At 54.8% G+C, this 47,508-nt stretch carries 37 protein-coding genes and 1 pseudogene; 5 read left to right on the top strand and 33 right to left on the bottom strand.

Going from position 1 to position 47,508, the window contains the following annotated elements:
- The first annotated feature begins 52 nt into the window (after positions 1 to 52).
- The gene (locus GXN74_RS09920) at positions 53 to 2,164 is read left to right on the top strand and encodes an ABC-F family ATP-binding cassette domain-containing protein (protein ID WP_343032816.1); all 2,112 of its coding nucleotides are present in this window, start codon (positions 53 to 55) and stop codon (positions 2,162 to 2,164) included.
- Positions 2,165 to 2,176: 12 nt separating this feature from the next.
- Here GXN74_RS09920 and GXN74_RS09915 read toward each other — a convergent pair whose 3' ends face one another.
- The 11 genes and pseudogenes from GXN74_RS09915 to araA all read right to left on the bottom strand — a co-directional run bounded on the left by GXN74_RS09915 (position 2,177) and on the right by araA (position 18,028).
- Positions 2,177 to 3,979 (bottom strand): substrate-binding domain-containing protein, encoded by a 1,803-nt coding sequence (locus tag GXN74_RS09915; protein WP_162370776.1) that lies wholly within the window; start codon positions 3,977 to 3,979, stop codon positions 2,177 to 2,179.
- On the bottom strand, positions 3,967 to 5,187 hold the full coding sequence (locus GXN74_RS09910; protein ID WP_162370775.1) for a response regulator: 1,221 nt from the start codon (positions 5,185 to 5,187) through the stop codon (positions 3,967 to 3,969). Before GXN74_RS09910 ends, GXN74_RS09915 begins: the two co-directional genes overlap by 13 nt.
- On the bottom strand, positions 5,180 to 6,964 hold the full coding sequence (locus tag GXN74_RS09905) for a cache domain-containing sensor histidine kinase (RefSeq protein ID WP_162370774.1): 1,785 nt from the start codon (positions 6,962 to 6,964) through the stop codon (positions 5,180 to 5,182). Before GXN74_RS09905 ends, GXN74_RS09910 begins: the two co-directional genes overlap by 8 nt.
- A 31-nt stretch (positions 6,965 to 6,995) precedes the next feature.
- On the bottom strand, positions 6,996 to 7,937 hold the full coding sequence (locus GXN74_RS09900; protein ID WP_162370773.1) for a substrate-binding domain-containing protein: 942 nt from the start codon (positions 7,935 to 7,937) through the stop codon (positions 6,996 to 6,998).
- 194 nt (positions 7,938 to 8,131) lie between these two features.
- Positions 8,132 to 9,292, bottom strand: a complete 1,161-nt coding sequence (mmsB, locus tag GXN74_RS09895; protein ID WP_162370772.1) for a multiple monosaccharide ABC transporter permease — start codon at positions 9,290 to 9,292, stop codon at positions 8,132 to 8,134.
- On the bottom strand, positions 9,292 to 10,830 hold the full coding sequence (gene mmsA / locus GXN74_RS09890; protein WP_162370771.1) for a multiple monosaccharide ABC transporter ATP-binding protein: 1,539 nt from the start codon (positions 10,828 to 10,830) through the stop codon (positions 9,292 to 9,294). Before mmsA ends, mmsB begins: the two co-directional genes overlap by 1 nt.
- Before the next feature lie 85 nt (positions 10,831 to 10,915).
- The gene (gene chvE, locus GXN74_RS09885; RefSeq protein ID WP_162370770.1) at positions 10,916 to 11,884 is read right to left on the bottom strand and encodes a multiple monosaccharide ABC transporter substrate-binding protein; all 969 of its coding nucleotides are present in this window, start codon (positions 11,882 to 11,884) and stop codon (positions 10,916 to 10,918) included.
- Positions 11,885 to 12,153: 269 nt separating this feature from the next.
- Positions 12,154 to 14,142 (bottom strand): annotated as a pseudogene (tkt, locus tag GXN74_RS09880) (transketolase); the annotation flags it as partial.
- Positions 14,143 to 14,186: 44 nt separating this feature from the next.
- Positions 14,187 to 14,882 (bottom strand): L-ribulose-5-phosphate 4-epimerase, encoded by a 696-nt coding sequence (locus GXN74_RS09875; RefSeq protein ID WP_162370769.1) that lies wholly within the window; start codon positions 14,880 to 14,882, stop codon positions 14,187 to 14,189.
- A gap of 17 nt (positions 14,883 to 14,899) precedes the next feature.
- Positions 14,900 to 16,507, bottom strand: a complete 1,608-nt coding sequence (locus GXN74_RS09870; protein ID WP_162370768.1) for a xylulokinase — start codon at positions 16,505 to 16,507, stop codon at positions 14,900 to 14,902.
- Between the two features lie 27 nt (positions 16,508 to 16,534).
- A complete protein-coding gene (gene araA, locus GXN74_RS09865; protein WP_162370767.1) occupies positions 16,535 to 18,028 on the bottom strand; it encodes an L-arabinose isomerase in 1,494 nt (497 codons plus the stop codon).
- A gap of 222 nt (positions 18,029 to 18,250) precedes the next feature.
- Here araA and GXN74_RS09860 point away from each other — a divergent pair, with 222 nt between their 5' ends.
- Positions 18,251 to 19,330 carry an AraC family transcriptional regulator gene (locus tag GXN74_RS09860; protein WP_162370766.1) on the top strand — a complete coding sequence of 360 codons (1,080 nt, stop codon included), beginning with the start codon at positions 18,251 to 18,253 and terminating at the stop codon, positions 19,328 to 19,330.
- Here the strand turns inward: GXN74_RS09860 and arfA are convergent.
- The 9 genes from arfA to GXN74_RS14860 all read right to left on the bottom strand — a co-directional run bounded on the left by arfA (position 19,327) and on the right by GXN74_RS14860 (position 30,288).
- Entirely contained in the window at positions 19,327 to 20,835 is a 1,509-nt protein-coding gene (arfA, locus tag GXN74_RS09855; protein ID WP_212505767.1) for an arabinosylfuranosidase ArfA, read from the bottom strand. The genes GXN74_RS09860 and arfA overlap by 4 nt on opposite strands.
- Positions 20,836 to 20,856: 21 nt before the next feature.
- Positions 20,857 to 21,810: a glycoside hydrolase family 43 protein gene (locus tag GXN74_RS09850; RefSeq protein ID WP_162370764.1), complete on the bottom strand. Its 954-nt coding sequence runs from the start codon at positions 21,808 to 21,810 to the stop codon at positions 20,857 to 20,859.
- Positions 21,811 to 21,846: 36 nt separating this feature from the next.
- Entirely contained in the window at positions 21,847 to 22,692 is an 846-nt protein-coding gene (locus GXN74_RS09845; protein ID WP_162370763.1) for a carbohydrate ABC transporter permease, read from the bottom strand.
- 1 nt (position 22,693) lies between these two features.
- Positions 22,694 to 23,404: a carbohydrate ABC transporter permease gene (locus GXN74_RS09840; protein WP_343032815.1), complete on the bottom strand. Its 711-nt coding sequence runs from the start codon at positions 23,402 to 23,404 to the stop codon at positions 22,694 to 22,696.
- A 286-nt stretch (positions 23,405 to 23,690) separates the two neighbouring features.
- Complete coding sequence (locus GXN74_RS09835) at positions 23,691 to 24,986, bottom strand: ABC transporter substrate-binding protein (RefSeq protein ID WP_246208667.1); 1,296 nt, start codon at positions 24,984 to 24,986, stop codon at positions 23,691 to 23,693.
- Between the two features lie 141 nt (positions 24,987 to 25,127).
- A complete protein-coding gene (locus GXN74_RS09830) occupies positions 25,128 to 26,762 on the bottom strand; it encodes a response regulator transcription factor (protein WP_162370760.1) in 1,635 nt (544 codons plus the stop codon).
- 9 nt (positions 26,763 to 26,771) lie between these two features.
- On the bottom strand, positions 26,772 to 28,604 hold the full coding sequence (locus tag GXN74_RS09825; protein ID WP_162370759.1) for a cache domain-containing sensor histidine kinase: 1,833 nt from the start codon (positions 28,602 to 28,604) through the stop codon (positions 26,772 to 26,774).
- Complete coding sequence (locus tag GXN74_RS09820; RefSeq protein ID WP_162370780.1) at positions 28,601 to 29,308, bottom strand: tRNA threonylcarbamoyladenosine dehydratase; 708 nt, start codon at positions 29,306 to 29,308, stop codon at positions 28,601 to 28,603. Before GXN74_RS09820 ends, GXN74_RS09825 begins: the two co-directional genes overlap by 4 nt.
- Positions 29,309 to 29,370: 62 nt before the next feature.
- Positions 29,371 to 30,288 carry a transglutaminase domain-containing protein gene (locus GXN74_RS14860; protein ID WP_162370758.1) on the bottom strand — a complete coding sequence of 306 codons (918 nt, stop codon included), beginning with the start codon at positions 30,286 to 30,288 and terminating at the stop codon, positions 29,371 to 29,373.
- Between the two features lie 103 nt (positions 30,289 to 30,391).
- On the opposite strand from GXN74_RS14860, the gene selD reads away from it, so the two are divergent.
- Positions 30,392 to 31,456 carry a selenide, water dikinase SelD gene (selD, locus tag GXN74_RS09810; RefSeq protein ID WP_162370757.1) on the top strand — a complete coding sequence of 355 codons (1,065 nt, stop codon included), beginning with the start codon at positions 30,392 to 30,394 and terminating at the stop codon, positions 31,454 to 31,456.
- A 20-nt stretch (positions 31,457 to 31,476) separates the two neighbouring features.
- Positions 31,477 to 32,571, top strand: coding sequence for a tRNA 2-selenouridine(34) synthase MnmH (mnmH, locus tag GXN74_RS09805; protein ID WP_162370756.1), 1,095 nt, complete (start codon positions 31,477 to 31,479; stop codon positions 32,569 to 32,571).
- Between the two features lie 56 nt (positions 32,572 to 32,627).
- Here the strand turns inward: mnmH and GXN74_RS09800 are convergent, their stop codons facing one another.
- Positions 32,628 to 33,029 carry a secondary thiamine-phosphate synthase enzyme YjbQ gene (locus tag GXN74_RS09800; RefSeq protein WP_162370755.1) on the bottom strand — a complete coding sequence of 134 codons (402 nt, stop codon included), beginning with the start codon at positions 33,027 to 33,029 and terminating at the stop codon, positions 32,628 to 32,630.
- Complete coding sequence (locus tag GXN74_RS09795) at positions 33,023 to 33,631, bottom strand: class I SAM-dependent methyltransferase (protein WP_162370754.1); 609 nt, start codon at positions 33,629 to 33,631, stop codon at positions 33,023 to 33,025. The genes GXN74_RS09800 and GXN74_RS09795 overlap by 7 nt, the downstream gene beginning before the upstream one ends.
- 169 nt (positions 33,632 to 33,800) lie before the next feature.
- Between GXN74_RS09795 and GXN74_RS09790 the strand changes: the two genes are divergently transcribed.
- Positions 33,801 to 35,471: a glycoside hydrolase family 13 protein gene (locus tag GXN74_RS09790; RefSeq protein WP_162370753.1), complete on the top strand. Its 1,671-nt coding sequence runs from the start codon at positions 33,801 to 33,803 to the stop codon at positions 35,469 to 35,471.
- Positions 35,472 to 35,543: 72 nt separating this feature from the next.
- Here the strand turns inward: GXN74_RS09790 and GXN74_RS09785 are convergent, their stop codons facing one another.
- From GXN74_RS09785 to GXN74_RS09735, 11 genes are all read right to left on the bottom strand, one after another.
- Positions 35,544 to 36,365 carry a ZIP family metal transporter gene (locus GXN74_RS09785; RefSeq protein ID WP_246208669.1) on the bottom strand — a complete coding sequence of 274 codons (822 nt, stop codon included), beginning with the start codon at positions 36,363 to 36,365 and terminating at the stop codon, positions 35,544 to 35,546.
- Between the two features lie 28 nt (positions 36,366 to 36,393).
- Positions 36,394 to 36,852 (bottom strand): RpiB/LacA/LacB family sugar-phosphate isomerase, encoded by a 459-nt coding sequence (locus GXN74_RS09780; protein ID WP_162370751.1) that lies wholly within the window; start codon positions 36,850 to 36,852, stop codon positions 36,394 to 36,396.
- 137 nt (positions 36,853 to 36,989) lie between these two features.
- The gene (locus GXN74_RS09775) at positions 36,990 to 38,495 is read right to left on the bottom strand and encodes an MFS transporter (RefSeq protein WP_162370750.1); all 1,506 of its coding nucleotides are present in this window, start codon (positions 38,493 to 38,495) and stop codon (positions 36,990 to 36,992) included.
- Positions 38,496 to 38,580: 85 nt separating this feature from the next.
- Entirely contained in the window at positions 38,581 to 39,456 is an 876-nt protein-coding gene (locus GXN74_RS09770; RefSeq protein WP_162370749.1) for a deoxyribonuclease IV, read from the bottom strand.
- Positions 39,457 to 39,466: 10 nt separating this feature from the next.
- A complete protein-coding gene (locus tag GXN74_RS09765; RefSeq protein WP_246208666.1) occupies positions 39,467 to 40,915 on the bottom strand; it encodes an RtcB family protein in 1,449 nt (482 codons plus the stop codon).
- Positions 40,912 to 41,328, bottom strand: coding sequence for an archease (locus GXN74_RS09760; protein ID WP_162370748.1), 417 nt, complete (start codon positions 41,326 to 41,328; stop codon positions 40,912 to 40,914). The genes GXN74_RS09765 and GXN74_RS09760 overlap by 4 nt, the downstream gene beginning before the upstream one ends.
- Before the next feature lie 134 nt (positions 41,329 to 41,462).
- The gene (locus GXN74_RS09755) at positions 41,463 to 42,371 is read right to left on the bottom strand and encodes an AEC family transporter (RefSeq protein WP_162370747.1); all 909 of its coding nucleotides are present in this window, start codon (positions 42,369 to 42,371) and stop codon (positions 41,463 to 41,465) included.
- 13 nt (positions 42,372 to 42,384) lie between these two features.
- On the bottom strand, positions 42,385 to 43,920 hold the full coding sequence (gene putP, locus GXN74_RS09750) for a sodium/proline symporter PutP (RefSeq protein ID WP_162370746.1): 1,536 nt from the start codon (positions 43,918 to 43,920) through the stop codon (positions 42,385 to 42,387).
- Between the two features lie 110 nt (positions 43,921 to 44,030).
- A complete protein-coding gene (hydE, locus tag GXN74_RS09745) occupies positions 44,031 to 45,080 on the bottom strand; it encodes a [FeFe] hydrogenase H-cluster radical SAM maturase HydE (protein WP_425481847.1) in 1,050 nt (349 codons plus the stop codon).
- Positions 45,081 to 45,241: 161 nt separating this feature from the next.
- Positions 45,242 to 45,844 carry a glycosyl hydrolase family 65 domain-containing protein gene (locus GXN74_RS09740; protein ID WP_162370745.1) on the bottom strand — a complete coding sequence of 201 codons (603 nt, stop codon included), beginning with the start codon at positions 45,842 to 45,844 and terminating at the stop codon, positions 45,242 to 45,244.
- On the bottom strand, positions 45,757 to 47,307 hold the full coding sequence (locus GXN74_RS09735; RefSeq protein WP_162370744.1) for a glycoside hydrolase family 65 protein: 1,551 nt from the start codon (positions 47,305 to 47,307) through the stop codon (positions 45,757 to 45,759). The genes GXN74_RS09740 and GXN74_RS09735 overlap by 88 nt, the downstream gene beginning before the upstream one ends.
- Between the last annotated feature and the right edge of the window lie 201 nt (positions 47,308 to 47,508).

Here is a 47,508-nt window from a genome sequence, read left to right as displayed (position 1 = left end):
ATAACACATATTCAAAAGCAGCTACTACTTTTTTGTTCTAAATCAAAAAAACATGGCTACGGGAAAGACTAAAGGCTTGAAAAACGATGTGCCTTGCCTAGCCATCGCGCCAGCGATTTGGTACAATGTTTCAACGGAAAGGAGCGGTCGGAGGGGTTCCTCCGGCCATATGGCCATGATTTTATCTTGTCAAAAAATACAGGTTGCCTTTGCAACCGACGAAGTCCTTCGGGATGTAAGTTTCCAATTGAATGAGGGGGACAAAGTGTCCATCGTGGGCATCAACGGAGCCGGCAAATCCACTTTGCTGAAGGTCATCGCAGGCGAGCTGGAAAAGACCGGCGGCACCGTCACCATTCCCGGCGGCACCACCCTGGGATACCTTTCGCAGAACGCATTCCTGGACACGGACAGGACCCTGTACGAGGAAATGCTCCATGCCAACGAAGAGATCCTGGAACTGGAAGACGCCTTGCGCGAGATGGAATCCTCCCTGGGAGGGGAGGGGAACGTGCCGTCCAGGACCATGGACATGGAGCTGCTGGAAAAACGCACCCATGAGTACGCAACCCTCCGCCACCAGTACGAGGACCTGGACGGCTACAGCTACCGGAGCCTGGTCAAGGGGGTGTTGAACGGCCTCGGTTTCTACGAGGAGGACTACGGCCGGAAGCTGGAGACCCTATCCGGCGGACAGAAGACCCGCCTGGCCTTGGGAAGGCTTCTGGTCCGTACCCCCGACCTGCTGCTGCTGGACGAACCCACCAACCACCTGGACATCGACGCCACCCGGTGGCTGGAGGGGTTCCTTTCCGGCTACCGGAAGACACTGGTGGTGGTGTCCCATGACCGGTATTTTCTGGACCAGGTCACCAGGAAGACCATCGAAATCGAACACGGTGCCGCCAAGGTCTATTCGGGCAACTATTCCTTCTATGCGGCCGCCAAGGCCCATGACCAGGAAATCGCCCTGAAACACTACAGCAACCAGCAGAAGGAGATCCGCAGGCAGCAGGACTCCATCCGGGAGCTGAAGGGAAGGGGCATGGAGAAGTTCGTCCGGAGGGCCCAGAGCAAGGAGAAGGCCCTGGACAAGATGGCCCTGGTGGACCGGCCCCAGACCCTGGACGACACCATGCGCTTCAGGCTCACACCCCGGTTGGAGAGCGGCCAGGACGTCCTCGCCATCAGCGGGCTGGGCCATGCCTTCGACCGCCTGGAGCTTTTCACCGACATGAGCCTTTCCATCCGGAAAGGGGAAAGGGTGGCCCTGGTGGGCGCCAACGGCACCGGCAAGTCCACCCTCCTGAAGCTTCTGACCTCCCACATCCCCGTGCAGAAGGGCTCCATTTACTTCGGCACCAACGTGCATGTGGCCTACTACGACCAGGAGCACCAGCAGCTGGACTCCACCAAGACCCTCATGGATGAAATCCACGACACCTACCCCGGCATGACCAATACGGAGGTCCGGAACACCCTGGCCGCCTTCCTGTTCACCGGAGACGACGTCTTCAAGACCGTGGACAGCCTCAGCGGCGGGGAAAAAGGGCGCCTGACCCTCTGCAAGCTCATGCTGTCCAAGGGGAACTTCCTCCTGCTGGACGAACCCACCAACCACCTGGACATGGTCTCCAAGGGGGTCCTGGAGCAGGTGCTTTGCAGCTACACCGGCACCCTCCTCTTCATCAGCCACGACCGCTACTTCATCAACCAGGTGGCCACCAAGGTGCTGGAGCTGGAGAACGGCCGTTTCACCGAGTATCTGGGCAACTACGACGCCTATCTGGAAAAGAAGCGGCAGCTGCAGAAGGACCGGGAAGATCCGGACCTTCTGGACTTCTCCGGAAGCAAGCCAGCCGGAGGGGGAAGTCCGCCGGAACCTGCCTCCAACACCAAAGAAGCCTGGTTGCGCCAGAAGGAGGCGGAAACCAAGCGCCGCCGCCTGAAGAACCGCTTCCTGCAGGTGGAGGAAGCCATCCAGGAGACGGAAGGGAAAATGGCCGCCATCGACAGCCAGCTCTGTCTGGAAGAGGTGTACACCAGCTACCAGAAGACCCAGGAGCTGAACAAGGAGAAGGAGGAATTGAGCCTCCTCCTGGAGGAATTGTATGGGGAATGGTCGGATCTGGAGGACGAAATGGAAGCAGGGGAGCGGTCATAGCCGCTCCCCTGCTTACTGCAGAATCCGGTCTGCAAGAAAGACCTTTTCTATTTTTGCATCTCCTTTTGGGGAGTCCACCAAAAGGTGCCTGATCTGGTTTTCGTAGGTCGATTGTGAGATCACCTGGATTCCAACTTTATCGATTCCATAGACCGAATCCCCCATATTCGCAACAATCAGGTGTACATCCAGCCCCGGCTCCAGTCCCAGTTCCTCCAATGCGGACAGGGTATGGGGCACCCATGTGTCCGCGTGCAGGAAGACCACATTGATTTCCTGCCTGTGCTTCTTGAATGCCAGCACAATCATCTCTTGGATTCGGTTCGGATTCATGGTACCCTCGAACACTTCAGCAATTTCAATTCTGGAGTAGCCGTTTGTGATCTGCCGAAAACCTCCCGAGCGCTGCATGGCTGCCAGGGAATCCAGATTGCCGGTGATTTCCAGGATTTTTATTTTTGCCTTTTTCCCATAGATGTCCTCAATGATATGCTGGGCCGCAATCCTGCCCTGGTTCTCATGGTCCGGACCGATGTAAACCAGGTTCTGGGCGGAAGATTTGACAGGATTTCCCAACAATACGACCTGTACCGCTTCCCTTTGGGCCTGGAGCAACAATTCTTCCCAACCGTAGCTGAATACAGGGCTGAACATGACCATGTCGACTCCTGAAGCAAGGAAGTTTTCGAACATTTCCTTCTGCTCCTTGTCCTTCTGTTCCACAGAAGACGGATTTGTCAGATTCCCCACAATCCATAGGACACCTTCCATATCTGAAATCCCGCTTCCCTTCCATAAATCCGACTCTATATATCCGATCCTGTAGGGCTCCGCCATAGGTCCATCCTCGCGCCCGTCCCAAAGTCGAAGGGTTCCCAGATTCTCCCTGGTGACCAGAATGCTTCTGAAAATGATTTTTTGGGGGATACCTTCCTCACCATGCAGTATACGCATTGCATAGTCGATCGCTTCCTTCCCGCCTATGGGCGCATACAGGACAGCCTCCAACCTTCCCTCTCGCAACGCCTGCTTCAACTGGTCCGTCAGCACTCCGGCGACACTGATGACAGGAATGCTCAGCCCCTCTTGTTGCAATGCGTTTATGGCTCCTTGGGCCATGGTGCTGTTCTGTGCGAACACAGCGTCCACTTCCCCTCCCAGCCGCAACAATCTTTGCAGGTTTTCCTCCGCTTCCGTACGCAGCCAGTCGCAGTAGATATTGTGTTCGATTTTGATTTTCACATTGCGGTTGATTTCGTCCGTGAACCCTTTCCTTATCTGCATCACAACCGGATCGTCGATGGGTCCGTTGACAGCCACCACCGAGGCCTTCTTGTCCCCAAGGATCTGGTGCAAGCCTTCAGCCGCCTTTTCTCCCACCGAGAGCATGTCGGGACCGATGAACATCCGATAGGAATAATAGGGGATGTCCTTGCCCAAAAGCATGACGGGAATCCGTTCATTCACCCTGTTCAATATGGGGCCAAGTATGTTCGCATCGTTGGCCGTGATGATCAGCAGGTCCACGCCGTAGTTTACCAACTTGTCGATGTCCTTGATCTGCTTGTATGTGCTGCCTCCAGCATTTGTGAAAATCAGCCTTGCGTTGGGATGTCTGGCCAACTCCTCAATCATTGACGTATGCGCTGCGATTTGCGTCTCGTCAGAAAGGTTGGGGTGGGACATTCCAATCAAATACTCGACTCCCGGCTTGTTGGAGCCGGAGAACATCTGCGGGAGGCCAAAGGAGATAACTCCCAGAAAAAGGATTAGTACGGTCATTCCCAACAGCCATTTCCCTTTTATCTTTGCCATGTCCCATCCCCCATCCGGTTGGTCCGATAGGTGTTCGGACTGACTCCCATCAGTTTCTTGAAAGCAGCGCTGAAGTAATGCTGGCTGCTGTATCCAGCGGCATCCGAAATCTCCAGGATTCTCATGGCAGGATTTTTCATCAAGCGCAGGGATTCGTCGATGCGTGCTTTTGTCAGCAGGTCGGAGAATGTCAGTCCTGTCTCCTTTTTAATCATGCGGCTCAGGTAGGCCGGGCTCACCTTGATTTGGTCCGCCACCTCCTGCAGGCTTAGGGAGTGATTGCTGTAGTGCTCCTCCAGATAGGATTTTGCAAAAAGGACCAGCGGCGTCAATTCCAGATCCTGCTTCAAAACATCCGACAAGCTTATGTATGCCCGCCGCAAATCCTGTGCATCGCCCCCCAATTGCTGATGGACCACAACGCAATGCCTTCCCAGGTATTGGCGCAGGGCGCTCTTCAGGTCCTGTCCAAGTGTGTCCACAACAGACGGATCGGTTGCCGAAAGCAACAGACCGTATTCCCCCTGCTCCAGGGGGAATACCAACACACATTCTGCAACCGATTTTGCAATTTCTTCTGCGATGTTTTCGACCGCAAAGGAAAGAAGGCCGGTGTCGAATGCGGGGGCATCCTTTTTTTCAAATTCCAGGAAGCGTAGAAGGAGCAGGTATCCTCCACCATATTGGTCCATGGAAAAAACCCGGTACTCCTCCTCCATCTTGGTCTGATGAAGCCTTCCCAGCAGCCAGTGGCTGACGAACTGGCGTTTCAACTCCGACCGCCCGCTCCCGACCTGTGCCTCCGCCCACTGCACGATTGTTCCTTCTCTTCTTTTTTCGTCCAGCACATCCACAGCCCTCTTCACCGTGTTCATCAGTTCGTTCCGGTTCACCGGCTTGAGTATATAGTCGAACACATTCAACTTGAATGCCTCTTTCGCATAGGAAAATTCATCATATCCTGAAACGATGACCAGCATGCACTCCGGCAACAAGCTCTTGATTTCTCTAATCAGATCCAAGCCGTTGAGGATTGGCATGTTGATGTCCACAAGCATAAGATCCGGTTGCTGTTCGATGGCCAGTTCCAACGCCTCCTTCCCATTGCTGGCTTCCGCAACGATTTCCACCCCGATTTCGTCCCAGTGGAGACTTATGAGTCCCCTCCGTATCTTGGGCTCGTCATCCGCTACAATCATCCTATGCATCGCGCACCTCCTGCTCGTCAAGGAGAATCGGATGCCGGATGAAAACCCGTGTCCCTTCCCCCTCTACACTGTCCACTTCAACACCGAATTCGTTTCCAAAATTCAGACGCAACCGCTCATTGACGTTGAAGAGTCCGATGCCGAACGCATCCGCCCTCTCCAACTCACCACACAACATGGCATTCAGTTGCGCCACCTTTTCAGCAGGAATCCCTGCTCCGTTGTCTGAAACCGAAATCAGGAGCCAGCCTTCCCGGATATCCACCTCTATCCTGATTTCTCCAGGCCTGTCATTCGTTTTTATGCCATGGTAAATGGCATTCTCCACGATTGGCTGGATGATCAGCTTGATGACCCGCAGTCGCTTCAACTGCCGGCTGCAGATTATTTCGTATTGGATCATGGCTTCATAGCGGACCCTCTGTATTTTAAGATAGCTTTCCACATGCTTGATTTCATTTTCCAAAGGGATGATTTCATTCCCCTTGCTGAGTCCGATCCTGAACAGGTCCGTCAGAGCGGTGACCATTTCGGCGATATCGTCCGCACCATGCTCTATAGCCATCCAATTGATGGTGTCCAGCGTGTTGTACAGGAAATGGGGGTTTATTTGCGCTTGGAACGCCCGCAACTCCGCCTCCCTTTTTTCCTTCTGTTCCACATATACCATTTGCAGGAGATTCTGGATGGATTCCAGCATCTTGTTGAATCGATGCCCCAACTGGCTGATTTCATCGGTATAGGAACTGACAAACACCTGGTCCAATTGACCTTCCTCCGCCCGCTCCATCAGCGCCCCCAAGGTGCTGATGGGTTTTGTCAGGGAACTGGTGAGATAATGGGACAGGAAGATGGCGATGGCGAAGATGATCAGGCCGTACAGCACAAAGGAGGAAATCACCTGGACAATCACCTGCAGGGTTTCTCCTGTGGGAAAAACCCCCACCATGTTCCATCCCGTATATCCTGATCGTATGCTTAGAATCTGGTATTCCTCCGACCCAATCTCCACAATCCTATCCTGTACAGCCTCCTCCATCCTAATCCGGTAGACCAGAGGATTGACGGGCGCATACACAGTCTGTCCGTTGTCCTGGAGGATGAACAGGAATCCAGATTTGCCGAGGACAACACTGTCAATAATACTCTCTATGGCAGACAATTTCATGTCGATCAGTGCGACACCGGCTACTTCGCCCTGCCTGTTGAAGATTGCCTTGGATAGGGAGACCACGTTGTCTGCGTTATAATTGGAAAAGCGGCTCCGCACATTGCGTCCGATTGGTTGGCTGAAAAGGTGGATCCCTTTAGGGTTCTCTATTGTCTGCATATACCATAATTCTTCCGTCACCGGGTTTTCCTCAATTTTTTCCATGGTGGCGCTGATGATGCCCCCGTCCTCGCTTGCGATCAGCATGCCGATGATGTTGCTGTCGTTTCTTGTATAGAGGTTGAGGCTTTCAAGGACCGCCTTTTCCAGCTCCAGGTCTTCACTGGATTCTTCTTTCCGGTTGATGTATGCCCTCACGTCCGCATTCTCCACCAGCAGATCAATCGTCTTGTTCATTCCGGAAACATAGGAATCGATCCGCACGTTTACCTGCTCGACCATTTGGTAGGTATGCTCATTGGTTACGTCCATCAACGAGCTTCTCAGGATGTTCATGTTCAGATAACTCAACGCAAAGACCGTCAGTATGACAACAAGCAGAAAGTTCACCATCATCTTGTTCCGGATCCTAAGATTCCCGTATTGATTTTTCAGCCTTGCAAGCATACCCTCACCCCCGGCACAAGAAAACAAAAGCCTAGTCGGCATATTCACCCATGACTTCCTTATAATTTTCCTTAGTGATAATGACGCCATTGAACAGTTGCTCCATAGGCATCTCCTTGCCCTCGTTGATCCAATCCATCAGCGTATTGGCTGCGGTCCTTCCTACGACTCCGGGAGAAAAGAAGCTCGCCGCTTTCATGGCGGAATACTCTTTCTTGAATTCGTCCTTCGCCAGGTATCCTCCAAGTCCCACCACGCAGGAGTCCCAGTCAAGCCCTATCTGTTCCAAGGCCCGGACTGCACCGATGGCCCCTTCCTCGTTGGAGCTCATGACAAGCCATTTTTTTATCTCCGGATGCTGGGCATAGACATCGATGGCTGCGCTGAACCCCTTGTCCGTTTCTCCGTTGTAACTTGCATGGAACATCCTGCTTTCGGGAAACCCCGGCAGCATTTCCTTGAATCTTTCCTGTTCACCTGCCGCCCTCTCCACGCCACTGGTCACCATCCGCATCGTCAAAATGAGTACCCCTACATCTTGGTGGTCCGAAATGCCGCTCTTGATGGCGTAGTTGGCCATCCAGTCCCCGTTCATTTCGCCGATCCGCCTGTTGTTCACACCCACAAAAGGAGCAATCAGCGTTCCGTTTGGATTGATTAGCGGATCATTGGTTGCAACCACGGGAATGTCTGCATCCCGAAGCTTTGTCACCGTCCAAAGGCTCAATTTTTGATCAGGAATGCATAGGATGACCCCGTCGATTTTTCTGGAGATGATGTCCTCGATTGCCCTCATATACTTTTCATTGTTCATTTGAACATCAATGAAGATGAATTCGTCGGCTCCCCTTTCCAGCACGGTCCGCTCCACTTCGAACCCCTCATTGATGAAATAGATTTGTTCGCCCGACTTGTAGATTCCTGCGATGATGGTTCTGTTGTGTTCCGTCTGCAAGGAAGTCCCGTTTTCCATCCCTTCATGCTCCACTATACTGCCAGCGCAAGCGGAGAGAAGGAAAAATGCTGCCGTTGAAGCCAGCAAAAACATGATATGGCTCTTCATCGAAACCCTCCTCCTGTCCCAAATAGGAAAAGCCTTAGTCATAAACCAAGGCTGCTAGTTCCATTATAAGGGGAGGTGTGCAACTATTCAACGTCAATTTGTCTTCAGTTCTTGGATTTCGTATAGATGTCGAAAAGGACGGCAAGGACCAAAACCAGTCCCTTGATCGCCTGTTGCCAGTCGATTCCCAGTCCTACCAGCGACATCCCGTTGTTCATCACACCCATGACCAGACCACCCACGATGGCCCCAACCACCGTGCCAACGCCTCCGCTGGCGGAGGCTCCTCCGATGAAGCAGGAGGCGATGGCGTCCAGTTCGAATCCCTGCCCCGCCTTCGGGGTCGCCGAATTCAGCCGTGCGGCAAAAACCAGGCCGGACAAGGCAGCCAGCATGCCCATGTTGATATAGACCATGAGCGCTATTCGGGCTGTCTTCACACCGGAGAGTTGCGCAGCTTTTTCACTTCCTCCCAATGCGTAGATATGTCGGCCAAAGATGGTTTTCTTCATGATGAATGCATAGATGACAATCAGGACCGCAAGCAGGATCAGGATGTTGGGGATTCCACGATAATAAGCGATGACCGCCATGAACGCGTTGATTGCAAGCAGCACCAGGACATTCTGCCCTACGAAGAACGTGTGGGAAATCACTTCAAACCCATACTTCTGCTTGGACTTCCTTTCCCTGATCTGGAATACCACGTAAACAGCAGATAGGAGGACACTCAGGACCATGGTGGTCAGGTGGATTCCCTCACCCCCGAGCACGTCCGGGATGAACCCGGAGCTGATTTTTGTGAAAAGCGGAGGGAACGGAGCCAGCGACTTTCCTCCCAGCACCACCATGGTAAGCCCACGGAAGAAGAGCATGCCTCCCAAGGTGACGATGAATGCGGGTACTTTGAAGAAGGCAATGATGCTTCCCTGCAGTGCGCCGATGCCAGCCCCAATCAACAGGGAAATCAATGCAGCCGCCAGGAAATTCATATTATTGGATATCATAAGCGTTGCTGCCACGGCTCCAATAAAAGCCGCCACGGAACCTACCGACAGGTCGATGTTCCCCGTCACGATGACAAGGAGCATTCCCACGGCTAGAATCAGGATGTAGCTGTTCTGCAGCACCAGGTTCGTAATGTTCAGGGGTGTCAGGGACATTCCCCCCGTGTATGCCGCAAAGAACAACATGATCGCCACCAAAGCGATGATCATTCCGAACTGTCGGATGTTGCTCTTCAGAATTTCTTTCAAGGTACCCATCATTCTACCTCCCTTTTGTTGTTGATGACATGCTTCATGATCTTTTCCTGGGTCGCATCTGCCTTGTCCATCTCTCCGGTAATTTTCCCTTCACTCATCACATAAATCCGGTCGCAGGTCCCCAGCACTTCCGGAAGCTCTGAGGAAATCACCAGGATGCATTTGCCTTCATTGGCCAATTTGTTCATGATTGTGTAGATTTCATATTTTGCTCCCACATCAATTCCTCTCGTGGGTTCGTCCAGTATCAGGATGTCCGGCTCTGCAAATATCCATTTGCTGAGCACCACCTTCTGCTGGTTTCCTCCGCTCAAATTGACCGTCTTCTGGAAGATATTGGAGCACTTGATGTTCATCCTCCTCTTGAATTCTTCCGCCTCGCGTATTTCCCTCTTCTCGTCAATCACCAACCCCTGGGTGATCGATTGCAAATTGGTCAACGAAATATTATGCCTTATGTCGTCATCAAGGACTAGTCCGTACTGCTTCCTATCCTCCGTCACATAGGCGATGCCGTTCTCAATGGCCTGGCTGACGGAATTCAGATGGATTTCCCTCCCATCTTTGATCAGGCTGCCACTGATTTTCTTCCCGTAGGACTTGCCGAAAATGCTCATGGCGAATTCCGTCCTGCCCGCTCCCATCAATCCTGCAATCCCTACTATCTCGCCTTTCCTAATGTTGATGTTGATGTTGTCCAAAACCTTTCTTCCTTCATGGAGCGGATGATAGACTTCCCAGTTTCTGACTTCAAAATAGACGTCGCCGATGTCGGTCACCCGCGAAGGATACCTGTCCGTCAATTCGCGGCCGACCATTCCACGGATGATCCTTTCCTCTGAAATCCCTTCTTCCCCTATTTCCAAGGTCTCGATGGATTGCCCATCCCGGATGATTGTTATGGAATCGGCGATCTTCGAAATCTCGTTCAACTTATGGGAAATCATGATGGAAGATATGCCATTTTTTTTAAGCTCCAGCAGGAGTTGCAAAAGGTTTTCGCTGTCATCCTCATTGAGCGCAGCCGTCGGTTCATCCAGAATCAGCAGCTTCACATCCTTGGACAATGCTTTTGCAATCTCAACCAGCTGCTGCTTCCCTACACCGATGTTGGTAACCAGCGTATCCGGACTCTCCGTCAATCCCACCTTCTGCAACAGTTCTCCGGTCCGCAGGATGGTGTCGTTCCAGTTGATGATCCCGTTCCGTGCCTGCTCGTTTCCCAGAAAAATGTTTTCCGCTATGGATAGGTACGGAATCAAAGCCAGCTCCTGGTGGATGATGACAATCCCTTTCGCTTCGCTTTGCTTAACATCCTTGAACGTGCATACTTCCCCATGGTAGAGGATGTCCCCTTCATAACTTCCATGGGGGTATACACCGCTCAACACCTTCATCAAGGTGGACTTGCCCGCTCCATTTTCACCCACCAAAGCGTGGATTTCTCCGGACCGCACTTTCAAGCTTACCCGATCCAGGGCCTTCACGCCTGGAAAGGTTTTGGTTATGCTTTTCATTTCGAGAATGCATTCTGCCATAAGACATACGCTCCTTAACTTCTTTTCCCCAATCTTTAATCAAGACCAGTGGAAACTTCCCCACTGGTCTTGACCTGTGTCCCTGCTACTCTGTAATCTGCTCTTTCGTGTAGTATCCACTTCCGACCAGGATATCCTCCCAGTTGGTCGCATCCACAGCTACTGGCTCCAACAGATAGGACGGTACGACCTTCACACCATTGTCATAGGTTTCCGTATCGTTCACTTCCGCTTCGCGGTCGTTCAGAACAGCATCTACCATCTGGACCGCCTTTTTGGCAAGCTCCCTTGTATCCTTGAACACGGTCATCGTCTGCTCCCCCGCCAGAATCGACTTGATGGAAGGAAGTTCCGCATCCTGCCCTGTGACAACCGGCATAGGCTGGTCGGAGGCTCCATAGCCAATGCCTTTGAGAGACGACAGGATGCCGATGCTGATGCCGTCATAGGGAGACAGCACCGCATCCAGGCGCCGGTTGGCATAGTTGGCGCTCAGCAAGTTGTCCATTCTCGTCTGTGCCAGGGAACCATCCCAACGCAGTGTTGCCACTTGGGACATGTCCACCTGTCCGCTCCGGACCACTAGCGCTCCGCTGTCGATATAGGGCTGCAAAACGCTCATGGCTCCATCGAAGAAGAAGTAGGCATTGTTGTCATCCGGAGATCCTGCAAACAATTCAATGTTGAATGGCCCGTTCCCTTCCTTAAGACCCAAGGTTTCCTCGATATAGGATGCCTGTAGCACACCAACCTTGAAGTTGTCGAAGGTCGCATAGTAGCTCACATGCTCTGAATTTCTTATGAGCCTGTCATAGGCGATGACTTGGATGTTCTGATCGTTGGCCTTGACCAGCACATCCGTAAGGGATTCTCCGTCAATGGCTGCAATCACAAGGACTTTCACCCCTTTGGTGATCATATTCTCGATTTGGGCAACCTGGTTCTCTATGACGTCTTCCGCATACTGCAGGTCCGTACTGTATCCAAGCCTCTCGAATTCCATAACCATATTGTCTCCATCTGCGACCCATCTTTCCGAAGACTTCGTTGGCATGGATTTGTGAAATGATGATCTTCCTTTCTCCAGTTCTTCCTATGGGAATGGACTCCCCAAAGCAAAAAATCCATAGTGCTCCTATCTGCAACAACCAGTTTTCCACAAACCAGAAATCACAGGAAGGTACACACTATGGATATCAACAATTATACAGAGATTCACGTCACAAGCATTCCTACAGGTGCGGTTGTGGCCGCCATTTCAGGAAATGCGCACCTCCGCCGTTCCCGGCCATCTCCTCCAGCTCCTTGGGGACTCCCCTGAAGAACTGTCTTTACCGTTTGAACCACATTCTCCACAGTAAAACCAAATCTTTCAAACAAGTGTTCTGCCGGGGCGGAGGCACCGAAGCCGTTCATGGTTACCGTTGCTCCGTCCAAGCCTACATACTTCCCCCATCCGAAATCACTGAGGGCCTCGATTGCCACGCGTTTGCGGATTCCCATGGGGAGTACGGAATCCTTATACTCCTGGCTCTGCTGCTCAAATACATCCATGGATGGCATGCTCACCACACACACATCGATTCCCTCTTCCGCCAGCACCTTTTTCGCTTCCACAGCCAAGAACACTTCCGAACCGCTGGCGATCAGAATGGCATCCGGCTCCTCCTTGCTGCTGCCTTCCAATACATAAGCGCCTTTCAAGGCTTCCTTGCTGGAACCGGAAAGCTGCGGCAGATTCTGTCTCGTCAGCACCAGTGCCGTTGGGGCAGACGAAGAGGTCGCCGCATGGAACCAGGCCGCCGCCGTCTCCGTGGCATCCGCAGGGCGGAAGACATGCATTCCCGGAATGGAGCGCAACATTGCCAACTGTTCGATGGGCTCATGGGTAGGCCCGTCCTCCCCTACCCCGATGCTGTCATGGGTGAACACATAGGTCACCGGAAGCCGCATCAAAGCGGACAGCCTGGCCATAGGCTTTGTATAATCGCTGAACACAAAGAAAGTGGACACAAAGGGACGCAGACCGCCATGGAGGGCCAGACCGTTTCCTATGGCAGCCATGGCCATCTCCCGCACTCCGAAATGCAGGTTGCGCCCCGCATAATCATCCCTGGAGAAATCGCCCGCGTCTTTCATATGCGTCTTGGTGGATGGCGCCAAGTCGGCAGCCCCTCCAATCAGCCCCGGAACCTGGTCCTTCAGGCGGTTGATCAAAATGCCCGACAAGTTTCTGGTTGCTTGGGGTATGTCCTCATACGCCCAGAATCCCGGGGAATCATAGAGCTTTTCTGCAGCATGCACGTTATGGTACCCATCCCACAGCCCTTTCATTTGAGGATAAGCATCCACATACCGGCCAAACATCTCCTCCCACGCATCCTGGGCGTTGATTCCGGCATCTGCCAGCTTCCGGTAATGCCCATACACTTCCTCCGGCACATGGAAAGGCTCCATGCTTTCCCAGCCCAAGTTCCTTTTCAGGGCAATTACGTTGTCGGCTCCCAGCGGTTCTCCGTGGGCGCTTGCCTTCCCTTCCTTGGCCGGACAGCCACAGCCGATCTGGGTTTTTACGGTGATGAAGGACGGATGAGCCTGATCTGCCTTCGCAGCCTTGATTGCTCTGCCGATCTCCAAAGTGTCATTGCCGTCCTCCACCGTCAGTATCTGGAAGCCGAATGCCTCCATACGCCTCTGCACATTCTCGGTAAATGCACGTTCTGTGCCCCCCTCAATGGTGATCCGGTTGGAGTCGTATAGAACAATCAACTTTCCAAGTCCCAGCGTGCCTGCCAGGGAGAGCGCCTCGTAGGAGACTCCCTCCATCATGCAGCCGTCTCCACCCAGCACATACGTGTAGTGGTCAACCACCGGATACTCCGGCTTGTTGAACACAGCCGCCAGATGGGCCTCGGCCATGGCCATGCCCACCGCCATGCCAATGCCGGCTCCAAGAGGTCCTGTAGTGGCCTCTACCCCTGCTGTATGTCCGAATTCAGGATGTCCCGGGGTCCGGGAATCCAGCTGGCGGAAAACCGACAAATCCTTCAAGGAGAGGCCATAACCGAACAGATGGAGAAGGGAATACAATAGCGTGGATCCATGCCCGGCGGATAAGACAAAACGGTCCCGATTCTCCCATTTAGAATCAACGGGATTGTGTTTCATATGGTGGCCCCACAGCTCATATGCCATGGCGGCAGAGCCGAGGGGAAGCCCCGGATGACCGGAATTGGCCTTTTGGACCGCGTCGGCCGCCAATATCCTGATTGCATTTACTGATTTTTTCTCGATTTCCAGATTCACTTCCATTTTTCCTCCTACCAACCCTCTAGCAGGCCTTTGAAGCCTCTGCCTTATTTTCCCTGGCCGTAATATGCATGCGGCCCGTGCTTGCGCAAGAAATGCTTGTCCTGCATGCACTGTGGCGTCCGGTTGTCTGCTGTGGGATTCAACAGCTCCGTCATCAGATTCATCTTCGTGATTTCCTCCAGCACCACCGCATAGTGCACGGCCTCCGCGCCATCCTTTCCCCAAGTGAATGGGCCATGGTTCTTGCATAGGACAGCCGGAACATGGGCCGGATTCTTTCCCCGAAATGTTTCCGCAATGACAAGTCCTGTGTTTTTCTCGTATCCATCTTCGATTTCCTCGGCCGTAAGATTTCTGGCACAGGGAATCTCTCCATGGAAATAGTCCGCATGGGTGGTCCCATAGCACGGAATTCCCCTTCCCGCCTGCGCCCATGATGTGGCGAAGGGCGAATGGGTATGTACAATCCCGCCGATTTCTGGAAACGCCTTGTAAAGCTCCAGATGGGTTGGCGTATCCGAGGAAGGATTCATTTCCCCCTCCACCTTGTTTCCCTCCAGATCCACCACGATCATATCTTCTGGCCGCAACTTATTGTAATCCACACCGCTCGGCTTGATTACAAACAGTCCCCGTTCCCGGTCCATGCCGCTTACATTCCCCCATGTGTAGGTCACCAGTCCGCGCTTTGGCAGTTCCATATTTGCTTCATATATCTGTTCCTTCAGTTCTTCCAACATTTTTTGCTTCTCCTATCCTATCGGAGCGCCTCCACAGCTGCCCGCTCAATCGCAAGGCCGCAAAGATACTTCTCCATGAATTGATTGAAACCCTCCACATCCGCAGCGTCCGGTTCCAACAAAACACCTTTCTGTCCGGCAAATACCCTTTCCCTAAGATAGCTGTCAAGCGTCTCGCCATCTTCCTTTTCCAGCATATAGGCTGCCAGCAAAGCAATTCCCCATGCGCCGCCCTGCCCGGCCGTTTCCATGACAGACACCGGCACACCGGCCGCAGCCGCCATCATCTTCTGTCCCACAACCTTTGTTTTAAATAGACCTCCATGCCCTGACAGCACATCCAACTTGACGTTTTCTCCTTTGAACAGGATGTCCAAGCCAATTTTCAAGGTGGCCAATGCGGCAAAAAGATGCGCCCGCATGAAATTCGCCAGATTGAACCGGCTGTCCGGCTTCCTCACAAACAAGGGGCGCCCTTCCTCCACATGGGTGATGTGCTCGCCGGACAAATAGTTGTACGCCAGCAGCCCGCCGCCGTCGCTTTCACCATCCAGCGCTTTCGTGTACAGGAGGGAGAACAACTGGTCATCGTCCATTTCCACGCCTGCCGACTGGGCGAATTCCTTAAAGATTCCCACCCACGCATTCAAATCGGAGGTGCAGTTGTTGCAGTGGACCATCCCAACCATGTCGCCTGCCGGGGTGGTAACCAGATCGATTTCCGGATGCACTTTTTTCAATTTGTCTTCAAGCACCACCATGGCAAACACACTGGTCCCTGCCGACACATTTCCAGTGCGTACGCCCACGCTGTTCGTGGCGGTCATTCCGGTTCCCGCATCGCCTTCAGGGGGGCACATGGGTACTCCCGCCTTCAAGTTTCCACCCGGATCCAGCAGCCCCGCCCCTTCCTGTGTAAGCACACCGGCGTTTTCTCCCGCCACCAGGGCTTTGGGAAGGATATCCCTCAGCTTCCAAGGGAGATTCTCCTTTTCTACCAGTTCGTCGAACTGCTCCACCTTATGTTGGTCAATATCCTTCGCATGTACATCCACCGGAAACATGCCGGCAATATCCCCAATACCCAGCACTTTCTTTCCCGTCAGCTTCCAGTGCACATAGCCCTCCAATGTGACCAGATAATCCACCTCCTGCACATGAGGCTCCTTATTCAGGATTGCCTGATAGAGATGGGCGATGCTCCACCTCTGGGGTACCGGATACCGGAACAGTTCCGTCAGTTTATCCGATGCCTCCTTGGTGATGGTGTTGCGCCAGGTCCGGAAGGGAACCAGGAGTTTCCCCTTCTTGTCGAACACCATGTATCCATGCATCATCGCGCTGATCCCTATACCTCCCAGTGCGCCGATCTCCTCCCCGTACCTGCTCCTCACATCCTCCGCCATCTTCCGGTAGGCATCCTGCACCCCTTCCCAAACGGACTCCAGAGGATACGTCCAGATGCCATTTTCCAACCGGTTCTCCCACACATGGTTGCCGGATGCAACAGGGGTGTGGTCCGCTCCAATCAGCACCGCCTTTATCCGTGTGGAACCAAGTTCGATTCCCAGAATTGCCTTGCCCTCCCGGATCGTGTTCCTTATCTTCTCTTGTTCTCCATTCATGCTGCAATCCTCCCCTTTCGCCCCCATCTACCGGAACGCCACAGAGTTCCAGCGCATCTCGTTCTTCAGGCTGCGGATGGTCGTGCCGCTATCGATGATGACCGCTTCGATTCCCATGGCCGCCGCCCAATCCGCCATCTGCTCTGCAGTGAGGTCATAGGTGAATGCGGTATGGTGTGCGCCTCCCGCCAGAATCCAGCTTTCCGCTCCTACAGACAGGTTTGGCCTTGGTGTCCAGAACGCGGTGGCTACCGGCAACTTCGGCATCGGTTTCTCCACCTTCTTGCAATCCACCTCATTGATGATCAGACGGAAACGGTTTCCCATATCGATCAGCGAAGTTGCCACACCCGGTCCGGTTTTTGACGTAAATACGAGCCTTGCAGGTTCTTCCTTTCCTCCCATGGATAGGGGACTCACTTTAATGCCGATAGGCCCTTCGGAAATGGTGGGGCAGACTTCCAGCATATGAGCCTGCAGAATCCCCTCCTTTCCCGGCACAAGGTTGTAGGTGTAATCCTCCATGAAGGAAGTTCCTTTGGCCCCCTTGACGCTTGCGGTCATGATCTTCATCAGGCGTACCATGGCAGCCGTCTTCCAGTCCCCTTCTCCGCCGAAGCCATATCCTTTTTCCATCAGCCGTTGGATTGCCAGGCCCGGAAGCTGTTCAAGATGACCCAAGTCCCCAAAGTGGGTGACAACCGCCTGATAGTTTTTTTCTGTCAGGAACCTTTCAAACCCTATCTCAATACCGGCCTGTACCGCCATGGAGCGCCGAAATTCCTTCTCGCCACGCCCTTCAAGATGGATTTCGTACTTGCTGTAATATTCCTCCACCAGGGTATCGATTTCCACAGCGGGAACATCCTTTACATAATTTACGATTTCATTTACCGGATAGGCGTCCACCTCCCAGCCGAACTTGATCTGGGCTTCCACCTTATCACCCTCGGTCACTGCCACGTTGCGCATATTGTCGGCCACCCTCACCACACGGATATGGCTGCTTTCCATAATCCCGACCGCTGTCCGCATCCAATCCGCAATCCGATTCTGCACGGCCGGATCACTCCAATGGCCCACAACCACCTTCCTCTCGATTCCCATGCGTGTGACGATATGGCCATACTCCCTGTCACCATGGGCGGACTGGTTTTCATTCATGAAATCCATGTCGATTGTGTCATAGGGAATCTCCTGATTGAACTGGGTGTGCATGTGCATCAGCGGCTTTCTGTACTCCTGAAGCCCAAGAATCCAGGCCTTTGCCGGGGAAAAGGTGTGCATCCAGGTAATTACGCCGGCACACTCTTCGTCTGCATTTGCCTCGTTAAGCAACTGACGGATGGATGCGTTGTCAATCAATGTCGGCTTCCACACCAGTTCAAACGACAGAATTCCCGACCCGTTCAACTTGTTTACCATGATTTTAGAATGCTCCTCCACATGCGCAAGGCACTCCACACCGTATAAATCCTGTGATCCGGTGGCAAACCAAAATTTGTAATTTTTACTGTTCATAAGAAGTCTCCTTTTCCTTGATCACCTTAAACCCATTCATTTCAACATTGACACATCCTGCTATGTTAATTATAAGAAAGCTCGTTCCATACGCCAATTTCCTTTCACAGGTGCTTCGTTCTTAAAGTTACCATTTCCGACTTGCCAATCGGGTGACTAAATCTTTTCGCTATGCTATACTGAGTTCAAGCAATTGATGATATCGCAAGGAGGTGCACTTCTATGACCTTGAAGGCTCTGTGCGAACAGATTTCCCGCAGCGACCCGAACATGCTCCAGGATGACAACCCCATCGGTTCCCGCATCATGTGTCCGGAATATTCCCTCCATCAGGAGGATATTAAAACGTATCCGCTCCAGAAAAAGGACCACATCTTTGCCCTATGCTGGAACATCACTTCCGACAAAAGGTTCTACGGCACCATCAAGCCCTCTCCAACCTCTTTTTCTTACGGCTGCAGCTTCCTGCCAGGAATGCGGACCCAACTGCACACCCATGAGTACCTGGAACTTTCCTACATCGTATCAGGGAGTTTCCGCCAATCCATCCTGGGAACGGATATAACGTTTGAACAGGGAGATCTTTGCTTGATCGACAAGAATTGTCTGCACCAGGACCATCTGGATTCAAATTCCGCCTCTATCCTGTTTTTGGGTATTGCCAATGATGTGTTTGAAGACATCATGTCAAGCCATGCAACGGACGACCGGATTCTGTCCTTCCTTCAGTCCGCCTTGCTGAAGCAAAAAAACCTGTTGCAATACCTGCACTTCAAACCGAATGCCAATTCCAAAGGGGAGATGGAGGAATGCCTGTCCAGTCTGTTGAAGGAACTGATTCTCCACGACGAGGCATCTGCCATCATATGCAGGGGCCTTTTGATGCGCATTTTCCGCATACTCAGCACCAGCTACGATTTTTCTTTGTCCAAGGAACTCAGAAAAGAGATGAGCTGGCTTTTGTATGAAGAAATCACCGCCTATATTAAGGAAAACTACAGGGACATCTCCATTAGGGAGCTGTGCAGCCAATTCCATTTTCAGGAAGATTATTTCAACCGTATTCTAAAACAGAAAGCGGGGATGACCTATATCGAATTTGTGCAAAATCTCCGGCTCATCGAAGCCGAACGCCTGCTGACACACACCGATTTCAGTATTGAACGGATTGCCGATCTGGTGGGATACCAAAACAAGGGGTATTTCTATCGTCTTTTTACAAAGCATCATCAGATGACACCCGCAAAGTTCCGGGAGAAGCATTTAAAACCCAAGGAACATGGCGTTCGTCCTCATTCCTAGACTTTTGTCGACACCCGGATGACATTCCAAGTGGCCCTCTTGACCACACATGAAAGTCTCCCCCCCGCAAGTGATGCACCTCGGGACTGGACCGGCACCACATTGTCGGGATTTTCCACCGAATTGACTGCCTTTAGGTCAGCATGTTCCAGCACGATATGTTCAAGAACTCCCGATGCCTTTAGGCTCCTGAAATCGCAGGAAAGATCCAGGTCCTCCTCCAGACTCCGGTTGAGCACGAACAGAGTGGCGGTCTTGTCTTCCTCGTTCCATACCGCAACTGCATCCAGCACTGGAACATCCGTAAACTGGGTGCAATCATACTTGGGCGAATCCACATTGACCTGCAGGGCAACACCTCTTCCATGCAGGGACGCATGCAGGAAGGGATAGAAGATGGTCTGACACCAGGCCTTTCCACCAGTCTTTGTCATCACAGGCGCGATGACGTTTACCAGTTGGGCCAGACAGGCCATGTGCACCCTGTCAGCGTTCTTGATCAGGGTGATCAGCAGTCCCCCCACAAGCAACGCGTCCTCGAAAGTGTAGATGTCCTCCAAAAGGTGGGGTGCGAACTGCCACCTCTCGTTGAACTGGTCGGCTTCCCTGGAGTGGTACCATACGTTCCACTCGTCAAAGGAAAGGTTGATCTTTTTCTTGCTCCGCTTTTTTGCCTTCACGTAATCGCAGATGGCCACCACGGATTTGATGAATTCATCCATCTCTATTCCCTTGGCCAAATAGGACGGCGTGTCGTCTGTCGGATTCCCGTAGTAATTGTGAAGGGACAGATAATCCACTTGGTCGTAGGAAAGGTCCAGAACCGTGGCTTCCCACTCGGCAAATGTGGGCATGTCGATATTGGAGGATCCACAGGCGACCAACTCAATCTGCGGATCCGTCCATCGCATGACCTTTCCAGCCTCGTTCGCCAGCCTGCCGTACTCTACAGCCGTCTTGTGCCCAATCTGCCACGGACCGTCCATCTCGTTGCCCAGACACCATGTCTTGATGGCATAGGGCTCCAAAACGCCGTGGGACTTGCGCAGGTCGCTCCAGTAGCTTCCTCCAGGATGGTTGCAGTATTCGACGAGGTTTCTGGCCTCATCCGCACCCCTGGTTCCCAGGTTGACCGCCATCATCATTTCCGAATCCACTTTTTTAAGCCATTTGGAAAATTCGTGAAGTCCGATTTCGTTGTTCTCCCTTGTAAACCATGCCAAATCCAATTTTGTCGGCCGTTCGCTCCTGGGTCCAACCCCGTCCTCCCAGTTGTAACCGGAGACAAAATTCCCTCCTGGATAACGGATAATCGGCACATTCAATTTTTTGACGAGCTGGATCACATCCTTGCGAAAGCCGTCCTCGTCCGCCATGGGGTGGGTCGGCTCGTAGATGCCGTCATAGACGGCTCTCCCCAGATGCTCGATGAAAGATCCGTATATCCGGTTGTCGATGGTTGCGATTATCCTCAATCTATCGATGGTGATCGTTGCTTTCTTCATGCACACCTCCTCCCCATTCCCTCAGTTTCCGCTTCCTGGTTTCCCCAGCAGCATGCGTCCATCCTCCCCAAACCGGATCCGCTGTACCCTTGTATGCCGGTTGGGGTCGTACAGGGGATCCCCTTCGATTTCCCTGTAGCTTCTTGCATGATAGACCAACAGGTCTTCATCCCCTTCTTCCACAACCGTGAAGCAGCTGTGTCCTGGACCGTACTGGCTGTTCTCTTTGCTGGTTTCAAATACCGGCTCCTGGGATTTTTTCCATGCTCTGGAATCCAAAGGGTCGCAGTCCGCTTCTGCCGTCAGCAACCCCATGCAATAGTTGTGGTCCGTGGCGCTTGCCGAATACGTGAGGTAGATTTTACCGTTTTTCTCCAAAACCGCAGGGCCTTCATTGACCAGAAAGCCGATGGTCTCCCAGGGCAATTCTGGTTTGGTCAGCATGACCTGCTCTCCTTCAATTGTCCAGGGGTTCTTCATCTTTGCGATGTAAAGATTGGAATTCCCTTCGATTCCCGATTCCTGTTGCGCCCAGACCAGGTAGCGCTGTCTTGTCCTTCCATGTAAGAACGTGGTGGCGTCCAAGGCGAAGCTGTCCCAGTTCGTCCGAATCTGCCCCTTTTCCAGCCATACTCCTGTGGTGGGATCTTCTGCATCATTCTCTATGACGAACATCCGATGGTCCAGGACGTTGCAGGATGCTCCCGCCGCATAATACACGTACCATTTCCCGTCTATATGATGGATTTCCGGTGCCCAGATCAGGTGGCTTTGGGGGCCTTCCCCGTGTTTCCGCCATACCATGTGGGGCTTTGCATCGCGCAACGCATTTATGTTTTCCGCTTTCCTGATTTCAATGCCATCGTATTCCGGAACGGATGCGGTAAAATAGTAGAAACCGTCCGTGTGCCTATAGATCCAGGGATCCGCCCTCTGCAGAATCAGCGGGTCCTTATAGGTTTTCTTTTCATTCATCTGTCTTTCCTCCTGTGTAGGTTTTCAGGTTTTTCCTCAGCCTTTCACACCGCCGACCGTCAGACCTTCAATGAAAGCCTTTTGGTTCAGCATGAAAATGATGACTATCGGTATGATGGACATCACCGCACCCGGGAAAAGCATATCGTAATTGTTCCCGTAAGGTGTGATTAGGGACGCCAGTCCGATGGGAAGAGTCAGTTTCTCCGTGGACCTAAGGACAATCAGGGGCCACACCAGGCTGTTCCAGCTGTTCATGGCTTGCAGGATCATCATGGCACCGAATGCGGGCTTCAGCAGGGGCATCATGATGCTGAAGAATATCCTGAATTCTCCGCATCCGTCAATCCTAGCCGCCTCCATGAAGTCCTTGGGAATGGAAACGGAGGACTGCCTGAAGAAAAAAACCGCGAAAGGAGACACCATGAACGGCAACACCACTCCCAGATAGGTGTCAATCAGCTTCATTGAAATCATCAGCTTATACAGCGGCAGAATCAGGATTTCCACCGGCACCATCATTACCAATAGCACGATGGCGAAAACCAGATTCTTGCCCTTAAAATCATATTTGGCTAGTCCGTAACCCACAATCGAGGAGAGGAACAGGGAGAAGCCCGTGTACATCCCTGTAATCAACAGGCTGTTTTTGAACCAATGCAGATAAATTCCGTTGTTTTCCGTAAAAAGCGTCCAATAGTTCTTCCAGCTCATGGCATCCAGATTGATTTCCATGTTCACTCCATTCCGCAACAGCTCCTGGCCCGGCTTGAACGAGGAAATCACCATGAATGCGAACGGCGCCAGCGCCAGCACGCTGATGACAACCAGTACCGCAAACACAATCCATTGGGAGGCTTTCTTTCCTTTCTTTCCAACCATCCTATTCACTCTCCTTCTTGAAGAAACCGAAAAACATCAGTTGCACCAGGTTCACCAGCATGATGATTCCCAAAAGCGTCACACCGATTGCTGAAGCGAAACCGAAATCCGCATTGTTGAAGCCGGTGGTATAGATATAGGAAACCAACGTCAATCCAATGTTGCCGGGTGACCGGTAGGACCAGTACGCAAAGCTTTCCGCAAACATGGAGAATCCGCCGTAGATGCTGATGGTGACCACATAGATGATCACCGGTTTCAAGGAAGGCACGGTGATGTTGAAGAACTTGTGGAACACATTGGCACCGTCAATGTCGGCGGCCTCATATAGTTCCGCAGGGATGTTCTGCAGGCCCGAGAGGAAATAGATGATGTTCACCCCCATCCAGCGCCATACGCATAGGACCACCATGGCAAGCATTCCTGTCTTCGCATCCTGCAACCATGTCAGCGGTTCATGGCCGAACCATCCAAGAATCTGGTTGGCTAGGGATGTTGCCTGTTCCGCAAAGGCATACCGGAAGAACATTCCTGCTACAATTACGGAAGTCAGCGCCGGAAGGAACAAGGATGACCTGAAAAAATTCCGTCCAATCAGGTTCTTGCTGTTCAGCAGGGTCGCCAACAGCAATGGTACTGGAATCAGTACAAAGATTGTCCAAAAGGTGTATCGGAAACTGACGCTCAGTGCATCGTAATAGTGTGGATTCATCAAGTTCTTGTAATTCTTTAAACCTACAAAGTTCACTTCCCCGAATCCCAGCACTTCTTGAAAACTCATGACAAAAGCGGAAAGGATGGGATAAAGGAAAAACAGAAGAAACGAAAGGATGAAGGGTGCAACAAATAGATACGGAACGATTTTTTGTGAGTTCAACCACCTCTTGACTTCATGCTTTTTGCTTTTTTTAATTTCGAATAACACCTGATTCATATCAACCACTCCTATTTGCAGTTGGAGGGAATTCAATATCTCATTGAATTCCCTCCAGCACATTTTATTTGGCTCTCAGTTCATCCGCCGCTTCTTTCAACGCCTCAGCAGCTGTCTGACTCTGTTCCTTCAACACTTTGAACACTACATTCCGTTGCACAAGACTGACCGCCTCAGGGAACAAGTCGGTAATGCTGGTCGGACTCAGCTCGTCTTTGACTTCCAGCAACATCTCGAAGATGCCATCCCCGAAATATTCCGTGAACTCATTGGATGCGGACATGGCTGGATCGTCCCACACATCCCATCGGATTGGATCGAATCCAAGCAATGTCCATGTGTTGATGCTGCCCTCTCTAGACAATTTGGCTGAAGCAAGGAACGCTTTGGCCAGATCCTGCGACTTGCTCTGCACCGTTACGACCGTTCCTGTTCCCCCCATGCCAGCCGAACGATTTCCCCCTTCCTCCCAAACAGGAAGGGGACGGATGGCAATCTTGCCTTCCAGGTCGGGCATGTAGGACACGAATCTGCCCATGTACCACATGGGCATCATTAGGGACGCGGCACCGCCTTTGTTCATAAAGGCCCAGTATTCTTCCGAATGGTGGAAACCGCCAGGAGCTGCCACCGCAATGCTATCCGTGTACATGCAGTCGTAGAGGAATTGCAATGTTTCCACATTTGCTTCATTGTCCAGAATCACGTTGCCCTCTTCGTTAAAGAAATCCGATCCCCGCTGGCTGATAAGGGGGAAGTAGGACCAATGCTCCGTAACTTCCGTTGTCGTCATCGGAACACCAGTGGCCGCCACCACCTTCTTTCCGGCTTCCACGTAATCCTGCCAGGTCACAATCTCATCGATGTCGACCCCTGCCCTGCCCAAAATCTCCGTATTGTAGTACATCACTGTTGCGCCCACATGGTAGTCTATTCCGAAGTAGTTGCCGTCCTTGGCGTAGTTCTCAAGCCGGGACATGATCAGATTCTCCTTCACCGGATCCACGATATCGTTCAATGCCACTAGTGGAGGGGTGCTCCCTTTCAGATAGTTTGCGAATTTGCTGATTTCAATGTCCGCCAGATCCGGAGCTCCAGTTCCCGATTGCAAGGCAATCAGCAGCTTGTTGTGCATTTCGTCATAAGGATAGACCTCGCTCTTCAATTCAATCTGCTGGTCCTTGTTCTGTTCGTTCCATGCTTGGACCGCTTCGTCCATGAAAACCGCATGCAGTTCATTGAAGGTCCAAAAAGACAATTGTGTCGCTTTTCCTTTGTTGCCTTCCGGTCCTCCCGCATTGCCGTTGGCCGAGCCACAGCCCGCCAATAAGGAAACCACCAGACTTGCCACTAAAATCATGCTGCCCCATCTTTTCATAACGTACCCCCGTATGATTGGATTCTTTGCCGATTGTTGGTTACGAGCCTAGTATAAAGCAAAAGAGCCCCTGCCAGGACTCTTCATATTTGACTTTTACTCATGTTTTTTGTCATGATGCTATCATTTCAGATGCGCCGATACCTCGTACTCCAATGGAGTCATTCCGGTGATTTCCTTGAACACCTTGAAAAAATAGTTGTAATTTCTAAAGCCGACTTTCAAGCAGATGTCTTTGATTTTCCCATCCCTTCTTTCTATCAATATTTTGGCCTGCTCCACCCGCACCAGGTTCAGGTATTTCACATAACTGGTGCCGGTCTCCTCCTTGAATTTTCGGCTCAGGTAGGATGCGCTCACCCCGATGAATTCCGCCATATCCTCTAGGGAAATGTCCTTGTCGTGATTCCTCCGGATGAACGCCAGCGCCATGTTCACATTATCTGAACATGGCTTCTCCAACTCCGCCGGAAGGGACAGAGAATCCAGCAACCGCTGGTACACGCTTCTGATCCATTCCTTCACATCGGCCACATTCTCGTACTTTTGCATTTTTGCATAGGGAACATCCATGGAATAAAAAACCTCTCCTGGATCCACACCTTTGGATATGGCTATCCGGCTGGCAATGTTGATGAGTTCCGCCACAATCATATGCGTGGATTTGGGATTGATCCTCTGTTCCACCACATCGTTGAAAATCTCATTGAACACAGCTTCCACCACCTCCTGCTTTCCTGCATGGGTGCCTTCCACAATCCTTCTTTCATGCTTCGGGGACAGCGTGATGAAATCGTTCTTTGTGATCCTCTCCCCGCCTTCCATGAACAGTCGGTCTTTTCCCTGATAGAACTTTTCCTTCATCAGCTCTTCCGCCTTTTTGAAATACCGGCTGACCTCCTGGAGGTGCGGGCAGATGGGACTGACCGCATAACAGGCCGTCAGCTGAAGGTATCGCTGCATGGAAGTCCTGATCCTTTCGATCACCTGATATATCTGGTTGTATACATACAAGGTGCTGAACACCTGGTCCAAAGAATACAGGACGGCATATCTTCCCCTGTCCATATGGACGATACGGGAACCTCTGCTGTCGTTCAGAATCTGCTGCGCGATTTCCTGAAACGACTCCAACAGCTTCTTCAGTTCCAGGTCGGTCAGCTTCTCCTGCAGGAAAGGGTAGTCGTCAACTTCCACAAGGATTACCGTTACATTCGTCATGGAAATGTCAAGCTCCAGCTTTCTGAGGGATTCCTCGATTTCATGTCCGTCTGTAATCTCCCCCAGCAGGATTTCCTGCAGGAACTGCTCCCGCATATAGCTTCTCGCCCTCTGTATCTGTTTGTTGAGTTGCTGTCTCGTGGCGGCTTCGTCCTGGGATTGGAGAATTCTTCTCTTGGCTTGTTCCAAAACGGCTAGAAGGGCCTTTTCATCCAGACGGTGCTTGATGATATAGTCAAGGGCACCCAGTTTCATGCTTTCCTTGACATAATTGAAGTCATCGTAGCCGCTCAAGGCAATTGTCTGGATGGCCGGATTGTGGTCATGAATCCAACGCGCCACAGCTACACCGTCCAGTACAGGCATGTTCATGTCCGTAATGACAATGTCTGGGGCATGGGCCTGGATCATCTCGATGCCAACCTGGCCGTCCGCAGCCTCCGCGCATATTTCGCAATCCACCTTCTGCCAATCCAACAAGGTCTTCAGCCGCATCCTCGCCAGGCTGTCGTCGTCAATCACAAGTATCCTGAACATATCCTCCCCCTATTCCTGAACGGGTAGCGTCACCTCAACGGTGGTGAAAACGTCTTTTACACTCTGGATTTTCATACCGTATTTATCACCATAAATCATTTTGATCCTGTTTTGGACGTTGGCCATGCCAATCCCGCAGAACCCCTGCTTGCGCTTCAGCGGCTCCTTTATCCCATCCTCCCTCATCTCCCCATCGGAAAATCCGACACCGTTATCGGTTACCGTTATCTTCAGGTTACCGTTTTCGAAGAATGACTTGACAAGGATGAATCCCTGACCCTGCATTGGCTGGATGCCATGGATGATTGCGTTTTCCAGGATGGGCTGTATGAGGAAACGTGCAATCCTGCAATGGAGGGTTTCCGGTTCGATGTCGAACTTCACCTTGAATTTGTCGAAATATCGGAACTCCTGTATGACGATGTAATCCTTCAGGTATTCCAGTTCCTCCTCCAAAAGGATGTTGCTTTCATCCCTTCCGATGCTGGCGTTCAGCAGCTGGATCAGGGAGCCGATCAGTTTTTCTATGTTCTCCGCCCCTTGGATGTTCGCCATCCACTGAATGCTGTTCAGTGTGTTCGCTAGAAAATGGGGGTTGATCTGCGCTTGCAGCGCCAGCAGCTCCGCTTCCCTCTTTTCCCTCTCCTGTCGCTTGGTTGTCTCCAGCAGCGCTTTCACTTCCGCAAGCATGTCGTCGAAATGTCTGGCCACCGCAGACAGCTCATCCGCCTCCTTGTCCTGGATTTCCACGGACAAATCCCCTTCTTTGACCTTCTCCATGGTATTGACCATGTTCGTCAGCGGCTTGGAGATGCTCTTAGAAATGACCAACGCAATCAATACCGCCACCAACATGCAGAGGATACCCACCCCCATGGCGTGGATGCCGATTCTTAAGGATTCGCTGTTCAGATAGGCATACGGAATCATCCCTATGACATACCAGTCCGCAGAACCTACTTCCGTATAGTTCACCAGATACTTCTGGTCCACGGTATAGTTGAAGGACTTCATGCCATCCCTGGAAGCCACCTTGATCTGTTCCAGCAACTCGGCATCTTGATAGGTGTTTCCCGTGACCATATCCGGATCCGGACTGGAAACGATCATGCCATTTTCATCAAGGATGAAGATTCGGTGCCTTTCCTCATCGATATCCTGGTATATTTTTGAAAAGAATCTCTCGTTGGTTCGGATAAGGACATATCCGATGGGCGCCCCTTCAGTAATATCCCGGACGACTCTGACCAGATTGATTCCTTCCCTTTGGTCGTTCTCATTCACCAGCAGCCTGACACTATGGATTTCCTGGTCAATATTGCTTGGGAACCATACGGGAGCGCCATCCAGGCGGTCTGCAGCATGATAGAGCCTTTCCATGTAATCCGCTTCATATTTGAGCACATTGCTGCCACTACTGCCGTAGGCGATGATCTTGTCGCCGTCCTTTGTGAACAGCACCACATCCGATACATCGTGCAGGAAGCTGAACTTCTTCACCAACAGCTCGTGCAGGGTCCATTGGAGATCCAGCTTCTCCCACTCACCAAGATTTTCATGGTGCTTCAGGGCCCTCTGCGCCTCCCGGGAAAACATGATGTCGACACTGTCGTACTCCAGTCGGTCCAGCTCCCTTGCGACGTTTTGGTCGATCTGGCCCAGCAGGTCGCTGGAATAGGTGCTGATCTTTTCCTTGATTGCCTGGCTGGATCTGTTGTAGGACAAAACACCCGTTATCAGGCCAGGCACCAGTGAAAGTAGGATAAAGGCCGCAAGCAACCGGGACTGGATATGGGTGCCTCGCAGTCTGTGGAGGACGAACTCGCTGATTCTCCTTCTCATCGGCTGGACGATTCCTTCAACAGGTCCTTCACCACTTCCCCCGCAATGATCAGGCCCGCCACCGGGGGCACAAAGGCCACGCTTCCCGGGGTCTGCCGCTTCCTTGTCCCCACGGCGCCGGAGGCGGCGGACAGCCCTGCGTCCTCCATCTCCTCCGCCCGGGGGCTCAGGGGCTCCTCCCTGGAATAGACCACCTTGAGCCTCTCCACCCCCCGGGCCCGCAGTTCCTTTCGCATGACCTTGGCCAACGGACAGACGGACGTCTCGTAGATGTCCGCCACCTCCAGACGGGTGGGGTCCAGCTTGTTGCCCGTCCCCATGCTGCTGATGATGGGGGTCCCCGCCTTGCCGCAGGCCTCCACCAGGGCCAACTTGGCGGACACGGTGTCGATGGCGTCCACCACATAGTCGTAACGGGCAAAGTCGAAGCTTTCCGCATTTTCCGGCAGGAAAAAGGTCGGGTGGCACTCCACCCGGGCATGGGGGTTGATGTCAAGCACCCGTTCCCGGGCCACATCCACCTTTTCCCTGCCCAGTGTTCGCTGGGTGGCAATCAGCTGACGGTTGATGTTGGTCACGTCCACCTTGTCGTGGTCCACCAGGTGCAGGCAACCGATGCCGCTCCGCACCAGCCCCTCCACCACATAGGAGCCTACACCCCCCAGTCCGAAAACAGCCACCGTGGCGTTCCGCAACACTTCCATGGATTTGCTTCCCAGCAGCAGCCGGGTTCTTGCGAATTCCTTCAAAGCTCTCTACCTCGTTTTCATTGGTTTTTGTCCTGCACGATTCCATTGAGAAGAAAGGCCTCTTCCCCGAACTGCGCTTTGTCCCAGGTGTGGTCCTGTTCCATCCGGGAAGCCGGAACCCAGAAGTAGGTGTCCAGCACCTGCCCCGGCAGGACATCGTCCGGATCGTTCCAGGTGGTGTCCACATGGTGGACCTTCCCCTCGGATAACACCATGTTCCATGCATGGTTCTCCAGCCCCTCCGCCGTGGAGGCCCGACCGGTGACGGAGAGCACCTGCAGTCCGGCCTTCTCCCCTAGGATCTTGAAGGCCGCCGCATAGCCCTCGCAGACAGCCACTCCCTCCACCAGGGCCCCATAGGCCGTGTATGCCTCATTGGGGAGGCTGTCGTTCTTGTAGTTTTCCAGGTCGTACCGTACGTTCAAGACGAGATGGTCATGGAGGGCCTTGGCCCTGGTCTGGTCGGACATGTAGGGCTTTACCAGCTCCTCCACCAGGCTTTCTGCGGCTTCCTCCACAGCCTGGTCCATCTCCCGCATCCGTTCTGCGGGATAGTCGTAGAAGACCCGGATGTTCCGGTCGTTGTAGCTGGTGTAGTCCACATAGTTCAAGTCGCAGTTGTGGGCCAGGACCAGACTGATGGTGTCCAGGAACTCCTCGGTCATGCCTCGGGGGGGGTTCACATCCTCTTCCCTCCCCGCCAGGATTTCCTTGACATAGGCATAGCGGTTGGCAGGGTCCTGCAGCTCCTCATAGGCGCTGCCGCTTTCCAGCCTCCCCAGATAGGCACCGTAGCGGGCCAGCAGAGGGCTGCTGTTCTCCTCCATCCCGAGATAGCCGGCCATTTTCATGCCGAACGCAAGGAACAGGAACAGGAGCAGGAGCTGCGGCAGGCACCCCTGCCTCTCCTTCCGTTCTCCCTTTTCAATTCCCACAATACCACCTCCAAATACCACCTTTTTATGCTATAATATACCAAGCCCCTGCCGAATGCAACGCAAACAGGCAAGCCAATAGAAAAGAAACGAGGATTCCCCAATGGAAAAGAAAACGACCGGAAACCCATCCGTCCAGGACGCCGTCCGCTTGACCGAATACAGCCACGGAGCAGGATGCGGATGCAAGATAGCCCCCTCCACCCTGGAGACCATCCTGGTCTCCTCCAGACCCTCCATTCCCTATCCCCAGCTGCTTGTGGGAAACAGCAGCAAGGACGACGCCGCGGCCTACGACCTGGGGAACGGGACTTCCGTCCTCAGCACCACCGATTTCTTCATGCCCATCGTGGACGACCCCTTCACTTTCGGAAGGATTGCAGCCACCAACGCAATCAGCGACATCTACGCCATGGGAGGGAATCCCCTGATGGCCATCGCCATCCTGGGCTGGCCCATCCAGAAGCTTCCGCCGGAAGTTGCCGGCCAAGTGGTGGACGGCGGCAGGTCCGTATGCGAAGCCGCAGGCATCCCCTTGGCGGGGGGCCATTCCATCGATTCCCCAGAACCCATCTTCGGCTTGGCGGTGACCGGCCTGGTGGAGAACAGCCGTCTCAAGCAGAACAACTCCGCCGTTCCCGGTTGCGACATCTTTTTGACAAAACCCTTGGGCATCGGCATCCTGACCACCGCCCAGAAGCGGAAGAAGATCGAACCCGGACACATCGAACCCGCCATCCAGGCCATGTGCACCCTGAACAGCATCGGTGCGGAAATCTCCCGGTTGGAGGGGGTGGAGGCACTGACGGATGTGACCGGCTTCGGCCTCCTGGGACACCTGGGGGAAATCTGCGAGGGCAGCGGCATCTCCTCCAGGATTTTCTACGACAAGGTGCCTTTCCTTCCGAACACCCGGAAGTACCTGGAGATGGGTTGCATTCCCGGCGGTACCCGGAACAACTTCAAGAGTTATGGCCACCATATCGGACCCATGACCGAGGAGCAGCAGGTCCTGCTCTGCGACGCCCAGACCTCCGGCGGCCTGCTGGCTGTGGTCCGCAAGGAGCATGTGCCCGCATTCCTCACCTGCACCAAGGCCCACGGTCTGGAACTGGAAGCCATCGGCGAGACCATGGAAGCCGGTGACGTGTGGATCGAAGTCGTCTAGCCTGGAAGGAGGGAAACGCCATGGAGACAACGAATGATTTCCATTCGATTGTTGTGCACAACACTCCCCTGATGGACGTCCGGGCGCCCGTGGAGTTCGAGAAGGGCGCCTTTCCGGGGGCGGTGAACCTGCCCCTGATGACCGACGAGGAACGGCATCTGGTGGGCATCTGCTACAAGGAAAAGGGCAGCGAGGAGGCCGTAAAGCTGGGGCACCAGCTGGTCCAGGGGGAGGTCCGGGAAAGCCGTGTGCGCGCTTGGACCAAACAGCTGGAGCTGCATCCGGACTCCCTCCTCTACTGCTTCCGGGGCGGCCTGCGCTCCCAAATCAGCCAAGGCTGGATCAAGGAAGCCACCGGCCGGGAAATCCCCCGGTTGGAGGGCGGCTACAAGGCCTTCAGGAACTACCTGATGGAGGAACTGGCACCCGAACGCCAGACTGCGGTTCCCGTCATCCTGGGAGGCTGCACCGGCTCCGGCAAGACCGTCCTGCTGAACCGGTACGCCTGGTCCGTGGACCTGGAGGGTCTGGCGCGGCACCGGGGTTCCGCTTTCGGCAAGCGGATCCAGCCCCAGCCAAGCACCATAGACTTCGAAAACGCCTTGGCCTATGCGCTGATCCGGCACCGGCACCAAGGGCACGCCCATCTGCTGCTGGAGGACGAAGGCCAACACATCGGCCGCTGCTATCTCCCCAAACCCCTCTACGAACATTTCCTTACCGGAAACCTGGTGGTGCTGGACGTGCCCCTGGAGAAAAGGGTGGAAAACATCCTGGGTGAGTACGTGGTCCTGTCCCAGGAGGAACACATCCTCCAGCAGGGACAGGAATCCGGCATGGCCCTCTGGAGGGGATACATCGAAAGCAGCATCGACCGGGCAAGAAAGCGTCTGGGCGGCGACCGGCACAAGCGGATCAAGGAGGCCTTCCTCTCCGCCTGCGCCCTCCAGGACACCACCGGTTCCTCCGCGGGACACAGCCGCTGGATCAGGATCCTGCTGGAGGAGTATTACGACCCCATGTACAACTACCAGTTGGAGAACACCCGCAGGAAGGTGGTCTTTCGTGGCGGTTGGGGGGAAGTCCAGGCATATTTGGACGGATTTGGGAAGTGAAATGCGGAAACGCAAAGACAGCGCGTGGAAATCCCATGCGCTGTCTTTGCGTTTCCCTACCTGGTCTCCTGGATCTTCACATGGACCTTCCGGTGCCGGGGGCCGTCGAACTCGCAGAAATACAGTCCCTGCCAGGTCCCCCGCAACAGATGGCCCCCATGGATGATCAAGGTCTGGGAAAATCCCATGAAGCTGGCCTTCAGATGGGCCGCCGAATTTCCTTCGAAATGCTTGTAGTTGTCCTCAAAGGGCACGATCTTGTTCAATTCCTTTACCATGTCCTTCTTCACATCCGGATCGGCATTCTCATTGATGGTGATGCCCGCAGTCGTGTGGGGCACAAAGACGATGCAGATCCCCTCCTGCACTCCCGACTCCTTCACCAGCGCATTCACTTCCACAGTGATGTCGGTCATCTCGATCTGATGTTTTGTAATGACTGGTATCTCCTTCAGCATAGGTCCATCTCCTTTTTCTCTTTTTTTGCGAGGACATTGAGCCAGAATTCCCTTTCCCTTCCGGGCCGTACATCCGTGCTCGTCCAGACCCTCTGCAGGGTCAGCCCTCCTGTTTCCCCAAGCACCTCATCCAAAGCACTTTCCTTCAAGTCCAGGAAATACCGCCCGTCCCGGATTCCTTCGAACTCCCCGTACTTGAACGACATGTACAGGATCCCCTGGTCCGCCAGGGCATCCCGCACCCTTGCCAGCACCTCCGTAAGTTCCGTCCTAGGCAAATGCAGTAGGGAAGCGCATGCCCAAACCCCCTGGTACGCCTCCTTCTCCCGAAGTTCCTGAAACCGCTTCTGGAGGACCGGCTGGCCCAGGCGCCCGCTGGCCAAGGCGCACATCCCGGCCGAGGCGTCCATGGCCACGACCGGATGCCCCTTGTCCTTGAAAAACCGGGCATCCCGCCCGGTGCCGCACCCGAAGTCCAAGATCCTGGCTTCTCTTGGCAGAAGGGACAAAAAAGCCTCCCGGATTTCCCCCATGTCCGCCTCTGCGGTGTCCTGGGCGAAACGCTCCTTGTTGACTTCATAGTACTGCAATGTTCGGTCCATAGCCCTCCTTCCCTTCCTCTTCCGACCTACTTCCATTGTAAATCATACCGGCAAGAAATGCCACCGCTTTCTGACCGAACCCCCTCCTGCCGTTTGCATGCGCCCCCTGGAAATGCTACAATGTACGCATACCCAAATGGATTTTCCGACCGGAAAGGATGGCTTTTCTATGGAAAGGAAATGGTGGCACAACGCAGTCGTATACCAGATTTACCCCCGCAGCTTCAAGGACACCAATGGCGACGGCATCGGGGACCTGCGGGGAGTGATCGAGAAATTGGACTATCTGCAGGCCTTGGGCGTCGATGTGGTCTGGATGAGTCCGGTCTACCGCTCCCCCATGGACGACAACGGCTACGACATCTCCGACTATCGGGACATCGCACCCGAGTTCGGCACCATGGCGGATTTCGACGAGATGGTTGCGGAAGCGGACAAGCGGGGAATCAAGATTGTAATGGACCTTGTCGTGAACCACACCAGCGACGAGCACGCCTGGTTCCTGGAATCCCGGGCAAGCAAGGACAATCCCAAAAGGGACTGGTACATATGGAAAGAGCCTATGGCGGACGGCAGCCCGCCGAACAACTGGAACTCCTGGTTCACCAGGAGCGCCTGGGAAATGGATCCGGCAACGGGAGAATGCTACCTGCACCTCTTCAGCAGGAAACAGCCGGACCTGAACTGGGAAAACCCCGCAGTACGGGACGCCGTTTACGGCATGATGGAGTTCTGGCTGGAGAAGGGGATCTGCGGGTTCCGGATGGATGTGATCAACCTCATCGGCAAACCCCAGGATTTTCCCGACGGGGCCTTGGAGGGGATTGGTGTCATGGGTATCGACCATTTCGCCAACCACTCCTCCACCCACATGTTCCTCCGGGAGATGAACCTCCGGGTCCTGAGCCGCTACGACATCCTGACCGTGGGCGAGACCCCCAATGTGACCACCTACGAGGGCAAGCTCTATTCCCATCCCGGACGCAAGGAACTGGGCATGGTTTTCCAGTTCGAGCACATGGATGTGGACAGGCCCGGAAGCCTTTCCCCCAAGCTTCCCCTGGACCTCCCCAAGCTCAAGGAAATCATGTCCCGATGGCAGGAAGACCTTTTCGGGCAAGGCTGGAACAGCCTCTACTGGTCCAACCACGACCAGCCCCGGGCCGTTTCCCGCTACGGCGACGACGGCGCCTACCGGGTGGAAAGTGCCAAAATGCTGGGCACGACCCTTCATTTCATGCAGGGGACCCCCTACATCTACCAGGGCGAAGAGCTGGGCATGACCAACACCTACTACGGTTGCATCGGAGACTACAACGACCTGTACGACCACCACCGCTACGAAATCCTAACCAGCGACCAGGGCATGGGCGACGAGGAAGCCCTGGACATCATCCGGCCCTTCTCCAGGGACAACGCCAGGGCGCCCATGCATTGGAACGGCGGTGCCAATGGAGGGTTCACCACAGGCACCCCCTGGCTCAAAATGAACGAAAACCACAAGACGGTCAATGCGGAAGCCGCCCTGGAAGATCCGGACTCCGTCTTCCACCACTACAGGAAGCTGGTCGCCCTGCGGAAGGACAGCCCCTACTCGAACGTCATCGTCTATGGAGGACACCGGCTGCTGCTGCCGGAGGATCCGGATGCCTACTGCTACAAGCGCTCCGACGGCAAAAAGACCCTGCTGGTGGTTTCCAACTTCACCGGCCGTACGCTGGAAAGGCGCTTCGACGACATCCCTGTGGGCATCGTCATCAGCAACTACAAGGATTCCTCCACAGGCCTGAAGCCGCTTGCCCTGCGGCCCTATGAATCGGTGGTCTACGAAGTCCTTTGAACGGGCAGGAAAGGGGCGGCTGCACTCCCGCATCGGTTGTGCAGCCGCCCCTTTCCTGCCTTCTCCAGTTCTTCAACCCAATGCCACGTCCAGGACCATCATGACGGTGAACCCCAGCATCGCACCAATGGTCGCCACATCCGTCTTGGATCCGCCCTCTTCCCTTTGGGCCTCCGGAATCAGTTCCTCCACGACCACATAAATCATGGCGCCCGCCGCGAAGGCCAGTGCGTAGGGCAGGATGGGCCTAACCGTTAGGACCGCAAATGCCCCCAGCACTCCCGCAACGGGCTCCACAATGCCCGAGGCCTGGCCGAACAGGAAGGCTTTCCTACGGGTGAACCCTTCCCTTCGCAGGGGGACGGACACCGCCGCCCCTTCGGGAAAATTCTGCAATCCGATGCCGATGGCAAGGGCGACCGCAGAGGCCACAGTCGCACCAGACGCCGAACCCGCCGCCGCGGCGCCGAACGCCACGCCAACCGCCAATCCCTCGGGGATGTTGTGGAGGGTGATGGCCAGGACAAGCAGTACGCTCCTCTGCCAATGGGTCTTGATGCCCTCCGCCTGGTTCCTGGCCAATCCCATGTGCAGGTGGGGCAACAGCTTGTCCACCAGAAAAAGGAATGCGCCTCCCGCCACGAAGCCTACAGCTGCGGTCAGCCAAGCGGTCTGGTCCAGCTCTTCCGCCATGGCGATCCCCGGCGCCAACAGGGACCAGAAACTGGCGGCTATCATGACGCCGGCGGCGAACCCCAGCATCCCGTTCAACACGGTCTTGTTGATGCTCTTGAAGAAGAATACCATGGCCGCCCCCAAGGCCGTGAGGGCCCAGGTGAACAAAGTGCCCAGCAGCGCCTGCTGCACCGGTGTCCATTGGCCAACCCAGTCCATCATCCCTGCCACCCGCCTTCCTTAGGAATCACCATACCAGATGTTTCCTTCCTATTTCCTTCACTTTTTCCACCCTGACCGCATACTTCTCCACATCCGCCAGGAAGGCCGTGGCCATCCAGACCTTGACGATTTCCGCGGCGATGGCGGATCCGATGATCTTTCCCCCAATGCAGAGCACATTCGTATCGGAATGGGACCGTGCCAGCTGGGCACAAAAAGGGTCCTGGCACACGGCGGCATAGACCCCCGGCACCTTGTTCGCAATCATGGCGCTGCCGTAGCCGACCCCGTCGACGAAGATTCCCCGTTCCACTTCCTGCCTCCCCACTGCAAGCGCGGCAGGATAGATGTAGTCCGGCAAGTCGCAGGACGCCTCCGAATCCGTCCCGAAGTCCACAACCTCATGCCCCTCCTTCTGCAACAGGGCCTTGATTTCCTCTTTCAAACCGAACCCCGCATGGTCACAAGCCATCGCTATCTTCATGGCACTTCCTCCTTTCGATCATACCTCCATCATACGCCCATCACCGTTGCATTTCAAGCGGTTTGCGCCGGGAAAGGAAAAAGCCGGGACCCATTTCGAGTCCCGGTTTTTCCTGTTTCGTCCGTTTCCTTTGTTGTTCAATACGTCGTCTTGTCGTCCGTGAATTCGTCGTCCAGCACGATTTCCCCAGGTGCTGTCTCCCTGAGCTTCCGTTCATGCAAGATCTGGTGGATTTCCTTCATGCGGGTGCCGTCCAGTTCATAGAATTTCATGGCGATCAGGGATGCCAGCCAGCCGAAGACAGGCATGCCTATGAAGAAGAGCATGGCCATCCAGAACAGAGGTTCCGAGGAGGGGGTGTCCACGGTGGGAAGGGTTTCCCTGAACCCGATGAAGGCAAGCATGAAGCCGATCAGGGCCGTCGCCAGGGAAGAGATCAGCTTGTCCACGAAGGAGAAGATGGTCCCCATCATGCCGGGGATGTAGCGTCCCGTCCTGAAGGTCTCATAATCCGAGGTGTCCGCAATCATGGGGATGACGATGTTCCCTCCCACCGCCGCCACACCGCCCAACAGGGAGAGGATGGCCAGATAGAGGACAGTCTGCCCGTTCAGGGGCGTGATGGAGATGGTCTTCAGGTCGATGATGCGCATGAACGCCAGCAGGCCAACCGAGAGTCCAACGCAGATCCATGTGGCCAGAACATACGCCTTCTTGATCCCTGTCCTTCTGGCCAGCGCGATTCCGACGAAGGTGATGAGGATGGTGGGGATTGCGGTGATCAGCATAAGCTTGCCCGAAAGCGCGTAGTTCCCCATCAACACGCCGTAGACGATGACCGTTGTGACGGCGTTGCTCTTTGTCTGGTTGGCCAACTTGTCCGTGGCGGCCGAAACGATCAACATCTGCAGGGGCCTGTTTCCCTTGATGATGGGCAAGTAGTCCCTGAACCTGGTCTTCACGACCTCCCCGGCGCCCCAGTTCTCCTTAACATCCTTTTTCCAGATGGAGATGACGGCAAGGACGGTGAATATCGCCGACAGGACCATCCCCATCATCAGGAACTCCTTGAAGAAATCCATGGTGAATCCGCCGTGCTTGGGCACCAGATAGGAAGCCACCAGCATCTGTCCGCCGATGAAGAGGGCCGTGTTGTAGATGGCGTCGAAGAGGGTGAACAACGGCCTTTGTTTCGGGTCATTGGTCAGGACCGTCTGCGCGGCCTTCGTGCATGCGGTCTGGAAGGTGTAGCCGATGATGTAGAGGCCGTAGATTCCGACGAAATAAAGGAGACGGATGCTTTCCGGCACCAGGTGGGTAGTGGCGAAAAGGATGACTGTCATCACGGCCAGGATGATGTTTCCCATAAGCATGAACGGCCGGAACTTGCCGATCCTGGATTCCGTTTTGTCGATCCAGAAGCCGATGATGGGATCCGTGAATCCATCCCAGATGCGCATGAAGGTGAGGATCGATCCCACGGTCGCCACCATTAGACCCGCAATCCCCGTGGCGTAGTACATGACGAACATGAGCATGAACATGTAAAGGTTTGTTGCCGTGTTGTTCAATGCGAAGAAGCCCATCTGCCATGTCTTGGCGCTTTTGTAGACTACCTCCTGTTGTGCTGTTGTGTTGTTCATTTTTTCCCTCCATTGACTCTTTTTATTGTGCTTGTGAGCCAATTATACCCAATAGCCGCAGGAAGAGGTATGAACATATTACATTTTATAGCATTGGTTTCAATGCCGGTTGTCGGTTTTGTACAGGAGATTCCTGGAAAAGCTTTCTGAGCAGTGCAATCTCCCCCGCATATCCCGCAACCTCGTTGGGCGTCTCCAGATAGAAGGGCAATCCCCGCAGTCTGGGGTGGTTTATGATGCGGGCAATGGCGTCAAGCCCCAGGCTACCTTCCCCGATCTTCTCGTGCCGGTCCTTATGGCTCCCTAAAGGGTTCTTGCTATCGTTCAGGTGGATGGCCTTTAGCCTGTCCAGCCCCAGGATCCTGTCGAAATCTTCCAATACGCCGTCCAGGTCGTTCACGATGTCGTAGCCCGCATCGTATACATGGCAGGTGTCCAAGCAGATTCCCATCCTCTCCTTGTGTTCCACCTGGTCCAGGATGGCTTTCAGCTCCTCGAAGCTTCTCCCCACCTCACTTCCCTTCCCTGCCATGGTTTCCAGCAGGACAAGGTTTTCCTGCTCCGGCTGCAGGACTTGGTTGAGCTGGGCGGCAATCATACCGATTCCCGCCTCCACCCCCTGCCCCACATGGCTGCCTGGATGGAAATTATAGAAGGCCCCCGGGAGGTGCGCGAGGCGCCGCAGGTCATCCCGCATGGTTACCAGCGCGAATTCCCGGACCTTCTCCTCCGCGGAGCAGGGGTTCAGGGTATAGGGGGCATGGCCCAGGATAGGGGCGAACCTGTTCTCCTCCAGCAGCTGCAGAAATGCCGCCACATCCCTTTCCTCCATGGCCTTGGCCGCGCCTCCCCTTGGATTCCTTGTGAAAAACTGCAGGGTGTCTGCTCCGATGGCCAGGGCTTCCTTCCCCATGGCCAGAAACCCCTTCGCCACCGAAAGATGGCTTCCTATGTGCAACATCCGTTTCCTCCTAGCCTTTGATCACCAGTATCGGCCGCAATTTGGCCACTTTCTTCGCGATGCCCGCTGCCTCCACCACATCCACCACCGCATCCACATCCTTGTAGGCCATGGGCGCCTCTTCCGCAAGACCCGCCATGGAGCCGCTGTACACCTGGATTCCCTGCTGGTGCAGGTCGTCCCTGACCCGCTCTCCCCGGACCGCCCTCTTGGCGGCATGGCGGGACATCTGCCTCCCCGCTCCGTGGCAACAGGAACCGAAGGCCAATTCCATGCTGGACTCGGTTCCCGCCAGCACATAAGACGCGGTTCCCATGCTTCCCGGAATGATGACCGGCTGTCCGAAATTCCTGTAGCGGGGAGTTACCTCCGGATGGCCCGGACCAAAGGCCCGGGTGGCCCCTTTGCGGTGGACGGCCATCTTCCGCCGGACCCCGTCCTCTCCCCTGTGCTCCTCCACCTTGGCGATGTTGTGGGCGACGTCGTAGAGGAGGGACAGGTGCCCTCCCTGGTCTCCCAGGACCTCGTGCCAGGTCTTCCGTATGAAAAAGGTGATGGCCTGCCGGTTGGCCCAGGCAAAGTTGGCGGCTGCGGCCATGGCACCTGCATACTCCTTCCCTTCCGGGGAGGTCAGGGGGGCGCATGCCAGTTCCCTGTCCGGAACGGTGATGCCGTATTTCCTCATTGCCCCCAGCAGGACCTTGATATGGTCTGTCGCCACTTGATGCCCCAGTCCCCGGGAACCCGTATGGATTTGGATGACCACCTGCCCCTCGAACAGACCGAAAGCGCTGGCGGTCTCTTGGTCATAGATGTGGGTGATCCGGTCGATCTCCACAAAGTGGTTGCCCGCCCCCAGGGTCCCCAGCTGGTCTATTCCCCTCCCCTTGGCATGGGACGATACCGCGGAGGGGTCCCCGTTCTCAAGGCATCCCCTGGACTCGATGCAGTCGATGTCCTCCTCGCCCCCGTACCCCATGTCCGCCAGCCAGGGAACGCCTTTTTCCAGAACCTTGTCCAAATGCTCCTTGCTGAGCTTGATGAAGCCTGACTTGCCCACGCCGGAGGGGACGGCCATGTACAGCCTTTCTCCCAGGCGCCGGAGATGGGGCTGCAGCTCCTGGTGGGACAGTTCCGTCTTCAACAGCCGCACCCCGCAGTTGATGTCGTACCCGATTCCGCCGGGGGAGATGACCCCGTCCGGCCAGGCCGCCGCAGCAACCCCTCCGATGGGGAATCCGTAGCCTTCATGCACATCCGGCATCACATAGGCCGCCTTCTGCATCCCCGGCAGGGCGGACACGTTGACCAGTTGTTCCAGGGACCTGTCTTTCACAATCTCTTCCAGCATCTCCTTGGAGGCGAAAATGCGGCAGGGGATCCGCATGTCCTCCCGGTATCCAGCCGGAATCTCCCAAAGATAGGGGTGGATCCTGCGCAAATCTCTCAAATCCATCATATGTCGAACACAATTACCGTACGGTAATCTCCTTCCCCGGTCAGCTTCACTTCGGCTTCATGGTAGGTCACCGCCTTCACCTCCTCGTCGAACCCGTCGACCCTCTTGCCGTGCAGGGTGGCATAAAGCGACCGGCCATCCAGGGTGGAGAACTCTACCTGGAAGAAGACGGCCCGTCGGATGGAGGACAAGGCCAGCACCTCCGACAGGAAATCCACCAGCAAAGCCGTCTCATCCACCGCCTCCAGTTCGACCCGCGCCTCCTCCTCCGGCTGCCGGGGCAGGGTGCCGGAATCCTTCCGCAGGATTCCGTTCAACCCCTCCAACGCGGCGCTAAACAGGGATGGCAGTTCGCTGCCTTCCACCAGCATGCGCACATCCGCCGTATGCTCCAAATAGCGGTACCGCTGCATCCGATCCCTCCTTTCCCTTTTCCTCCATCATACGCCCTTCCCCTTCTCCTGGCAAGCGCCGGCCGATGGAATGATGCCTGGGGACGGTTCCTCTGCCTCATTCCGGAATTAAAAAAAGGCCTATCGGCCTTTTCTCAAACCAGTACGAACCGCAGGAGCAGCGGTACGGTTGCGATGGAGAACAGGGTGGACATGGAAACCACCACGGCGGAGTACTCCTTCTCCGTCTTGTACTCCTCCGCCAGGATGCTTGTCATGGCCCCGGCGGGCATGGCGATCATGAGCAGATAGGTCCTGACCATGACCGAAAGGTCCCCCAGCAGGAGGAATACGACGTACCAGAGGAAGGGCAGCACCAGAAGCTTCAGGACGGAGCCGAAATACACGCTCCTGTCCCTGACGGCTCCCCGCAGGTTGGCGTCGGCCAGCAGGCCCCCGATCAGCAGCATGGACAGGGGGGTGGTGGTGTTGCCGATTGTCTTCATGGAAACCAAAAGCACCTCCGGAATCCGGACTCCCAGCAACATCAGGACGATGCCCAACACCGATGCGATGATGCCCGGACTCCTGAGCACCTTCGCAAACCCCTTCACATCCCTCTCCCCGGAAAAAAGGGCGACCCCGTAGGACCACACGAAGATGTTGTAGACCATGTTGAAGATGGAGGCGAAGATGATCCCCTCATTCCCATAAACGCTGTAGGCTACAGGAAACCCCATGAAGCCGCAGTTGGAGAACACCAGGGAGAACTGCCAGACCCCTCCCTTGCCCTTCTCCATACCCTTCAGGAGAAGCTTGGCAAGAAGGGGTTTTGTAGCGAACACCAGCAGGGCGTACAGGAAAGCCTTCCCCAACACCCCTTCCAGCGCGTTTCCGTCATCCATGGAAAAGGAAGTTACAATCAGCAGGGGGACGGCGATTTCCACCAACAGCTTCGTGATGCCTCCCATCATTTCCTCGCCGATGATCTCCCTTTTCCTTCCATAGAAGCCGACACCGATCATCAGCGCCAGCGCCAGGATTTGTGTTGTCAATGCATTCATACCCTTGCCCGCCTCAATATTCCGTATCCAGGAACCCGTCGAATTCCTTCTGCACCGCCTCTGAAGGTTCCCCAGTCAACAGGCTCACCACCACGATGAAAAGCACCGAAACCAGGAACGCGGGGAGGATCTCATACAGGTTGATCGTGGACTTCACGAAGTTCCTCCAGACCAGGACCATGATGCCCCCGGAGAGGATGCCCGCCAAAGCCCCCTGCCAGTTCATCCGCTTCCAGTACAGGGAGATCAGGATGGCGGGGCCGAAGGCCGCCCCGAAGCCTGCCCATGCATAGGCCACCAGGTCGAACACGGAGCTGTCCGGATTGCTGGCCAACCCCACGGCAACCACCGCCACCGCCAGCACGCTGAACCTGCTGATCCATACCAGGTGGTCGTCGGTGATCCTGGACTTGAAGATGTTCCTGCAGATGTCCTCGGAGATGGCGGAGGAGGTGACCAGCAGCTGGGAGTCCGCAGTGCTCATGATGGCGGACAGGATGGCTGTCAGCAGCAGTCCTGCGACGATGGCCAGGCCGGGACCGGTCAGCAGGTTCTGGACCATATAAATGAAGATCCTCTCGCCGTCCAACTGCTCCAGGACCTCCGAAGAGACCCTGGTGGACATGTACGCCTTCCCGATGACGCCCAGCAGGGTGGACGCAGCCAGGGTGGTCACCACCCAGACCGTGGCAATCCTTCTGGCCGGCTTGATGTCGTCGGAATGCCTGATTCCCATGAATCTGGCCAAAATGTGTGGCTGGCCGAAATATCCCAGGCCCCAGGCGGCGATGGAGACGATGGATAGGATTCCCATGCTTCCCATCCCCAGCCATTCCCCCAGCCCGAAACCGTCCGGCAGGGACGCCAGATTGGCCGCCAGGTCGAACGTATCGGAAGCTCCTCCCAGATTCACCACCGCCAGAACCGGCAGGATCAAGATGGCGAAGAACATGACGCTTCCCTGGATCAGGTCTGTCCAGCAGACAGCAAGGAATCCTCCCAGGAAGGTGTAGGAAACGATGACCACCGCTCCCACGACCAGCGCCACTTCGTAATCCATCCCAAATACGGCAGTGAACAGCTTGGCACCTGCGGAAAACTGCGCCGCCGTGTAGATCAGGAAGAAGATGACGATGAACACCGCCGAAATCATTTTGATCAGATGGGTCCTGTCCTGGAAGCGGTTCTCCAGATAGGTGGGGATGGTGATGGCGTTGCCGGCATGCTCCGAATACTTCCGGAGCCTCTTTGCAAGGAGCAGCCAGTTCAGGTAGGTCCCTAAGGCCAGACCGGCAGCGGTCCAGACCGCCTCCGCCATGCCGTAGTTCTTCGTCAGCAGGAACGCGGTTCCCGGAAGTCCCATCAGCAGCCAGCCGCTCATGTCGGAAGCCTGGGCGCTCATGGAGGTGACCCAGACGTTCAGGTTCCGACCTCCCAGGAAATAGTCCGTTTGGCTTTTGCTGTTCTTGAAAAAGTGAACGCCGATTCCCAGCAGGAAAATCAGATATAGGCCGAGCACAATCGCATGAATCATTACATCTGTCATCATTCCACTCCTCGTGTAGTATTTTCGCTTGTCCCCCTCTCCGGCATCCGCCGTGAAAACAAGCCTCCTTTGACATTATAATCGATTCACCCGGATTAGTATATTGGTTTTTCCTACAAAATATCCCCGTCTCCCCTTCCCATATCCACCACATAGCCGGCGGAATTGATCCTCCGCTCGATGCAGGCCCTGCAATGGGCGGCTTCGTCCCCCGTGCAGATTTTACCGTCGTAGAGAAGGTATTTGTCCCTGACCCGGGTGGGGGACAGGTTGGGCATGACCACATTAGCTCCGGCCTGCAACCCCTGTTCCCTGCCCTTCGGATCGATGGAACCCAGGGCGGTGGTGGCCGGAAGGAGCACCTTGGGCAGCAGCAGCCGCAGGATGGACAACAGCCTGCAGGTCATTTCGGCAGTTCCTGCCGGGGCGTCCTTCAGGGGGGTGTCCTGCTGGGGCATGAAGGGGCCGATTCCCACCATGTGGGGCTGCAGCTCCTTCAGGAAGAGCAGGTCCTCCACATGGTCCGCCACAGTCTGTCCGGGAAGCCCCACCATGAAGCCCGCCCCCACCTGGAAGCCGATTTCCTTCAGGTCCTGCAGGCAGCGCAGGCGGTTCTCGTAGGACATCCCCGGATGCAACTGTTCGTACAGCTCCCTGGAATGGGTCTCATGCCGCAGGAGGTAGCGGTCCGCTCCCGCCTGGTAGTACCGCTCATAGCTCTCCCGTTCCTTTTCCCCGACGGACAGGGTGACGGCGCATTCCGGATCCCTCTCCTTGATGGCCCGGACCATTTCCACAATCCGTTCGTCCGTATAGTAGGGATCCTCCCCACCCTGCAGCACATAGGTCCTGTACCCCAGGCGCTTGCCTTCGTCCACGCAAGACAGGATGTCCTCCAGGTCCAGCCGGTACCGGTCGGCCTCCTGGTTGGACCTCCTGATGCCGCAATACAGGCAATCCTGCACACAGATGTTCGAAAATTCGATCAGTCCCCGCAGGTACACCTTGTCCCCCACACAGGATTTCCTGACCCGGTCTGCAGCAACCCGCAGGTGCTCCGCCTCCTCCGGGGACAAGTCCCCCAGCAGCAGCAGCAATTCTTCCCGTCTGGCCTCCTGGGCAAGGACCAAACGCTCCACAATCTCTTCCACCATCTTTCGCACCATCTTCCATCCTCCTGTCACATCCATAATAGGTTCTTTTTACATATTAATTAATTATATATGTTTTGTCAAGTATATCTTTGAATTTCGCAGCCTCGTTGGCTCCCCTGCCGTGGGTAAAAACAAAAAGGACTGCGGAATCCAACTCCGCAGTCCCCCCCTCAGTACCCGATCTTAAGATACTCATAGACGTTGTGCCGTTTCCCGTTCACGATAACCTCCATGCTGCCCTTGCAACGGATTTCCAGAAACTCACCGACCATAACCTCCACTTCCTTGCCCCGGTAGTTCAGCTTGAAGGAGAACCGCTCCCATTCCTTTGGCTTGCCAGGGTGCAGATGGAGTCCGTCCTCCTTGATCCGGACGCCCCCGAAGCCGTACACCACGCTCATGTACACCCCTCCGGCATTGGCCATGTGCAGCCCGTCCACAGTGTTGTGGCACAAGTCGTCCAAATCCAGCTGGATGCTCTTCCGGAAGAAATCATAGGCCTTCTGCAGGTCTCCAATCCTGGAGGCCAGCATGCTGTGGACGCAATCGGTCATGCTGGAATCGTGGGTCGTATACTTTTCATAGTATTCGAAGGAATTCCGCATGACCTCGTCGCTCTCGTTGTCCAGCAGCAGGTGGGCCAGGACGGTGTCTGGCCGTTTCAGGACCTTGTGCCTGTAGACGGTCAGGGGATGGTAGTGCAGCAGGAGAGGATAATCTCCCAGCGCTCCCCGTCGGCCTCCCTCAGGATACCCGCCAGCTTCGCCGTCCAATGCAGGTGGTACTGGGCCATGGCGTTTGTGAAATAGTTGTTGTCCACCAGGGCAGTGTATTCGTCCGGACCGGTCACCGCATCAATCCGGAACTTGCCGTCGGATGCGCCGAAATGTCCGGTCTCCATCCAAAGCCTGGCCGTCTCCAGAACCACCTCGTAACCGGTCTGTAAAAGGAATTCCACATCCCCCTGATGGAGATGGTGCTGGATGTGGGCGTAGGCCACATCTGCGTTGATATGGTACTGGGCCTGCCCTGCGGGAAAACAGGTGGAGCACTCGCTGCCGGAAATGGTCCTCCAAGGGATTTTGGCCCCCTTGGCATGTCCCAGCAGACGGGCCTCTTCCTTGGCGGCATCCAGGCCGGTATGCCTGAAGGCCAGCAGATTCCTCGCCACATCCGGCTTGACCAGGGTGAACACCGGAAGAGCGAAGATTTCCGTATCCCAGGAATACTGCCCCCCATTCCCTTCCCCGGTGAGTCCTTTGGCGGGGAGGCTGCTGTGGGGATCCTTTCCCGCAGAGGACAGCAGCTGGTAGGTGCTGAAGGCCACCGCTTCCTGGGCATCGGGGTTTCCATCTATCCTCACCGCCGCATGGCGCCAAAAATCCGCCAGATATGCCTCCTGGGCCTGGTGCCAATGACCGCTTCCCCTGGACAGGGCTTCCTCTAGAATCTCCAGGGCAGCGGCCACCGGCTCGGGATGCCGCAGGCTGTCCGCATAGGCCACATATTTGCTGAAACGGAAGCTTTCCCCCTGCCCTAGCACAATTCGGTGGATTCCCTCCACCGCCTGCTCCCCGACCCGATAGGACATGGGCACATCATGGGCCATGGCGGCCGCCATGGACAGCCCCGCCCGTTCCACATCCGCACGGATGACCGCTTTTTTGTCCTCCACCCGAACCTCCCGCACATGCAGAAGCTTGGCTTGGCCTGAAGAGGCCCCGGGGTGGTTTTGCACATCCCCATCCAAAGTGGATTCGATCTGGATTTCCACCTTGTCGTCGACAGACCTGATGCTGTAGTCGATGAGGAAAAGTTCCTTCTGTACAAAGGAGGTCATCCGATGGATGAGGAATTCCATCTCATGTCCCTTGGGGGAACGCCAGCGGACACTTCTGACCGCCACCCCTTTTTCCAGATCCAGTTCCCGGTCCACCTCCAGTATCCTGCCCTGGTCCAGGGAAAAAAGGTCGCCGTCCACCTTGATCCGGATTGTCTGTCCGTCCACAACGTTCAGCATCTTTTGGGCCGTCTGCGGAAAGCCACAGACAGGTTCCCCATGGGCCAGGTCCACCACTTCGTGGAAGGCGTTGATGTAGGTGCCGCGGATCGTTTCGTCCCCCATGCCATAGCCTTCTTCAAAATTCCCCCGTATGCCGATGTAGCCGTTGGCCGTGGAGAGCAGGCTCTCCTGGACCAAAAGCGTCTGGTTGTCCGTACTTGCCTGAAATTTCATACGCATACCTCCAAACCTTCAAACCCTGTTCCAGTCAAAAGGGGACCGTACGACCGTACAGTCCCCTCCAAGCTTATTTCACGGCACCCGCAACCATGCCCTTGATGATGTGCTTCTGGGCGAACAGGAACCCCACCACGATGGGGGCCGCCGCCATGAGCACCGCCGTCATGATCAGGTCCCACTTCTTCACGAAGGAGC

Source organism: Anaerotalea alkaliphila, assembly GCF_010179735.1.
Classification (GTDB): domain Bacteria; phylum Bacillota; class Clostridia; order Lachnospirales; family Vallitaleaceae; genus Anaerotalea; species Anaerotalea alkaliphila.
Note: the sequence above shows the minus strand (reverse complement) of the source record. Positions and strands in the feature narration are given on the sequence as shown.

Coding starts and splice junctions, on each gene's coding strand:
- GXN74_RS09920 (WP_343032816.1), top strand. CDS start 53: ATGGCTACGGGAAAGACTAAAGGCTTGAAAAACGATGTGCCTTGCCTA.
- GXN74_RS09915 (WP_162370776.1), bottom strand. CDS start 3,979: ATGGCAAAGATAAAAGGGAAATGGCTGTTGGGAATGACCGTACTAATC.
- GXN74_RS09910 (WP_162370775.1), bottom strand. CDS start 5,187: ATGCATAGGATGATTGTAGCGGATGACGAGCCCAAGATACGGAGGGGA.
- GXN74_RS09905 (WP_162370774.1), bottom strand. CDS start 6,964: ATGCTTGCAAGGCTGAAAAATCAATACGGGAATCTTAGGATCCGGAAC.
- GXN74_RS09900 (WP_162370773.1), bottom strand. CDS start 7,937: ATGGAAAACGGGACTTCCTTGCAGACGGAACACAACAGAACCATCATC.
- mmsB (WP_162370772.1), bottom strand. CDS start 9,292: ATGGGTACCTTGAAAGAAATTCTGAAGAGCAACATCCGACAGTTCGGA.
- mmsA (WP_162370771.1), bottom strand. CDS start 10,830: ATGGCAGAATGCATTCTCGAAATGAAAAGCATAACCAAAACCTTTCCA.
- chvE (WP_162370770.1), bottom strand. CDS start 11,884: ATGCCAACGAAGTCTTCGGAAAGATGGGTCGCAGATGGAGACAATATG.
- GXN74_RS09875 (WP_162370769.1), bottom strand. CDS start 14,882: ATGTTGGAAGAACTGAAGGAACAGATATATGAAGCAAATATGGAACTG.
- GXN74_RS09870 (WP_162370768.1), bottom strand. CDS start 16,507: ATGAATGGAGAACAAGAGAAGATAAGGAACACGATCCGGGAGGGCAAG.
- araA (WP_162370767.1), bottom strand. CDS start 18,028: ATGAACAGTAAAAATTACAAATTTTGGTTTGCCACCGGATCACAGGAT.
- GXN74_RS09860 (WP_162370766.1), top strand. CDS start 18,251: ATGACCTTGAAGGCTCTGTGCGAACAGATTTCCCGCAGCGACCCGAAC.
- arfA (WP_212505767.1), bottom strand. CDS start 20,835: ATGAAGAAAGCAACGATCACCATCGATAGATTGAGGATAATCGCAACC.
- GXN74_RS09850 (WP_162370764.1), bottom strand. CDS start 21,810: ATGAATGAAAAGAAAACCTATAAGGACCCGCTGATTCTGCAGAGGGCG.
- GXN74_RS09845 (WP_162370763.1), bottom strand. CDS start 22,692: ATGGTTGGAAAGAAAGGAAAGAAAGCCTCCCAATGGATTGTGTTTGCG.
- GXN74_RS09840 (WP_343032815.1), bottom strand. CDS start 23,404: ATGAATCCACACTATTACGATGCACTGAGCGTCAGTTTCCGATACACC.
- GXN74_RS09835 (WP_246208667.1), bottom strand. CDS start 24,986: ATGATTTTAGTGGCAAGTCTGGTGGTTTCCTTATTGGCGGGCTGTGGC.
- GXN74_RS09830 (WP_162370760.1), bottom strand. CDS start 26,762: ATGTTCAGGATACTTGTGATTGACGACGACAGCCTGGCGAGGATGCGG.
- GXN74_RS09825 (WP_162370759.1), bottom strand. CDS start 28,604: ATGAGAAGGAGAATCAGCGAGTTCGTCCTCCACAGACTGCGAGGCACC.
- GXN74_RS09820 (WP_162370780.1), bottom strand. CDS start 29,308: ATGGAAGTGTTGCGGAACGCCACGGTGGCTGTTTTCGGACTGGGGGGT.
- selD (WP_162370757.1), top strand. CDS start 30,392: ATGGAAAAGAAAACGACCGGAAACCCATCCGTCCAGGACGCCGTCCGC.
- mnmH (WP_162370756.1), top strand. CDS start 31,477: ATGGAGACAACGAATGATTTCCATTCGATTGTTGTGCACAACACTCCC.
- GXN74_RS09800 (WP_162370755.1), bottom strand. CDS start 33,029: ATGCTGAAGGAGATACCAGTCATTACAAAACATCAGATCGAGATGACC.
- GXN74_RS09795 (WP_162370754.1), bottom strand. CDS start 33,631: ATGGACCGAACATTGCAGTACTATGAAGTCAACAAGGAGCGTTTCGCC.
- GXN74_RS09790 (WP_162370753.1), top strand. CDS start 33,801: ATGGAAAGGAAATGGTGGCACAACGCAGTCGTATACCAGATTTACCCC.
- GXN74_RS09785 (WP_246208669.1), bottom strand. CDS start 36,365: ATGGACTGGGTTGGCCAATGGACACCGGTGCAGCAGGCGCTGCTGGGC.
- GXN74_RS09780 (WP_162370751.1), bottom strand. CDS start 36,852: ATGAAGATAGCGATGGCTTGTGACCATGCGGGGTTCGGTTTGAAAGAG.
- GXN74_RS09775 (WP_162370750.1), bottom strand. CDS start 38,495: ATGAACAACACAACAGCACAACAGGAGGTAGTCTACAAAAGCGCCAAG.
- GXN74_RS09770 (WP_162370749.1), bottom strand. CDS start 39,456: ATGTTGCACATAGGAAGCCATCTTTCGGTGGCGAAGGGGTTTCTGGCC.
- GXN74_RS09765 (WP_246208666.1), bottom strand. CDS start 40,915: ATGATGGATTTGAGAGATTTGCGCAGGATCCACCCCTATCTTTGGGAG.
- GXN74_RS09760 (WP_162370748.1), bottom strand. CDS start 41,328: ATGCAGCGGTACCGCTATTTGGAGCATACGGCGGATGTGCGCATGCTG.
- GXN74_RS09755 (WP_162370747.1), bottom strand. CDS start 42,371: ATGAATGCATTGACAACACAAATCCTGGCGCTGGCGCTGATGATCGGT.
- putP (WP_162370746.1), bottom strand. CDS start 43,920: ATGATGACAGATGTAATGATTCATGCGATTGTGCTCGGCCTATATCTG.
- GXN74_RS09735 (WP_162370744.1), bottom strand. CDS start 47,307: ATGAAATTTCAGGCAAGTACGGACAACCAGACGCTTTTGGTCCAGGAG.